This window comes from Roseococcus thiosulfatophilus (assembly GCF_017311575.1).
Taxonomy (GTDB): Bacteria; Pseudomonadota; Alphaproteobacteria; order Acetobacterales; family Acetobacteraceae; genus Roseococcus; species Roseococcus thiosulfatophilus.
The window spans coordinates 1-56219 of record NZ_JAFFQY010000005.1 but is presented as its reverse complement, the minus strand read 5'-3'; the positions used below and the strand labels follow the sequence as shown (position 1 = coordinate 56219).

The following is a 56219-nucleotide window of genomic DNA, read 5'->3' as shown; positions in this document are numbered from 1 at the left end:
TGCGCGGGCGTGCCGGCCAGCGCCGGCAGGGCCTCGGCCAGGTTGCAGCTGCCCAGGAATTCCAGCCGGGCCGGGGCCAGGGCGGCGGCCAGGTCCTCGTGGAAGACGGGGCGCCAATGCGGTGTCAGGAATTCATGGGCGACGAAGCCCGGTTCCAGCACGCAGGGCTCGGCCAGCAGGCGCTCCAGCATGGGCGTGCGGGGCAATGGCAGGCCGCCGGACCCGGCCAGGGCGCGCAGGCGGGACATGGCATGGGTGGCGGCCTCGGCGCTGGCCTCCCCGCCCGCCAAATGCCGCAGCAGGCGTTGCAGCCCCGCCTCGGCCCCGGAAGCCGGCATCGCATTGGTGCCGACATAGGCGAGCCCGCCCGGCTTCAGCCGCCGCGCGAGCAAGCGCACCACCCCCGCCCGCACCGCGTCCGACACCCAGCCCCAGATTCCATGCGCCATGACCACGTCGCATTCGGGCAGCCGGTCCAGCTCCGCGCCGTCCAGCGCGGCGAGGTCCAGCTCCAGGAAATTCACGTTGGCGAGGCCCGCGCGGGCAGCCAGTTGCCGCGCCTCCGCGATGGCGGCCGCGTCGTGGTCCAATCCGAACACCGTCCAGCCCGGATTGGCCGCGGCCAGCACCTGCGCCACATGCCCCCGCCCGCAGCCGAGGTCCACCACCACCATCCGCTCGCGCGGGGTCCAGGGGTGGCCCGCCATGGCGGCGACCAGGGCGAAATGCGCCGGGGTCTGCTGGGCCTGGAAGGCGATGGAATAGGCGGCGCCCATCAGCCCGGCAGCAGGCCCAGGCCGCGCCAGACGGGAATACGCTCGGCCCGGATGCGGGTGATGAGGGTGGCCGCTTCCGCCTGGCCCTCGCCGTCCAGATGGGGCAGCAGCCGCGCGGCGAGGGTCTCGGGCGGGGCGTCCAGGATGTCGGGCTGCACGGCCAGCGCCATTTCCAGCCAGGCGCAAGGCAGCCCGCCCGCGATCGCGGAGGAGGCCAGGGCGAACTGCCCCTCGCGGTCCCCGCTGGCCAGCGTCGCGGCGAAGAGGGCGCGGTTGAAACGCTGCGCCTCCTCCGTCACTTGCGGCTCGCGCAGCACGGGCACCACGAACCCCGTGCCCTGCAGCACGGCCAGCAGCTCGGCCGGGTTGGGGCGGCGCTCCTCGGGCAGGTGGCGCAGGCGGTGCAGGCTTTGCGGCCCCTCGCGCAGGGCGGCGGCGATGGGCTGCCACATGGCGGGCACGAGTTCCGCCTCCCCCACCGGGACGGAGAGCTTGGGGCTGTCCTCCGGCAAGGCGCGGCAGGCGGCGATGACCAGGCGGTCCAGCGCGTCCACATGGTCGGTGCGGCGCAGCCCGCGGATGAAGACGTCGCGCCGGAAGGCGCGCGGCAGGCAGAGATCCTTGATGAATTCCCGCGCCGGGCCGGGCGGCATGCCTTCGTAGGTTGCGCGCTGCGCGGCATCGAGCTGCAGGTCCGGCATGTTCTCGTGCAGCGTGGCGCTGCCCACGAATTCCAGCTTGGCGGGGGCGAGGGCGGCGCAGACATCCTCATGGAAGGCCGGGCGCCAATGCGCGGTCAGGAATTCATGCGCGAGATAGGCGGTGTCCAGCCGCTGCTCCTTGTCCAGCAAATAGCGCAGCATGGGCGTGGAGGGGAGCTGGGCGGGGTTGGTGGCGGCGAGCGCCCGCACCTGTTCCAGCGCCGCCTCCACCCGCGCGCGGGAGGAGCCGCGCGCCTGCCCCGCCAGGTGCATGAACAGGCGCTGCAAGGCCGCATCCGCGCCGAAGGCCGGCTGGACATTGTAGCCGATGTAGCAGAGGCCCCCCGGCTTCAGCCGCCGCGCCAGTAGCCGCACGATGCCATCGCGCACCGCATCGGCCACCCAGGTCCAGACGCCATGGATGGTGACGATGTCGAATTCCGGCAGCCGGTCCATCTCGGCATCGGTCATCTCGGCCAGGTCGGCCTCGCAGAAACCGGCATTGGCGCAGCCGGCGGCATCCGCCAGTTCCTGCGCCTCGGCGATGTGGGCCGGGTTGTAGTCCAGCCCCAGCACATGCCAGCCGGGATTGGCGGCCGCCAGCACATTGACCGTCAGCCCGCGCCCGCAGCCGATGTCCAGCATGGCCATGCGCGGCTGCGGCGCCCAGACCACGCCGGCCATGGCGCAGACCATGGCCAGATGCCCCGGCGCCTGAGCGGGCTGGTAGGAGAAGGTGTAGGGGCTGTCGGCGACGTAGCCGTGGCTCCAGACGGTCATGCGGAGGGCGTCCTCACAGGGCGGGCGGGCGCAGCAGGGCGTCGCGCGCGGGCGCGCGGCGGGGCTTGGCGCCCCCCATCCAGGAGGTGAGGCCGAGCCGCGCCCCCGCCCCCAGTTGCGCCGCCGGCACCGCCTCGGGCTTCAGCAGCGGGTTCAGCACGAATTCCTGCTCCGGCCCCACGAAGAGGCGCGTCAACCCGCACAGCCGGTCGAACAGCGGCCGGCCGGGCAGCAGTTCCGCGAAGGCGGCGGCATCGAGCGGCCCCAGCCGGATGATGAAGCGCGCCTGCGGGTCCCAGATCTGCGCGCCGGCGGTGGCGGAAGCCCCCAGCGCGGCATGGGCGGCGCCGAGGCGCGTCTGCTCGGTGGCCGGCAGGCGCAGCCAGCCGCCGGCGAATTCCACGATCTCGACGGGGGTGCCGGCCTCCTCGGCCAGCATGGCGGCCAGCCGCGCCGCGCTGCGCGTGCGGGCGGCGAGGTGCCCCGCATGGTAGCGCAGGCTGGGCGCGGGGACGGCCAGGCGTTCGCCCAGATGCGGCGTGCCGAGGCCGATCACGGCGTCCAGCGCGCGCGTCGCGGGCTCGGGGTCGCGCGTGGGGCGATACTTGGCGCCGGCCTTCACCCACATGCCGGTGAAGCGCCGCGCGAGCAGGTCCAGGAATTGCGCCAGCGCGCGGTTGCGCGCCCGCAGCTCCGCCGCCGCCGTCGCGGTGTAGTGGCGCGGCAGCGTGCCGCCTGGCCCGATGAGGCCGAACAGCGGCGTGGTCAGCGCGCCCGTCGCGGGGTCCGCCGCCGTCACCTCGCTCAGCGGCAAAGCGAGGCGCGGCTGGCTGGCGAAGGGCAGCTCCACCGGGTCCTGGCCGGGGGCGATGACGAAGGCCGCCTGGTCGAGGTCGAACAGCTCCGGGTCCTGGGCGAGAGCGTCCTTGGGAGAACGCGCGATCACAGCAGCACCCGCGTGCCGCTGCGCGGCGGCCAGCTCGCCACCGGGTTCGCCCGCCCGCGGAGCAGGGCGCGGGTGCGGACGAAGCCATTCACCGAGACCTGGAGCGCCAGGAACCGCTCCAGCACCGCCGCCAGCAGGAACAGGCCGCCGGTGTTCCAGGCCTGGGCCTCGAAGGTCAGCGCCACGTCCAGCCCGCGCGCGAAGACGCCCGGCCGCTGGCCCGGGATGCGCGCCAGCCCGCTGCCCGCCGTGACCGAGACGAGGCCCGCGATGGCCGCCCGCGTCTCCGGCGTGTCGCGGAGGTCATGCAGGCGCAGCATCTCGCGCAGCGCGGCCGCCGCATCGGGCCCGCCCATCACGGAGAGGTGGTTCAGCGCCAGGTGCGACACCAGCCGCCAGGCCCCGCGGTCCCGCAGCCGGGGCGGCAGCCTCGGCGTGGGGGCGTAGAGGCATTCCGCCATGGGCTCCGCCGGGGCCTCGGGGTCGCTGATGCGCAACCTCGGCTGGCCGCCGCCGAAGGGCAGAAGCTCCGGCAGGTCGCGGTTGAGGCAAAGCCCCTCGATGGTCAGCACGCCGTCGGAGGGCGCGTCGGGGTTGAAGCCGGGGTCGCAGAGCAGCAGCCGCGTCTCGGTGCCTGTCAGCGGCGCGGCGGCGGAACCGCGCGCGGCCACCCATTGCATGGGCGCGGCCTCGGCCTCCTCACCCGCGTCGCGGGCCAGGCGCTGGAAGGGCAGCACCGTGCGGCGGCGGCCATCGGGGCGGCTCTCGCGCACGCTTTCCACGCTGTAGAGTTCCAGCGCGGCCGAACGCCGCACATCCGGAATCACCAGCCAGTCCGACTGGGTGCCGTCCATCGCGATGGGCTCGCAGCGATGGGGGAAGAGGTTCACCACCGGCGTGCAATGCAGCGCCAGCGTCTCGGCCGTAACGATGCGCTCCAGCTCCGGCGCCGCACGGCTGAGATAGAGGAACACCTCCAGCCGGTCGCCCTGCTGGACAAGGCTGCGCGCCTCCAGCCCGCCGAGCTCGAGGTAGAGGAACTTCTCCGGATGCGCGAAATACTCGGTCAGCAGCCGGTGCCCGTCGAAGGCGCGCTGCGGCCAGGGCAGCGCGGCCTCCTCGCGCTCGAACCCCACGGCGCGGAGCCGCGCGGCGTCCAGCAAGGTGGGCCTCGCGTCATTGGGCCCATCGGCCAGCGCCGCGCCCACGCAGGAGGTGGCCAGCAGCTCATGCAGCGCGGCCGCGACCTGGTGGCTGCCGCGCAGGTGCAGGCGCAGCCGGTCGAGCCCCGTCTCCGCGAAACCCAGGCCCTCGGCCGTGGTCCGCAGCGTGATGCGCAGGCAGGCCGAAGCCCCCGGCGCGCGCGGGTTGGGTGGCGCCTCCAGCGGCAGGCCCATCAGCCGCGCCGCCTCGATCCGCACCGGCCAGAGCGTCACGTCATGGCAGGTGAGGTAGCGCAGCACCTCGCCCCGCACCGGCTCCGTCTCGATGGGCGTGCCGCGCTTCACCAAAGCGGGGCCGCGCGCGTCCCGCTTGGGCGAGAGGCGCACCGTCGCCATGCTGGGCACCGGCGCCAGCAGATGCGGCGAGAGCAGTTCCAGCAGCGCGTCGGTGATCTCGGGCAGCTCATCGTCCAGCCGCTGCTGCACGCGGCCGGCGAGGAAGGCGACGCCCTCCAGCAGGCGTTCCACATGCGGGTCGTCCACCGTGCCGTCGGTGGCGATGCGCAGCCGCCCGGCCGCCTTCTGGTTCGCCTGCGCGAATTCCCCGGCCAGCTTGCGCAGCGCCGCCAGTTCACGGTTGTAGAAGGGGAGAAGGCTCTCGCTCATCCGCGCTCGGCCACCCGGACCTCGTGGCTGACGGCCTCGATCAGCGTCTCGAAGCTGATGGGCTCGGCGTGCAGCAGCGCGTCCACGCGCAGGCGCAGCGTGCGGTCCAGCTCATCGCCGCCCTCGCGCAGCGTCACCTTCACCGCGTGCAGGCGCGGCTCGAAGCGGCGGATCATGCGCTCCACCTCCAGCGCCAGCGCCTCGCGCCGCTCCGGCAGGGCGTAGCTGCCCGCCGTCGCGTCCGGGATGCCGTAGCCGAGCGGCGAGAGCGCAAGCTCCGGCGCGCGGGCCGGCAGCGGCCAGCGGCGGCGGCGCGCGTTGAGCAGCGCCTCCAGATCCCGCCGGACGGAAAGCCGCAGCCGGTCCATGGCTTCCGACAGCTTCAGCGGTTCCTCCTCCAGGCGGTCGGGGCGGTCATCCATCAGCCGGTCCAGCAGCGGCAGGCGCAGGCGCTGGGGCGGGGCGCGGCCGCTCATCCCGGGGCGGCGAAGCGCAGGGTGGCGAGCTCGGCCAGCGCCACCGCCTCCTCGCCCACCAGGAAGAGGCGCTGGCCATGGCCGCGCACCGGGCCGGGACCTTCCGTCCACTCCGTGGCGCGGCCCAGGCGCAGCGCATCCTCCCGCGCGGCCGCGCCGGGGTAGATGGCGGGCATGTAGACCACGCCCTCCGTGCCGTCGCGGAGCGTGATGGTGGTGCGGCGCCAGGCCAGGTCCCGCGGGCGGCGGGGGGCTTCGAATTCCAGGCTCTCGATGCGCTCCACGGGCACCAGGATGTGGTCGCCGCCGGTGGTCAGCACCTCGACCATGGGGGCCATCAGGTCATCGGCATCGCGGAAATCCTCGAAGTCCAGCGTGGTGCCGTCGGCCAGCGTGGCGGTGCCGGGGGTGGCGGGGCGGCTGTCCTCCGCGGCCAGCGCCGCTTCCTCCGCGCGTTCCGTCTCGCCCGCGCGGGCCAGGACGGCGGCGCGGATCGCGGCCGTCTGCGCGGGCGTCGTATCCTCGCCCGAGAATTGCGGCGCGCGGCCCTCGCCCCACACCTGCTGGCGGATGACCTCGGCGCGCAGCAGCTTGCGGAATTCCAGCACGGCGGGCGACGGCTCCTCCAGCACGGCGGCGTCCAGCATGCGGTCCGCGCGCTCCGCCTCGCCGGCGAAGAGCAGCAATTCCGCCAGGAACCAGCGCGCGCCGGAATCGCGCGGGGCCGCCTTCACCACCGCCTGCTGCGCCGCGATGGCCGCCGCCAGATCGCCTGCCTTGAACGCCTCGCCCGCCGATGCCATCGCCTTGGTTCCTTGCTGTTCAGGCGGCCTGCCGTGGCGCCGCGAGTTCCGTGACGAGGCGGAAGGAGGCCCCCACCTCGTCCAGCTGGTAGTGTGGCTGCAATAGGATGGTGCAGCCATAGCTGCCCGGCTTGCCGGGGCGTTCGCGCACCTCCACCCGCGCATCACGCAGTGGGTAGCGCGCGGCCGCGTCGCCGCCGCCGGCCAGGCCGCTGATATGCTTGCTGAGCCAGGTCTGCAGGCGGAATTCCACATCCTCGGCCGAGGCGAAGCTGCCCACCATGTCACGCCCCATCAGCTTCACGATATGCGCGAAGCGGGAGACGCAGAGCACGCTGTTCAGCTGCGACGACAGCCGCTGGTTGGCATTGGCCACGTCGCTTGTCATGCGCGGCGGGCGGTGCAGGGTGGGCACGGCGCCGAAACTCGCCTCAGGAAGCGCCTCGAGGCCGCAGAGCGCCACCATCTCCGCCTCGGCGGCCTGGCGTTCCTGGTCGTCCGTCAGGCTGAGTTCCAAGGGCGGGCGGGGCGGCGGCCCGGGCGGGTCGGCGCGGAAGCGTTCATGGGGCAGCGTCTCCACCACGCCGCCCATGGCGTCCCAGACCGGCTCGGCGCCGCGGATCTCGGCGGGCCAGCGATAGCGCGCGAAGGCGCGGGCGGCCACGGCGGCCATGGCATAGACGGGCGTGGTCCAGACGCGCTGCGCGGCACCCTTGGCGTGCTCACGATAGCGGAAGCGGTCATCCCTGCTGCCATCGTCGCGCCAGAGCGGCCGGCCAAGGGTGCGCGGCAGCAGGATGGCGAGGAAGCGCGTGTCCTCCCGCGCGGCCAGGCTGCGCCAGCGCGCGCGCTCGGGCGTGCGGAGCGCGTCCAGGATGTTCAGCGTGGGCGAGGCGTCGTGGAAATCATCGAGGCCCAGCAGCCCGGGTGAGGCCGGCAGCACGAAGGGGCAGAAGGCGGCGGCCGCGATGCCGGCCAGCTGCGCCAGCACGGTGATGTCATCCACTTCATGCCCGGGCGCCGGCCCGCCGCGGATTTCGTAATCGGCCACGATCATGCCGAAGGGCTCGCCGCCGGGGGTGCCGAACTCCTCCTCATAGACCAGGCGGAACAGGGCGGAGCGGTCGAATTCCACCGCGCGCTCCAGGTCGCGCGCCACGTCGCGCCAGCGCACGGGCAACAGGCGGATCTTCACCAGGCGGTCCTGCGCGAAGCCATCCACCAGCCAGCGCAGGCCCCGCCAGGAGCCCTCCAGCCGGGTGAGGCGCGGCGCGTGCAGCACGCGGTCGAGCTGGCGGGACATGGCGGCATCCAGCGCCACGATGTCGCGGTCCAGCGCCTCGACAAGGCGTGCCACGCGGTCGGGGCCCGCGGCGATCTCGCGCAGCCGTTCGGGGCCGAGCCAGGCGAGCAGCAGCCTGGCCGGATCGTCCTCCGCCAGGAAGGCCGCCAGCGACGCGGCCTCGGGCGCGCCATGGCCGAAGAAGCGCCCGTCCAGCACCGGCCCGCGCAGCGCGCCCCCGTCGGTCACGAGGGCCGCCCGCTCAGCTCTTCTGCGGGATGCGCGCGACCATCCGCATGGAGGTGGTCAGTTCCTCCATCTGCAGCCAGGGCCGCATGTAGGCGACGGCGTTGTAGGAACCGGGGCGGCCCGGGATCTCCTTCACCTCCACCTTGGCCTCGCGCAGCGGATACTTGGCGCGCGATTCCTGGCCCGCCCCCTCCATGGGGTTCACATAGTTCTGGATCCAGCGGTTCAGCCAGGCCTCGACGTCGGAGGCTTCCATGAAGCTGCCGATCTTGTCGCGCGCCATCACCTTGAGGAAATGCGCGAAGCGGCTGGTGGCCATGATGTAGGGCAGGCGGGCCGAAATGGCCGCGTTGGCCGTCGCCTCCGGCCGGTCATACTTCTTGGGCTTCTGCACCGTCTGCGCGCCGAAGAACACGCTGTAGTCGGTGTTCTTGTAGTGGCACAGCGGCAGGAAGCCGTTGTTGGACAGCTCCGCCTCGCGCCGGTCGGTGATGCCGATCTCGGTCGGGCACTTGGTGTCGAGGTCGCCATCGTCGGAGGTGAAGACGTGCGCCGGCAGGTTCGTCACCTTGCCGCCGCCCTCGGCGCCGCGGATGGCGGTGCACCAGCCATATTGCGCGAAGGCGTCGGTCAGGCGCGCGGCGTGCACATAGGCCGCGTTCATCCAGCAATATTCGTTGTGCTCCATCGCCTTAGCGGTGCCGTCCGGGTTGAACGGCGCCTCCTCATAGGCGAATTCGTCAATCGGCTTGGTGTTCGCGCCATAGGGCAGGCGGGCGATGACGCGCGGCAGCACCAGGGTGACGAAGCGCGCATCCTCGGTGTCGCGGAAGCTGCGCCACTTCGCGTATTCCGCCGTCTCGAAGATCTTGGACAGGTCGCGCGGGCGCGACAGCTCGCGGTAGTCGTTGAAGCCGAACATGCCCGGCCCCGCGGCCGAGATGAAGGGCGAAAAGCCGGCGGCCGCCACGTTGGACATCAGCCGCAGCGTTTCGACGTCGTCCGGGTGGTTGGTCCACTCGTAGTCGCCGATCAGCGCGCCATAGGGCTCGCCGCCCGGGGTGCCGAACTCGTTCTCGTAGATCTTCTTGAACAGGCCGGACTGGTCGAACTCCACCGCCCGCGTCAGGTCGCGGTTCAGCTCGCGCTTGCTCGCCTGGAGCAGGCGGATCTTGAGGCTGGTGCCCGTCTCGCTGTTCATCACGAGGTGGTGCAGCCCCCGCCAGGAGCCCTCCAGCTTCGTGAATTTCTCGTGATGCATGATCGCGTTGAGCTGCTGCGACAGCTTGCGGTCGATCTCGGCGATGGCGCGGTTGAAGGTCTGCGTCAGGTTGCGGCTGTAGGTGACGGTGCCCTTCAGCGCCTCCTCGGTCAGCGCCTTGATGAGTTCCTGCGCGCGGTCGCGCTCGGTCTGGCGGGTGGCGCCCAGCACCTGGTCGAGGAGCGATGCGCCTTCCTCGGTGGTCGTGGTCGCGGCGGCGCCGGGCGCCCCTTGGGTTCCGCTCATGGCTCAGCCCTCCTTCTGGTCGAGGCCGAGCTGGGCGGAGAGCGCCTTCAGCTTCGCATCGTCCTGGAGCACCTCGTCCAGCAGCTCTTCCAGCTGCTGCGAGTTGTCCACCTTGCTCATCATGTCGCGCAGCTTGGCGCGGGTCTCCATCAGCGCCTTCAGCGCGGGCACCTGGTCGGCCACGCGGGCCGGCTCGAAATCCTCGATGGACTTGAACTTGAGGTTCACGGCCATCTCGCTGCCGTCGCCGGCCAGCGTGTTCTCGACCTTCATGTTCAGGCCGGGCGCGATGCGCGCCATCACGTCGTTGAAGTTGTCGCGGTCGATCTGGGTGAACTTGCGCTCGGCCAGCGGCTTCAGCGGCTCCGTCGGGTCGCCGGCGAAATCGCCCATGACGCCGACGATGAAGGGCAGCTCGCGCTCGATCGCGGCGCCCTCCGTCTCGACCTCGTAGGTGATGTGGACGCGCGGCTTGCGCACGCGGTTCAGCTTGTCGTGAACGGAGCCTGACATGGAATCTCCCTGGCGCCGGGGCCCCGGCTCTGCCTTCGTGTTTGAATGCCCGTGCCCGCCGGGCCTGAATGGCGCCGCGGCGCGCGGCCACAACCCGAAGGCGAGCGTAAGTCGAAGAACTTCGCGGCGTCAACGAGAAGCCGCGACGTGGTGTGCCCCCGTGAACCTGGGGGGCGGCTATTCCGGCGGGGTGGGCCGGATGCCCAGGGCGGTCAGCATGGCCGTCCGCGCCGTCTCGTCCTGCAGCACCTCCTCCAGCAGCTGGGGCAGCGTCATGCGCCCGCGCCGGGCGGCGTCGGCCAGGGTGTAGGCCAGGAAGGAGTGCGGCTCCGTCTTCTGGAAGAACTCGGAGATCTTCTCCAGCATCTCCAGCGCCTGTTCGCGCGAAGCCACGGCGCCGGGCGGCACGGCGAAACCCATCGCCGGGGCCGGCCCGGCACCGCCCGCGGCGCCGGGCGCGGCCGCCGCCGCCTCGGGCGCGACAGGGTCCGCCGCCTCGGCCACCGGGCCCAGCAGCCGCCGCGCCACCTCCGCGATGCGCTCCAGCACGGCGCCGACGCGGCGGGTGGAGGGTGCCTCCATCCCGAAGCGCGCATCCGCCTGCTCGGCATAGGCCTGCCAGGCGGCCCGCGCCGCCTCCACCTGCGTCAGCAGCGCCACCAGCGCGTCCCGGCGGAACTTCGCCTCCGTCTCGATGGTGTCGAGCGGCAGGACGCCCTGGGCGTAGCGCCGCTCCCGCCGCTCCTCGTCGGCGATGCCGGCGGTCTCGGTCGCGGCCTCATACTGGTGCAGGGTCAACGGGCCACCGCCCGGGCGCTCGAACAGGACCACCCGCCGCAGGGGCTGCATCACCGTGCCGTCGCGGTCGCCGCCATCCAGCCCGCCCAGCGGGTAGGAACGGCCGTCCAGACCATCCTCGTCCGGCAGGGGGTGGCCGGCCTCCCAGTGCTGCTCCAGCAACCCCGTCAGCACCTTGGCCCCTGCGGTGAGGCCGCGCAGCCCTTCGAGGCGCACCAGCGCCTCGGTCAGCATGGCCGCCACCTCGAAATCCTTGGTGCGGTCGGTCAGCGCCTCCACGGCCAGCTTGCGGACCTGGCGCCAGCCCTCGGAGACGGCACCCTCGCCGCCCTCCTCGCTGTCACGCGCGCGGTCCTCGTCGCGGGCGCCGGAGACGGCGTCGCGCAGCCGGTAGTAGAGCGAGGCGGCGGACTTGTCGTCGCGCAGGAATTCCCCCGCGCCATCCCCGCCCTCCAGCGGCGCCACCAGCGCCGCCACATCCACGACGTCCTCGCTCATCTCCTGGCCACTCCTGCCTTTGGTTGCAGGCTAGCCCCGCCCGGACGCCGTTGGAAACGCCCCAAGCAACGGCGCCGCTGGACAGGCCGCGCGGGCTGACCCTAGCCTCCGGTTGCACGCCGCAACCAGGGCGGGAGGAGACGGGCAGCATGGTGGCCATTGACCTGAAATCCCTCGTCGCGCGGCTGACCGACGTCGCACGGCGTCAGTTCGAGGCGGCGCTGGGCCTGACCGTGGCCCGCACCCACTACAATGTCGAAGCCGAGCACGTGCTGCTGAAGCTGGTGGAGGCGCCGGGCAGCGACGTCACCGCCATCCTGAAGGATGCGGGGGTGGAGGCGGGCGCCGTGCTGGCCGAGCTGACGCGGGCACTGGACAAGATGCGCACCGGCAATGGCCGCGCCCCGGGCCTCTCGCCCGACATCGTGGCCTGGCTGCGCGAAGCCTGGCTCATCACCAGCCTGGAGGCGAACCAGGGCCGCATCCGCAGCGGGCACATGCTGGCCGCCCTGCTGGCGGATGAGGGGCTGGCGCGCACCGTGAAGGACAGCGCGCCCAGCCTGCTCAAGATTCCCGCCGATTCGCTGCGCCGCAACCTGGACGCCATCACCAAGGGCAGCGAGGAGGCGGGACAGGCCGGCGCCCCCCCGCCTGGCGCCGCCGCCACGCCCACCGAGGGCGCGCCCCGCGCCGGCGGGCCGCTGGAACAGTTCTGCACGGACCTGACGGCCCAGGCGAAGGCGGGGAAGATAGACCCCATCCTCGGCCGCGATTCCGAAATCCGGCAGATGGTGGACATCCTCACCCGCCGCCGACAGAACAACCCGATCCTCACCGGCGAGGCGGGCGTGGGGAAGACCGCAGTGGTGGAAGGCCTGGCGCTGCGCATCGCCCAGGGCGACGTGCCGGAGGCGCTGGCCAAGGTGCGCGTCATGTCGCTCGACCTCGGCATGCTGCAGGCGGGCGCCGGCGTGAAGGGCGAGTTCGAGAACCGCCTCAAGGGCGTGATCGACGCCGCGAAGGCCTCGCCCCAGCCCGTGGTGATGTTCATTGATGAAGCCCACACGCTGATCGGCGCGGGCGGTGCCGCCGGGCAGAACGACGCGGCGAACCTGCTCAAGCCCGCGCTCGCGCGCGGCGAGATGCGCTGCATCGCCGCCACCACCTGGGCCGAATACAAGAAGTATTTCGAGAAGGACGCGGCGCTGACCCGCCGCTTCCAGGTGGTGAAGGTGGAGGAACCCACCCTGCCGCTGGCCAACGCCATGCTGCGCGGCCTGGTCGCAACGCTGGAAAAGCACCACGGCGTGCGCATCCTGGACGAGGCGGTGATGGAGACGGTGCGGCTTTCCGCCCGCTACATCCCGGCCCGCCAGCTTCCGGACAAGGGCGTCTCCCTGCTCGACACCGCCTGCGCGCGCGTGGCGATGAGCCAGGCCGCCATCCCCGCCGCCATCGAGGACCGCACGCGGCGCCTCGCGCTGATCGCCACCGAGTTGTCGGCGCTGGGCCGCGAGACGGCGACCGGCGGCGACCACGCGAAGCGCATCACGGCGCTGACCGAGGAACAAGGCGAGGTCGAGACGGAACTGGAAGCGCTGAAGACGCGCTGGGAGCAGGAGAAGGCCCTCGTCACCCGCATCCGCGAGCTGCGCGAGGGGCTGGAAGCGCCGCCGGATGGCCATGACACCGAAGCCGCGCGCGCCGAACTCGCGAAGGTGACGGAGGAACTCCACGCCTTGCAGGGCGAGGAGCCGCTGGTCCACCCCGTGGTGGACGGCCAGGCGGTGGCGGAAGTGGTGGCGACCTGGACCGGCATCCCCCTCGGCCGCATGGCGGGCGACGAGATCAAGTCGGTGCTGACCTTGCAGGAGCAGCTCATGCGCCGCGTGGTGGGGCAGGACCACGCGCTGGCCGCCATCGCGGAGGCCATCCGCACCAACCGCGCGGGCCTGGCCGACCCGCGCAAGCCCATCGGCGTGTTCCTGATGGCCGGCACCTCGGGCGTGGGCAAGACCGAGACGGCCCTGGCGCTCGCCGACCTGCTCTATGGCGGGGAGCAGAACCTCACCACCATCAACATGAGCGAGTTCAAGGAGGAGCATAAGGTCGCCACCCTCATGGGCAGCCCGCCCGGCTATGTGGGCTATGGCGAGGGCGGCGTGCTGACGGAAGCCGTGCGGCGGCGCCCCTACAGCGTGATCCTGCTGGACGAGATGGAGAAGGCCCATCCCGGCGTGCAGGACGTGTTCTACCAGGTCTTCGACAAGGGGAACATGAAGGACGGCGAGGGCCGCGACATCGACTTCAAGAACTGCGTCATCATCATGACGTCCAACGCGGGCACCGACACCATCGCGAAGCTCTGCGCCGACCCCGACACGGCGCCGGAGCCTGAGGCCCTGGTGGAGGCGCTGCGCCCCGACCTGCTGAAGGTGTTCAAGCCGGCCTTCCTCGGCCGCTGCAACGTCGTCATCTACTACCCGCTGGCCGACCATGTGCTGAAGCAGATCGTGGGCCTCAAGCTCGCCAGCATCGGCAAGCGGGTGCGCGAAAGCTACGGCGTCGCCTTCGAAGTTGACGAGGCCGTGCCGCTCGCCATCGTGGAGCGTTGCCGCGAGGTCGAGAGCGGCGCGCGCAACATCGAGAATATCCTCAACCGCACATTGCTGCCGCAATTGTCGGCCGGGATTTTGGCCCGACTTGCCGAGGGCCAGCCCATTTCCCGCGTTGCGGTCGGCATGGGGGCGGATGGCAGTTTCAGCTACAACCTGGACTAGAGTTGTTGTAACTTCGAGAGGTGCGCCCGTTCGCGCCGCCATCCGCAGCGATGGCGCCCGGGCCGGCCATGACGAGCCGAAAGCCGCCTGCCGTGGGAAGACCCGGACGGAGAGGTGGCGTTGGCGCGTGACCTACCGGTTGGCGGGATGTGCCCGCCGATCCAACCACCGGTCCCACCCCTCCGCCGCGGGATGGGAACCGGCCCGAAGGGCGCGGCGCGCGGAGTGGAAACGACATGGCTATCTTCCTGAAGCTGGGCGACATCAAGGGAGAGACCACGCAGCTCACCCACAAGGACTGGATCGAGGTGAACTCCTTCCAGTTCGGCGTCGGCCGCGGCATCTCCTCCGGCGTGGGCGGCGGCTCCAAGCGCGAGGCGACGGCCCCCTCCGTCAGCGAGATCGTCGTCACCAAGACGATGGACATCGCCTCGCCGCTCATCCTGAAGGCCGCGATCGGCGGGAAGGCCGTGGTCACCAAGATCGAGCTGACCCAGACCGACAACAACGGCAAGCACGTCGCGTTCCAGAAGTACATCCTGACCGACACGCTGGTCTCGGGCTACAGCATCTCCTCCGGCGGCGACCGGCCGACCGAGAGCATCAGCCTCAACTTCACCAAGATCGACAGCGAATACCTCGACATCAACGACAAGTTCGAGTCGAAGACGACGGGCCACGTGATCTACGACATCGCGAAGTCCGAACTGACCTGACCACCGCGCGCGGCCGGTGCCGGGCACCTCCCGGCACCGGTCACACGCGCACCACCACCGCACTCACATTGTCGCGGGCACCGGCGCGCAGCGCGGCCTCGACGAAGGCCGGCGCCTCCATCCCCGCGGCCAGCATGGCGCCCAGCCCCGCCTCGGGCAGGTCCTTGAACAGCCCGTCGCTGCACAGCAGGAACTGGTCGCCTGGCAGAAGGCGCTCAGCCACCTTGTCCAGCACCACCTCACCCTCCTGCCCCACGGCGCGGGTGATGACGTTGGCATGGGGGTGCCGTTCGGCCTCCGCCTCAGCCAGCAGGCCGGAATCCACCATCTCCTGCACGGCCGAATGGTCGCGCGTCACGCGGCGCAGCACGCCCTCGCGCAGCAGATAGAGGCGGCTGTCCCCGGCCCAGAGGGCCGCGAAATGCCCGCCGCGCAGCAGCAGCACCACCACCGTCGAGGCGATGATGCCGCCAGGCCCCCGCGCCAGCGCCCGCACCCGCAGCGCCGCATGCACGGCGGCCAGGCGCAGCCGCACCTGGGCCAGCATCTCGGCCGCCGTTAGCCCGGGCGGGATGGCTTCCAGGGCTTCTGCGATGGCGCCGCTCGCCACCTCGCCCGCGCCATGGCCGCCCGCGCCATCGGCCACGGCCCAGAGGCCGAGATCGGGCCGCGCCACCACCTGGTCCTCATTGCGCGGCCGCACCGCGCCGGGGTGGGTGGCGGCGGAGCTGCTCATGCGGGCACCGCCAGCAGGGAAAGGAAATTCGCCGGCATGGGGCGGGGGGCCAGGCCCTCGCTCCAGAACAGGCTGCGCCCGTCCAGCGTGGCGTCGGGGTCGTCCGGCGGGGCCGGGGGCAGGCAGGCGGCCAGCGAGTCGGCGTCCATCCCGCCGGCGCGGGCCGCCAGCGCGGCCTCCTCCAGCGCGACATACCATTCGGGCGGCGCCGGCAGCGCGGCGGCGGGCAGCACGGCGGCGAGCGTCAGCGGAAAGCGCCGCCCGACCTGATCGGCCGAGGGCACCAGCACGCCCATCACCGCCTGCGGGCCGCAGGCACCGGGCGCCAGCCGAAAGCGCCAGGGCGGCATCGCGTCCCAGGCCGCCGCCCAATCCTCGCCCAGCGCCGCGCGTGCCGCCTCCATCCCGCGCGAGAGCCAGTCATCCCAGGGGTCCGTGAAGCCGCGCGGCAGGGCGCGGCGCACGAAGTCGCCATGCGCCGGAAGCTTGCCGAACAGGCCGGTTCCCATCAGTTGGGGGCCGGCAGGGCCGGGCAGCGGAATTCCAGCAATTCGCGCAGCCCGAAGGGATTCACGCTGCTCTGCGCCACCAGCAGGAATTCCGCGCTGCGGTCCCCGCGCGTGACGGTCAGGCGGAAGCGGTCCGGGTCGCGCGTCGCGATCACGCGGCTGAGGAACACCAGCCTGAGCGTCGCCCAGGGCCCGTCGAAGCTGAGATCGCCCGCCGAGGAAGGCGGGTCGAAGCGCAGCGTGACCGGGTGTTCGGACGGATAGGCCAGCTCGATGGGCCGCCCGCCGCCGCCCGGCGTCAACGCGTGCTGCGCGCCCGAGGCCTCCAGCACCGCGCCCGTCGCCGCCGCCGAAATCCCCTGCGGGATGAGCTGGAAGCGGAAGCCGGTGGAGCCCGCGCCGGGGAAGAAGGCCTCGCGGATGGCCTGGGCGCGCTGGAACTGCGCGAGGTCGGCGGCCGAGATGGGCGGCGCCAGCCCCTCCGCCGCCACGGGCCGCCAGGGGTTCTGCGTCACGTCCGCATAGGGGCGGATGTTCTGCGCGAAGAAGCTGTCCATCAGCCCACCGGGGCCGAACATCCGCAGGAAGTCGCCCGCCGGCATGTCGGGCGCGTTCATCGCGCGCCGGAAGGGAAAGCGCTGTTCCAGCCCGCGGCAGAAGGGGCCCAACTGCGCCGCCCCGCCCGCCGCGATGGCCGCCTGCGCACCGCCCGCCCGCGCCCGCTGCGTGGCCTGGGCGAGCGAGGTGAGCCAGGAGCGCAGCGGCTCCGGCTGGCGCTGCGCCTCGGAGAGCAGCCGCTGCCCGGGATCGAGGCCGGGCGAGGGCGGCAGCACCGTCCCCGGCGGCGCATTGGCCAGCCGCGCCACCTGCACATAGAGGTCGTTCAGGATCGCCAGCACGCCGTCGATGGGCGCGCCCGCGGCCTCGCGCAGCGGCTGGAAATGCGGCTCCACCACGCGGGCGACGAGGGTGGCCCCGCCCTCGCCCGCCGCCGCCCCCACCGCGGCGGCGAGGCGTGAGGCCGCGGCCCCCGCCGCCTGCGCCGCGGCCTGGGCCGCCTGCGCGGCCGCACCCTGCGCCGCCGCGACGCCCTCCGGCGCCGTGCCGGGCGAGAGTTCGCGCGCGATGGCCCGCAGCAGATCCTTCATCGGCGAATTGGGCGCGCCGAGCAGGTTCAGCGCCTCGGCCGAGGCGTTCAGGCTGGTCAGCGGCGGCAGCACCAGGTCGCCCAGCAGGGCCTCCCAGGCGCGCACATAGTCGGCCGCGTAGAGGGCCAGGATGTCCGCCTCCAGCCGGCGCGGATCGCCCGCGCCGCCGGTCGCCGCCTCGGGCCCCAGCACCCAGCTTTCGCTGGCCGCCTCCAGCACCGCCTGGGGCAGGCGCGGCAGCACGGCGGTATAGAGGCCGCGGATGGTGAAGAGCCCCGGCACGCCCTCGGTCAGCGGCCGGCCCGAGGGCCGCACGAAATAGCGCTGCCCCGCGGGGCCGAGATGCGGCGCCGGCGTCCAGGCGGGCACGTTCTCCGCCAGCGGGCGCAGCCTTCCATAGACGCGCTGCGCCATGGGCAGGCGCGAGAAGACGCGCCGCGCCTGGTCCACCAGCGCGCCATCCAGCGGATAGGACGCGAGCGGCGAGGCCAGCATGGCATCAAGATGCCGCGCCAGCGCCTCGCGCCCCGGCTGGTTCACCGCACCGGGGAAGGTGGTCTGCCAGTCCAGCGCGAACCACTCCCGCACCAAGGCGCGGTCCAGCGGCCCCTGGCGGCCGAGCATCAGGTAGACGCGCACCGCTTCGTAGAGGAATTCCGGCCGCTGGATGCCCTCGCGGATCTGGGTTTCCAGCCGCGCCAGCAGGCGGGGCAGCAGCACGCGGTCCAGCGCGCGGCGATAGGCGCTCTGCGCCCCCTGCTCCAGCAATTCCTCCTGGCTGAGGCCCAGCCCCGGCCCGGGCCCGGCGGCGGCGGGCGGCAGGGCGCGGGCGGCTTCCAGATAGCCCAGCACACCCGCAAGGTCCGGGCTGGTCACGCGGTCCAGCGGCGCGCCGGCGCCGGCCTGCTCGGCCGCCGTCACGGCCGTGGCCAGGCGGGCGTTGCGCGCCTCTTCCGTGCCGCTCGCCATCCAGCCCCAGGCGCCGCCACCCAGCACCAGCAGCAGCGCGGCCGCCCAGGCGCCGATCTGTGTCAGGCGCCGGCGCTTCTCGGCGCCTGTGTCGTTGGCGGCCAGGCGCGCCTCGTTGAACACCACCTCGCGCAGCGGCCGGCCGAGGAAATAGGCGCGGCCGCGCTGCCCCATGATGCCCGCGGGCCGCGCGGGATCGAGGCCAAAGCTGCGCGACAGCGCCCCCGCCAGCCGATCGAGCGGCGTGCCCTCCTGCGTGCCCGAGGTGAAGTAGACGCCGCGCAGGAAGGGCGCGGGATCGAGCTTGGAGCCGCCGAAGGCCGCCTGCACGAAGGCGGACAACGCGCCCTCCAGCGAGGCGAACTGCGCCGGGAAGCCCGCGATGAGCGAACGCTGCGCCGGGCCGCGCTCGTTCTGCAAACGCTCGATCAGCCGGGCCATCAGGCGCTCTTGCAGCGCGGCGAACTCGGTGCCGAACTGCGCGGCCAGCCCCTCGGGTGCCGCGCTCGGCGGGAAGGTGAAGCCCCAGACCTGCTCACGCTGCGTCTTGTCGAGGTCGTCGAAGAACTCGATGAAGCCGGGCAGCAGATCGCTCTTGGTCACGAGGAAATAGACCGGCAGGCGCTGGCCCAGCCGCGTCTCCAGCTCCTTCACGCGGCGGCGGACGGAGCGCGCATAGGCCTCGCGCTGCGTGGCGTCCAGCTTCGCCAGCATGTCCACGCCGAACGCCACCAGCACGCCGTTCAAGGGCTGGCGCGGGCGGTTCTTCTTGAGCAAATCCAGGAAGCGCTCCCAGCCGCCCTTGTCGGCCGCCGCGTCGCTGTCCTGCGTCGTGTAGCGGCCGGCGGTGTCGATCAGCACCGCGCGCTCGGAGAGCCACCAGTCGCAGAAGCGCGTGCCGCCGACGCCCGCCACGCGGCCCTCGGCCAGGGGGAATTCCAGGCCGCTGTTCAGCAGCGCCGTGGTCTTGCCCGAGCCAGGGGGGCCGATGATGACATACCAGGGCAGGTCATAGAGATGCCCGCCCTTGCCGCCCGTCGCGGCCTTCAGCTTGGCGAGCGCCTCGGTCAGCTTGCCGCGCAGGGCTTCCTCTTCCTCGGCGGCGGCGGCGTCGCGCTTCACCTGCGGGTCCGGCGCGGCCGCGGCCTCCACCAGCCCCGCATCGCGCGCCGCGGCGCGGCGGCCGCGCCAGAAGAAGAAGCCCGCCCAGGCCAGCAGCAACAGCAGCACCACGGGCAGGCGCAGGAAGACGCTGTCGAAGGCCTCGCCCAGCAGCGGCAGGAAGATCCAGGCGACGACGCCCAGCAGGATCACGCCCAGGAGCGCCCCCAGGGCGGGGATGGTGACGAAGGCGCGCATCACCGGGCCTCCCTTTGCAGCACGACCTCGACGCGGCGGTTCTGCTCGCGGCCCTCGGCGGTGGTGTTGGGGGCCAGCGGTTCCGATTCCGCGCGGCCCTCGGCGGTGAAGCGCGCGGCGTCGCCATTGGCGGCGACGAGGATGCGCATGGCATCCCGCGCCCGCGCCTCGCTCAGCGCCTGGTTGTTGGGGAAGCGCACGGTGCGGATGGGGACATTGTCCGAATGGCCCAGCACCAGCACCTGACCGGGTTCCTCGCGCAGCGCCTCGCCGATGCGGCACAGGATGTCCTGGTAGCGCGGCTCCACGCTGGCCGAGGCGGAGGCGAACATCCCCGTGTTCCGCAGCCGCACCATCACGCGCTGCGCATCGGCCTCGACGGTGACCAGGCGCTCCGCGATCTCGGGCGCCAGGAAGCTGCGCAGCACCGGCACCACGTCGGGGCGCGGCGTGGCGGTGGGCGGAGGGGGTGGCGGCGGCGCGGGCGGCACGGGCGGCGCCGTGCGGTCAATGGAGGGCGGCGCGCCGGGCGGCAGGGCCGCCATGCGCGCATAGAGCCCGTCTGCCGCCGCGCCCAGCCCACCGCCCAGCCACCACCAGCCACCGCCAAGGGCCGCCAGCGCGAAGGCGCCCGCCACCCAGGCCGGCACCGAGCGCGAGGGCCCGCGATGCGGCGCATCCACGCCCCGCCAGCGCGGCGAGAGTTCCCGCTCCCACTCGCCCCGGATCTGGACGAGAAGCTGGTAGAGCCCCTCCCGCACCCGATCGAGTTCCGCCGCCCCGCGCGGCATCAACCGGTACTTCCCCTGCAGCCCCAGCGAGAGCGCGAGGTAGGTCAGTTCCAGCGTGCCCTTGAAGCGGCCGGGGTCCTTCATCATGGCCGTCAGCACGTCGAAGACGCGCTCACCCGAGCGGGTTTCCTGGTGGAAGCTCGACACCATGGACTTCACCGACCAGGCGGATTGCGCGCCCCAGGGGGTGGCCAGCACCACATCGTCCAGCGCGGCGCAGAGCACGTAGTGCGCGGCGCGGATTTCCTCGGCGCTGGCGCCGGTCGCCTTCGCATCGGCCTCGAACTGGCGGAAGGCGCGCAGCGCGCGTTCGCGTAGCTCCTCCGGGTTGGGGGCGCCGGCCAGGCCCGCATTGGCCACGCGCGCCAGGATTTCCAGCAAGGGCGAGGCGGCGGCGGCCAAGGGCCCCGGCCCCACGCGCGGCAGCGCCTCGGCCTCGCCCGCCAAGGGCTGGGCGCGCGGGGCAGCGGGCGCGGGCATGGGCGGCGGCGTGGCGGCGCGGGGCGGGGGCGCGGCGCCACCCGCGCCACGGATCACGGTGCGATCCGCGTCGTCCGGTTCGCCGAAGGGATTGTCGCTCATGGCCGCCGCCTCCTCACCGCTCCGCCCTGATGGCCCAGAGGCTCAGGCGCAGATTGGGAAAATCCCCCGAGACATGGATCGCGAAGCCGCCGCTGGTCTGCATCTGCTGCCAATGGGGTGAGCCGCGGTCCAGCTCGAAATAGACGGCGCCCGCGTGGAACGGGATCTGCCGGGGCGCCACCGGCAAGGGCCGCACGATGATGCCGGGCAGGGCCACGTGCACCAGTTCGCGGATGTGCTCCACCGCGCCGATCTTCACCTGGTTGGGGAAGAGGCGCCGCGTGTTCTCGGCCGGCATGTCGGCCATCACGGTCAGCACGAATTGCCCCCCGCGCAGCAGGTTGCGGTCCAGGATGGGGCCCACGCGCACGCCGTGGCTGCGCTCCTGCAACGGGATTTCCACCGCCGTCGTCTCCAGCACGGCCGAGAGGCTGCGGCGCAAATCCGCGATCACGGGCGCGAAGCTGCGTTGCAGGTCGTCATGCCGATAGGCCGGATAGGCGCTGGCGCGCTTGTCGGGCGCGGTGAAGGTGGCGAGTTCGCCGGCGAGTTGCACCAGCACGCGGAACAGCTCCTCCGGATGCACCAGGCCGGCATCGGCGTAGTGCGCCAGCAGCGGCAGGTTGCGGTTGATGGCCTGGAGCAGCAGGAAGTCCGCCACCTCGCCCACGCCGCGCGCGCCGGGCTGCGAGAGGCGCGCGGCCAGGGCCTCGGCCCGCTGCCCCAGCATGCCCACGAGTTCGGAGAGGATGTTCGCCAGCGGCGGCACCGCCGAGGCGCGCAGGCAGGGCGGGATGAAGCGGTCATCCACCACCACGCGCCGGTCGGCCTGCACCTCCACGATGCGCGCGAGGCCGAGGCAGGTGAAGCCCGCGCGTTCCTCGTTCTCCAGCATGAAGCGCAGGCGCGGGCGGCCGAGCGCGAGTTGCGCCGGCAGGGTGGCGTCCGAATGGGTGTCATAGGCGTCGAAGGCGGAGAGCCCGTAGCGCGCGCGGCCCGCGCCATCCTCCACGCCGGACGCGACCTCGGGGCTGCCCGGCTGGCGCACCGGCAAAGCGAGATAGACCACCTGGTTGCGCGTGCCCTCTGGCAGGTCGAGCGGCGGGGGCTGGTCGGCACTGCCGGGGATGGCGAAGGGCGTGCCATCCTCCAGGATGCCCGCGATGTTGGACAGGGCGAACTTGCCGGCGGCCAGCAGGTCGCGGTCCAGCGCGAGTTCCGTGATGCCCCAGGGGTGCGGGCGCAGCGGCGCGGCGCGCGCCTGGAGCAGCGCCTCGAAATAGCGGTCCTGCTGCTGGAAGTGCTGGGCGCGGAGGAACATGCCCTCCTGCCAGACGACCTTGTCATTCCACGCCATGCCGCCTGCCGAACCTCCAGGGAAAAACGTCGTTCAGCGGCCGCCGCGCGTCGCCTGCTCATAGGCGCGTGCGAAGGCCTTGCCGAAGGCGCTGTCGAAATCATCCTCGAACTGGTCGTGCACCTGCTGGTGCAGGCGCCGATACGCTTCCCACAGGCGCTTCTCGCGCGCGCCGGGCAGCGCGATGCCGCCCGCGGGCTGCTCGGCCTCCAGCCCCGCGGGGGCGAGGCGCGCAAGCAGGGCACGGGCGGCCGCCTGGGTGGCGGCGATGGTGGCGAGCTGGTGGGCCGTGAGGTCCTCCACCGTCTCGCGCACCGCCTCGGACCCACCGCCGCGCGGGGCCAGCAGGGCCTGGAGCGCCGCCTCGTCGGTGGCGGCGAATTTCAGCGGGTTGTTGCCGGCGGCGCGGAGCATGGTCTGCTCGATGCGGAATTCCCGCTTCACGTCGCCGCGCGCGATCAGCAGGGCGCGCAGCCCGCCCACCGCCGCGCGCAGCGCGGCCCCCGCCTGGGCGATGGCGGCGGCGGGGTCGGTGCCCGGGGCGGCGGGGGGCAGGCCCGCGCCGCGCAGCAGCATGTCCAGCGCGGCCTGCAGCCCCTCCGGCCCAGGCGAGGTCATGGGGGGGGCGCCCATGACGGCGGCGGGCGGGGGGGCCGGCGCGCCGGACGGGGCGGCCATGGGCGGCGGCGCGGCGGCGAAGCCCGGCGGCTCGGCGAAGGGGTCGGCCGCCGACGGCGGCGCGGGGGCGGCGGGTGGCACCTGCGCGAAGGGGTCCCGCGCGGGCGTCAGGCCCGGCAGGGGCGCCGTGAAGGCGGGCGGCGGGGCTTCGGCGAAGGGGTCCGGCAGGGGCGCGGGCGTCAGGCCCGGCAGCGGGGCCCCGAAGGCGGGGCGCGGTGGCGCGAGGGGGTCCGGCAGGGGGCGCGCGGGCGGGGCGCCGGGCGGCGGCGCGTCGGCGAAGGGGTCGGGCAGATGCGCGAAGGGGTCGGCCGGGTCGGGCGCGCGGGGTGGCGCGGGCGGGGTGTTCCAATCCTCCGGCAGCAGGTCCGGCAGGGTCGCGCGGGGCGGGACGAACACGTCCTGCGTGCCGGGCCTGTGGTCGGGCAGGCTGTGGCCGGGCGCGTCGGGCGCGAAGGGGTCGAAGTCGGAGGGCAGCAGCGGCGCGCCGCCGGCCGGCGGCCCGCCCGCCGGCCCGAGGCCGGGCAGGGGTGCCGCGAAGATGTCGGAGGGGGGCGGCGGCGCCATGGGGTCCGGCAGGGCGCTGGCGCTGGCCCAGCGCGCCTCGCCGAAGCCCGCCTCCTGCATCACCCGGCACTCGATCTCATAGGCGCCCAGCCGCAGCCGGTCGCCATCACGCAGCGGCCGCACCTGGTCGCGCCCCACGGGCTCGGCCGCGCCGTTCACGAAGGTGCCGTTGGTCGAGAGGTCGCGCAGCTGCCAGCCGCCCGCCAGGTATTCCAGCGCGCAATGCCGCTTGGACAGCACGCGGTCGGGGTCGGTCAGCGGCCAGTCGCATTCCGCGCCGCGGCCGAGCGTGTATTCCCCGCCGGGCACCTGCCGCTGCTCGGGCACGGCCTGGTCGGGACAGCGCAAAACCGAGAGCACCAGCACCATTGCCCGACCCTCCCCTCGTGCCGCAGTAGGCATGCCGTGGCGGGCGGCCGTCAAGCGCGCGGTGGTAGGCGCGGTGCTTTCCTCAACCGCCGATGAGCACCGTGGGCCAGCCCATGACCAGGGCGCCGCCATGCGCGCAGCTGTCGCCGATGCGCGCGGCGGGCAGGCTGCCCACCAGCACGGAGGTGCTGCCCTTCACGATCACGTCGGGCGGGCCCACGCACATGCACAGGTCGGTGATGCGCGCCTGGGGCAGCCCCCCGGTCAGCACGGTGGGCATGCCGGTCAGCACCGGGCCGCCGATATGCGGCACCGGCACCGGCGCCGGGGTGGACATGGGGCAGGCGTGCATGTCGGTGATGCGTGAGGCCGGCGGCATCTCAGTCCCCTTCCGGTTCCATCCGCCCCGCCCCCCCGGCCGCGATGTCGCGCGCCGAGGTCACGAAGCGCAGCAGCCGCGCCGGACCACGCTCGGGCCGCGCGCGCACGGCCGCCAGCACGACGGAGCCGGCCACGGCCACGCCCGTCAGGTGGTCGGCCGGGGGAACGGCGGGCTGGCCCTCGGGCGCCATGCTGCCGCCCGACCAGAAGGCGCCCACCGCCGCCCAGGCCTCCGCGCTGCGGAAGGCCGCGGCCTCGGCGGCCGCCATGGCGGCGCGTCGCGTCGCCTCCTCCGGGCGGCGCACCCAGGCCTCGGCGGCCAGCAGCGCGGCCTCGTCCACCGGCTTGCGGCCGGGGTCGGGGATGGCGCGCGCGCACATGCAGGCCCACCACACCGCCTCGCGCCGCGGCAGGGCATGGGCGGCGAGGCGCGCGGCGTCGCTGTGGCGTTCCAGCGCGACCAGCCGCGCCACGCCCGCCGTGGCATCGGCCAGGCCACGCAGGGCCTGCTGCCCGGCCTCGTCCAGTTCGAGGCGCGGCAGCAGCGGTTCGAGCGGCACCGCCATCTTGTCGGGGGGCGTCTTGTCGGGGGGGGCGGCCATCAGTTGATCTTCACCAGCGGCGCCTGGATGGTCATGATGCCATTGGCCTTGTGCGTGACCAACACGCCGGAGGTCTCGAGGCTCAGCGACGCCTTCACCGTGATCATCATGGCCTCCAGCTCGATCCCCATGGGTGTCATGTGGATCTTGCTGCCGCCGCAGGTCAGCGTGATGGACTGCATGGCCTCGACCTCGATCTTGCCGAGGCTGGCCTTGGTCGAGATGTTGCCCAGCTCCACCAGCGTGGACTGGTTCCCCATGGAGACCTTGGTGTCCATGTTCCCCATCTTCACCAGCAGGCTCTCGTTCCCCTGCGTGATGGTGGCGCTGCGGTCGAGCTTCACCGTCTCGGTGTGCTTGCCGTCCACCGTCTCGGTGCGGTGGCGCTTGATCGTCTCGGTGCGGTCGTTCTTGACCAGCAGCGTCATGTCCTTCTCGGCCTGGACGTGGATCTCCTCCGAACCCTTCTTGTCCTCGAAGCGCAGCTCGTTGAAGTTCGACGCCCCGCCGCCCTTGCTGGAGCGCGTCTTGAAGCCCGATTGCGTCTTGTTGGCCGGCAGCGCGTAGATGGGCTTCTGCTCGGCGTTGTAGACGCTGCCGATGATGACGGGCCGGTCGGGGTCGCCGCTGACGAAGGCCACCAGCACCTCGTCCCCCACGCGCGGCAGCGTCCAGGACCCGCCCCAGGCGCCGGCGAAGCCCTGCGCCACCCGCACCCAGCAGGAGGAGGCATCATCGCGCGGGCCCGCGCGGTCCCACAGGAAATGCACCTTCACCCGGCCGTATTCGTCGCAATGGATCTCCTCGCCCTGCGCGCCGGTGACGATGGCGCTGTGCACGCCGGGCATGGGCGGGCGCGGGCGCGGGGCGGCGGGGCGCCAGGGCCGGTCGGCCGCCATCAGCACCAGGCGGCTCGAATAGCCCGCGGTGCCATCGCCCGCGAGCTGCGTCTCGTCATAGGCCTCGTGCACCACCTCGTTCAGCAGCCAGGTCAGCGGCGAGGTGGCGTCCAGCCCGTGCAGCACGCGCACGCGGCCGCCGGCGAAGAGGGTGGGGTCATTGCCCGAGGCCGAGACGAGGTCCGCGCCCGCCTCATAGCCCTCCATGCCGAGCTTGGCGGGGTCCGCATCGGGCCGGGCCGCGGTGCCGCCGGGCCATTGGTAGATCTCGAAGCCCGCCGCACCGGGGGAGGTCAGCACCGTCGCCGCCTCCTTCTCCAGCAGGCGGGAGGGATTCAGCCCGTCATGGTCGTCCAGCTTCATCTTGCCCGGCCGCAGCGCGGAGACGGGGCGCCATTCGGTCAGCGCGCCCATCACATCCGCGTCAGGCCGGATCACCTGGGGGTCGCCGGGCACCAGCGGGTAGTCGGCATTGGCGCCGCCGATGACGAGGGTGTGCGCGCTGTCCGTGTGTTCGAAGAAATAGCCGCAGCCCACCTCCTCCAGCAGGCGCTGGGCGAAGTCGAGGTCGGTCTCGTTGAACTGCACGCAATAGCCGCGCGGCGTGGTGGGCACCGAACCGCCCCAGCGCACCGGCGCCACCTGGTTCTCGCCCAGGATCGTGCCCACGATGTCCTTGACCGACTTGTCCTGGAAGATGCGGCAATCCCCGGTGCGGGAGAGCATCCACAGCGTGGGCACCGCCTCGATCACATAGGAGGCGAGGCCCCGCCCATAGGGCCCCAGGCGCGAGAAGCTCCGCACGATCGCGTGGAAATGCCGCGGCGGCACATGGCCCGCGGTGACGGTGCAGGTCACGGGCTTGCCGATGAGGGCGGAGGGCGCGAGGTCCAGCTCGGTGGAAATGACCTCGGCGGACAGCGCGAAGGGCGCGCCGATGGCCTCGCGCACCGACAGGCGGCGCAGCACCAGCGCGTCCGGCCCCAGCGTGGTGCTGATGCTCAGAAGCCGGCTGGTCTGGGTCATCTCCAGCGCGCCGCTCAACCGCTCGCTCCCTTCGTCTTCCCGCGGAGCATAGGCCGGAGGGGCGCCGCACTGGAAGCGGCGCTCATCGTGGCAGCCCCGCCAGGGGGAAGGAGCGCAGGTCGCGCTGGGCGGAGCGGAACACCGCATCCTGCCGGTGCCGGCGCTCGGCCGCGAGCTGGGGCACGCGGCGCGTCACCCATTCGCCGAGCGCGAGCGCCGAGACGCGCCCCTCCTGGTCCGCCGCCGCGCGGCCGCTGAGGCCCTCGCGCACCGCGAAGGCGAAGACGCCGTTGCGGTCGTCATAGCTGTCCAGCGCCTCCTGCACCGAGGTGCTGGCGGCCAGCAGGAAGCGGCCCGTCTCGTTGCCGAGCGCCGCCAGGCTATCAATGGTGAGCTGCCCGGCATGGCAGGTGTCAATGAAGAGGAAGCCGTCGCGCGCGCGGATGCGGGCCAGGGCCGCCACCAAGGCGCCCTCGTCCAGGGCGCTGCGCTGCAGGGCCTGCATGTCGGCGCTGGGGGCCGCGACCTCGTGCGGCAGGAAGAGGAAGCGGCGGTCGCCCTCGGCACGCACGCCATGGCCCGCCAGGTAGAGCACGAAGGTGTCCTCCGGCCGGGCCAGGCGGGCGGCCGCGTCCAGCGCGCCCAGGATGTTGGCGCGGGTGGCCTGGGTGTCGGTCAGCAGGGTGGCCACCACCTCGCGGAAGATCCCGGCGCCACGGGCGCGCAGCGTCTCCACCACGGTGCGCGCATCGGCCACCGCGAAGCGCAGATTCAGCTCGCGCACGGCGTACTGGTCCACGCCCACGGCCACCACGATCAGCCGGCCCGCGCCCGGGGCGGGGGCGGCATCGCCGGCGCGGCGCAGCTCCAGCGCCGGCCCCTCGGCGAAGAGCGCCTGGTCATCGGCGTAGAGGCGCGCGGCCACGCGGTTGGGCCCGGGGTCGAGCGGCACCTCCAGCTCCACCCGGCCCGGCGTGGTGGGGCTGCGCATGGCGAGCCGCCCATTGACCATGACATCCAGCGGGCCGAGCCCCAGGCCACGGTCGGCCAGGGTGAAGGAGAGGCGCAGCGCGGTGGCCTCGCCCGGCAGTTCCGCCGTGCCCCAGGGCAGTGCCACGCAGCCCTCGGGGGTGACGGCGCAGGCCTCGCCCGGCGCCAGCGCCGGCAGGCGGCCGATGCGGGCGCGCACATCGCCCAGCTCCGCCATGCGGGCCTGGACAGGGCGAGGATCACCCGCCAGCCGGGCGCGCACGGCCTGGGGCGCGAACAGCGCGCGATAGGCCTGCTGGAAGCTGGCCCATTCCGGCGTCTGCGCGCGGCCATTGTTGAGATGGACCCCCACCAGCTCCTGCCCGCCCAGGGGGGCGTGGTCGAACAGGCCCTCGGGCGTGAACATCACCCAGCGCACGGCATCGGCATGGACGAAGAGGGCCGCGCGCTCCTCCATGCGGGGCCCGTCCAGGCCGATCCAGCGCAGCGTGCCATCGCCCAGCGCCACCACGGCCGCGCCCTCCAGCGCCACCACGCCCCAGGCGGTGGCGGGCAGGGGCAGTTCGGCGATGAGGCGGCCCTCGCGGTCATAGCGGCGCAGCGCGGTGTCCCAGCCCAGCAGGAAGCTCCCGCCATCGGGGGCGATGGCGAGGCTGCGGGCGTATTCGCCCGGCGCGGCGGGCAGCGGGCGGCCATTGAGGCGCGGCCGGTCGCGGTTCTGCCAGTCGGTCACCTGCAGGCGGGGCGCCTCGCGCCGGGCGGCGACCAGCCCCTCGGCCCCGCCAGGCTCCAGCCGCCCGGCGGTGGCGTCGAAGCGCAGCCGGGGGCCGTGCGGGGCCAGGGCGAAGCCCAGCACCCGCCCATCGGCGCTGGCCATGAGCGCCCCGCCCGTCGCGCGGAAATCCGCACTCGGCGCGGTGGGCGAATGCGCCAGAGCGCCATCGGGCGTGATGCGCCCCCAGCCCGGATCGGCGGCGGCGAAGGCCACGCCCCCCATGGGCAGCGGCAGAAGATGCGCGATGGCGTCCCGCGCGGCGGGGATGTCGCGCGGCGGGCCCAGGCCGAAATCCGCCCAGCGGCGCACCACGAAGCCGGGCTGGCCGGGCACGGCGGCCGCCGCCCGCGCATAGCCCGCGGCATGGAGCTGCACGCCCCCCTGGCCATCCCCCGCCCAGGTCACGGCGGGCAATCCCTCGCCCACCAGGCGCGAGGTGTCGGGCGTCAGCACCGGCGCGAGGTCGGTGCCGGAGATCACCTCCACCCGCAGCCGGTCCTCGAAGCCCACCGCCAGCAGCGTGCCATCGGGCGACCACGCCACCCCATAGGGCCGCGCCCCCTGCACCGGGGCTCGGGCCGCCACCCGCCGCCCCTGCCCGTCATGCAGCCGCACCTGCCCATCGGCCGAGGTGGAGGCGAGCCGCCCGTCGCGCGCGAAGGCCACCATGCGCGCGGCACCCTGCCAGCCCTGGCTGTCCTCGAAGAGCAGCCTTCCCTGCCGCGCGTCGAAGACCCGGATGCCCGCGCGCCCGCCGAGCGCCACCGCCAGCCGCGCCCCATCGGCCGAGACGGCCATGTGCAGCACCGGCGCCGGCAGCCCAGGCAGCCGCGCCAGCATCCGCCCGCTGCCCGTGTCGAAGAGGTAGATGGCGAAGGCCCCGTCCCAGCCATGGCCGGTGAAGCCCGCCGCGAAGGCGCGCGTCCCGTCGGGCGTCAGCGCCACCGCATAGAGTTCGCCCTCGCCGCGCGGCCCGATGGGCGGGCGCAGCACGCCCAGCGCCGCGCCGTCCGGCAGCGACCAGAGGCGCAGCGTCTTGTCATCCCCCACCGAGGCGAGGATGCGCCCCGCCGCATCGGTGGCCAGGCGCGAGACGGGCGCGCTGTGGGCGCCCGCCTCCACCCGCAGCACCGGCTCGCGCGGGGGGTCGGCCCGGGCCGCGCCGGCCCAGAACAGGACCAGCGCGAGAAGGAGCCAGGCGGCCCGCACTCAGCCGGCCAGTTCGAAGCCGCCCGACTGCGCGAGGCGCTCCACATTGCCCAGGCTGTCGTTGAAGCCCTCGCGCCGCACCAGGTTGGTGGCGGCGAGGCTGCGAACGTCGCCGCCCGCCACCTCGGGCGACTGGCCCAGGGCGGCGGCCTGGCCGCGCGTGGTCTGGAAGGCCGAGGTCGGCGCATAGCCGCGCACGCCCGAGGAGGTCTCGACCAGGGTGAAGCCGTCGCGGCCGGGGCGGGCCGAGACCACCTCGCGCGCGTTGATCTGCGCCACCTCGGCGCTGCTGCTGCTGGGCGTCAGCCGCACCGGCACGGCTTGCCGCGCGGTGACGCGCACGGATTGCGAACGGCTGGCGACGGTGCGCTGCACGCTGTCCTTGCCGCCGGGCACCACATTGTCGATGGCGGTGTCGAATTCGGCGGCGCGGGTGCCGATGCGGCCGCTGATGGTGCGGGCCAGCTGGATGTCGCGCTCGGTCCGCGCGCGGATATCGGCCATCTGCGCCTGGGCGGCGGGGCGGCTGAGGCGCCCGTCGCGCAGCGCCACCCGCACGCGCGCGGCGGAGTGGAAGCGGCAATCCATCAGCTGGTTGAAGGCCACCTGCGTGCGGTCGAGCTGCGCGTTCTCCCGCGAGAGGTCGTTCACGATCTGCGCCGTCACCGCCGCCTGGTCCTGCGCCTGGCGCTGCACCGCCACCCAGTAGCCCGTGGCGGCACCCGCCGCGCCGCCGGCGACGGCGCCGACCAGCGCCCCCTCCCATCGGCCGGAGGCGAGGCCGCCCAGCAGCGCGCCGCCCACGGCGCCGATGGCCGCGCCCTGCAGGATGGCCTCGCCGTAGAAGTCGCCGGTGCTGTCCAGCGCCACCAGCTCGGCCCGGCAGGCATCGCGCCCGTCATCGGCGCCGATGCGCCCGGCCTGGGTGCTGACGCAGGCGGAGAGCATCACGGCCGCGGTCAGGGCGGCTGTGGCGCGGAAGATCGGGCGCGACATGGCGTTTCATCCCCAGGTTGTGGGGGGATCGTAACGCGCGCGGCGCGGAAAACACCAGAGGCTTCGGCGCGTCAGGAAATCTCGCGGATCAGCTTGGCGCGGAGCGAGCGCGTCAGGTCCATCCGGCTGTCGGCCTGCATGACGAAGGCGCCGGGGCCGCCGATCACGTCGCGCTCATAGATGGCGGCCAGGTTCTCCCCGCCGCGCGTCAGGCCGCCGGGCGCGATGGCCAGCGCGTTCACCACCATGCCGCGCCGCACCACGATGTCGCGCGCGATGGGGGCCGGGCGGTGGCTGCGCATGTCGGCGGCATCGCCGGAGACATCCATCACCAGGCGTTCCCCGGTGAAGGGGCCTTCGCGCAGCATGTGGCTCGCGTGGTGGATGGCGTCGCCGATGGCGTTCCAGGATTGCGGGGTGCGGGGGGCGGCCAGCAGCGCCTCGGCGAAATCCTGCGCGCTGGCGATGCCGCCCACCTGCATCCAGTCCACCACCACCTGCGAGCCGCCCGGCGTGCCCCATTCCAGCGCGGCCAGCCCGATGGCCCCGCGCCGACCGGAGGCGATGGCGGCCAGCACCGCGGGGTGGGTGATGGCCTCCGCATAGCCCTCGCGCTGGAGGCGGAACTCCTCCTCGCCGATGGAGCCGGAGGCATCCATGGCCAGCACCAGCAGCACGTCGAGCTGTGTTGGCGACTGCGCGCGAACGGGCGCGGCCAGCAGGGCGGGGGCGGCGAGCAGGGCGCGCCGGGCGAAGGGTGGTGCCATGGGAGACCTCACGGCGCGAATGAAGCGCGAGCCTAGCGGTGCGGCCCCCGGGCCCGCCAGCGAAATACCGGGTCAGGCCTTCAGCAGCTTCTTCACCCCATTGGCCATGGCGCGCTTGCCCTCGCCCACATAGGCCTCGTGGTTGTCCTCGATGAAGGCGGGGTCGTAGAGGTAGTTCACCATCAGCCCCGCGCTTTCGCGCATCCCCTTCTCGGAGGTGTCGCCGCGCCAGTTCACCCGCTCAACCCGCGCGCCGTTGGAGAGGTGGAAATGCGCCACCGGGTCGGCGGCGCGCTTGGGGTCGCGCCCCGCCTCCACCGCGACCCAGCGCGCGCAAAGCCGGGTCAGCGCCGCCTCCAGCGCCTTGTTCGCCGCGGCGTCGAGGTTGCGGCGGCCCAGCATCAGATGCAGCGCGGTCAGCGGCGCCACCTCGGGTGCCGCGCCGCTGGCGGCGCGGATGGCGTTGGCTTCGTCGGGCGTGAGCAGGGTGGCGTCGCCCGCCTCCTCGCGCTTGGACAGCCAGCGGCAGAAGCCCGGCACCGGCGAGAGGGTGGCGAATTGCTTGAGGTTCGGGAATTCCCGCCCCAGCACCTCGACCACGCGCTTGATGAGGAAATTGCCGAAGGCGATGCCGTCCAGCCCGCGCTGGCAGTTGTTGATGGAGTAGAAGATGGCGGTGTCGGCCTGGGTGGGGTCCAGCACATCGGCCGTCGGGTCCAGCAGCGCCTGCACGCTGGACGCCAGCCCCTTCACCAGCGCGATCTCCACGAAGATCAGCGGCTCCTCCGGCATGCGGGGGTGGAAGAAGGCGTAGCAGCGGCGGTCGGAATCGAGGCGGTTCTTGAGGTCGTCCCAGCTTTCGATGCGGTGCACCGCCTCGTAGCGGATCAGCTTCTCGAGCAGCGCGGCGGGGCTGTTCCAGTCAATGCGGCGCAATTCGAGAAAGCCCACGTCGAACCAGGCGGCCAGCAGCCCGCGCAGATCGGCTTCCAGGGCGCCCAGCAGGGGGTCGCCCTCGGCGGCGCGCAGCAGGTCCTCGCGCAGGTCCACCAGCAGGCGCATCCCATCGGGGATGGCGGCGAATTGCTGCAGCAGCCGGATGCGCGGGGCTTCCAGCGCGCGCCGCATCTGCACCTTGGCGGCGGCGCGGGCGGCGGGGTCGGGCGCCGCGCTCCAGGCGGCGATGGCGCCTTCCACGGATTTCGGGTCGGCGTCGAAGCCGGCCAGGGTGCGGAGGAAGGCCAGGCGCTCCTCGCGCGGCAGGCTGCGATAGGCGGTGGCCAGCAGGGCGGCGCGGCCCCGCGCCGAGACCTCGCCCCCCTTGCCCGCCAGGCAGGCGCGCATCTGTGCGGCGATGTCGAGATTGTCGGCCTCGCGCGTTCCCACGCGATCGGCCATGTCGCGCCACAGACCCGTGACGCGGCGGAGCGCGCGGTCCATGAGGGTTTCGCCGGCAGGCAGGACCGTGTCTGGCATCGTCGTCTCCGTCAGTCCGGCAATGTAGCGCGGAAATATCCGGAAACAAAGGACGATCAGACAGGGCGGGTTGCAGCCAGCGCCTCGGGAAGATCCTCGGCCAGCAATGCGGGGCCGGCATGGCGCGCGGCGGCCCCCTGCCACCAGGCGGCGGCCGAGGCGGCTTGGAAGGCCGGCATGCCCTGGGCCAGCAGCGCGGCCGCCATGCCCGCCAGCACATCCCCCGTGCCGCCGGTGGCGAGCCAGGGCGGCGCGTTGTGATTGATCACGACTTCGCCATCCGGCGCGGCGATCAGCGTGTCGCTGCCCTTCAGCAGCACAGTGGCGCCCGTGGCGGCGGCGGCTTCGCGCACCGTGGCGGGCCGGTCCTCGCCGGGCGGGCCGAAGAGGCGGGTGAACTCGCCCGCATGGGGGGTGAGGAGGGCGGCGCCGGGCAGCAATTCCGGCGCCCCGGTGCAGGCCGTCAGCGCCCCGGCATCCAGCACCGTCGCCCGCCGCGCGGCGTGCAGCGCGGCCAGGGCGGCGCGGGTGGTGTCATCGGGCGGCAGGCCGGGACCGACCAGGAAGACGGCACGCGGCAGGTTTTCCATGAGCGCGCCAAGGGGGTCCTCGCTGACCAGCAGCCCCGGCTCCGCCAGGCGCAGCCCGCGCGCGAGGCCCGCGTCCATGCAGGCCAGCGTCACCAGCCCCGCCCCGGCACGCCGGGCCGCCCGGGCGGCGAGGCGCGCGGCACCCGGCATCCGCGCCCCGCACAGCACCACCACATGGCCCCGGCTGTGTTTGTGGGTGGCCGCGCCGGGCCGAGGCAGCGTCCACAGCGCCGGGCCATTGGCGAAGGCGCGCGGGCGGATGCGGTCCAGCACCCAGGCGGGCAGGCCGATATCGGCCAGCACCAGTTCGCCGCAGAGATCACGCCCGGGGTTCAGCAGATGCCCCGGCTTGCAGCGGAAGAAGGTGACGGTCAGCGCGGCCTGGGGCGCGAAGCCCCGCGCCGCCCCCGTGGCGCCGCAGACACCCGAAGGCACGTCCACCGCCACCAGCGGTGCGGTGATGCCCCGCAGCAGCTCCGCCAGCGCCGGCTCCAGCGGCCGCGCCAACCCGGCGCCGAAGATCGCATCCACCACGAGCCCCGCGCGCGCGATCGTCTCCGCGGTCAGTGGCCGCACCGGCCCGTGCCAGCGCGTCGCCGCGCCCGCCGCGTCGCTCCCCGGGCGCGGGGGCGCGAGCGGCGCCACCGCCACGTCCCAGCCCGCGCGCTCCAGGTGGCGGGCGGCGACGTATCCATCCCCGCCATTGTTGCCCGGCCCGGCCAGCACCACCGCGCGGCAGGGGCGGAAGCGCGCCTGGATGGCGCGGGCCACGGCCCGGCCGGCGGCCTCCATCAGCGCGGGGCCGTTGCCGGCCAATTGGTCGGCGCGGGCCATTTCGGCGGGGGTCAGCAGGGCCAGGTCGGATCGGGTGGACATATGTGCCGAACACCTTCAGAATGCCGCGAGAATAGGGAGGACGTTGAGATGAAAAAGGCTTTCCGCACCGAACGCAGCGCGGCCGAACTCTACGCCGATGATCCCGAACGCGCCGATGCCCTGGTGTGGAACCGGCGCGGCGCGCTGAAAGGCGCCGCACTCGCCGCCATGGGCACCGCGGTCGGCGGCGCCATCCCCTTCTCGGCGCAGATGCCGGGCGGCACGCTGCCCGCCCTCTTCACCCGCCCCGCCGCCGCCCAAGGCTCCGGCGGCCCGCAGATGATGCGGATCGACGGCAAGGTGGAGATGATCCTGCAGGGCGAGCGCCCCCTGGTGCTCGAAGCGCCCGAGACCGCGCTGGATGACGCCGTCACGCCCAATGACAAGATCTTTGTGCGCAACAACGGCCAGCTCCCCGAGGTCGCGGCCAACCCCGACGCCTGGCGCTTCACCATTGACGGCGAGGTGAACACCCCGCTGACGCTGACGGTGGCCGAGCTGCGCAGCCGCTTCGAGAACGTGACGCTCCAGCTGCAGATGGAATGCGGCGGCAATGGCCGCGCGCAGTTCCAGCCGCAGACGCGCGGCAACCAATGGGGCAATGGCGCCATCTGCAACGCGGCCTGGACGGGCGTGCGCCTGCGCGACGTGCTGCGCGCCGCCGGCGTGAAGGAGACCGGGCGCTACACGGGCCATTTTGGCGCGGACCCGCATCTGTCCGGCGCCACCGACCGCGCAGCCATCAGCCGCGGCATGCCCGTCGCCAAGGCCATGGACGAGGACACGCTGATCGCCTTCGCGGTGAATGGCGGGCCCATTCCCCACATCAACGGCGCGCCGGTGCGGCTGCTGGTGCCGGGCTGGCCGGGCAGCCTCAGCCAGAAGTGGCTGACGCGCGTGACGCTGTTGACGGAGCCGCATCGCGGCCAGGGCATGGGCGGCACCAGCTACCGCATGCCGGTGCGGCCCATCGTGCCGGGCAGCAGCAATGACGGCGCGGATTTCGCGGACATGACCTCCATGCCCGTGCGGTCCATCCTCTCCTCGCACGCGCATGGCACGCGGCTGGCGGCGGGCACGCGCAACCTCGACCTGCGCGGCGCCGCCTGGGCGGGCGACCATTCGGTGCGCGCCGTCCATGCCAGCGTGGATTTCGGCCAGACCTGGACCGAGATGCGCGTGGCCGCCCCCGCCAACCGCCACGCCTGGCAGCGCTGGGAAGGCCGCGTCGCCCTGCCCTCCGACGGCTATTACGAGGTGTGGTACCGCGCCACCGACAGCGAGGGCCGCATGCAGCCGCACGCGCCCGCCAACTGGAACCCGCAGGGCTATGGCGCCAACGCCATCAGCCGCGCCGCGATCCTGGTGGGCTGATGCTGCGGACACTCGCCTTCCTGTTCGCGCTGGGCGGAGGTCTTGCCTTCGCCCAAACCAGCCTCGACCAGGCCACCCAGCCGGTCGAGGAACCCTCCATCCTCCCCGCCGGCGAGGGGCAGGAGGAGGTCTTCTACGCCTGCACCGCCTGCCACAGCACCGCGATCATCCGCCGCAGCCGCTTCAGCGAAGCCCGCTGGGATGAGCTGATGACCTGGATGACCGAGGTGCACGGCATGGCGCCGCTGGAAGGCGAGGAACGCCGCCTGATCGTCACCTACCTGGCCCAGCATTTCGGCCCGGCCCAGACCCGCCCAGGCGCCCGCAACCCCTTCCTGAACTGACGGGCGGCATGGCGCTCACCATCGCCTGCCTGCACACGGGCGCCTCCAACGCCGCGCTCTTCGACGCCGCGGCCGCCGCCCTGCCCGGCGGCGCGCTGCGGCTCACGCATGAATGCCGCCCCGAATGGCTGCGCGCGCCCGATGCGGCGCTGCTGGTGGAGGTCGCCGCCCTGCTGCGCGCCATGGCGGAAGGCGCGGATGCCGTGCTGCTGACCTGCTCCACCATCGGCGAGGCGGTGGATTTCGCCCAGGACGCCCCCCACCCGGTGCTGCGCGCCGATGCGGCGCTGGCCGCCGCCGCGACGCGCACGGGGGGCGAGGTGACGGTGCTCTATGCCGCGCCCAGCACCCGGGCCAGCACCTGGAAGCTGTTCTCCGAGGCGGCGGCACAGACCGGCGCCGATGTCGGGCTCTATGGCGTGCCCGGCGCCTGGGCGCTGTTCCAGGAAGGCCGGTTCGAGGAATACCACGCCGCCATCGCCAAGGCGGCGCGCGGAAGGCGGGGACGGGTGGCGCTGGCCCAGGCCTCCATGGCGCCCGCCGCCGCCCTGCTGGCCGAGGCCCCGCCCCTGACCGTGCCGGGCACCGCCGTCATGGCCGCCGCGCGTGCTGCGTTGCAGCATCGCAAAATGGGGTAGGGTGGGTCCGCGAATCGGACCAGCAGGGGGACGGCCATGGCCTTCGTCATCACCGTCGCGCAGCAGAAGGGGGGTGCGGGCAAGTCCACCCTGGCGGCCAACCTCGCCGTGGCGCTGGGCGAGGGCGGCGGCCGCGTCGCCCTGCTCGACACCGACCCGCAGGGCACGCTGGCCCGCTGGCAGGCGCTGCGCGGGGCCGATTCCGCGCCGCTGGCCTTCGAGGCGCCGGCCGGCTGGCGCGTGCAGGGCGCGCTCGACCGCCACCGCCGCGCGGCCGATTTCGTGGTGATCGACACGCCACCCCATGCCGAGACGGAAAGCCGCCTGGCCATCCGCGCCGCCAACCTGGTGCTGGTCCCGCTGCAACCCTCCCTGCCTGACCTCTGGGCCAGCGAGGCCACGCTGAACCTGGCCGAGGCCGAGCGGCGCGACCACCGCCTGGTGCTGAACCGCATGCCCCCCACCGGCAAGCTGCGCGACGTGATCCTGGGCGAGCTGGCCCGGCGCGGCGCCCCGGTGCTGGAGGAGAAGCTGGGCAACCGCTCCGCCTTCGCAGCCGCCTTCGCGCTGGGCCAGGGGGTGACGGAAAGCGAGCCGCGCGGGATGGCGGCGGCCGAGATGCGGGCGCTGGCGGCGGCGCTGCGGGGCTTCATGCCCTGAAGTTTCCGCGCAGGGTCATTCCAACAATGGCAGTCAGGGATTAGCTTGGTTCCATGGTCTCCAACCTCGCCTACACGCTTCACCTGGTCTTCGCCGTGCTCTGGGTCGGCGGCATGGGCTTCGCGCTCATGGCGCTGCGGCCCGCGCTGGCCACGCTCGAACCCGCGCAGCGCATGGCGCTGATGGGGGGCGTGCATCGCCGCTTCTTCCTGGTGGTGTGGCACGCGGTCGCCATCGTGCTGCTGAGCGGCTACTGGCTGCTCTTCGGCTATTACGGCGGCTTCCGCGGCGTGGGCTGGCATGTCCACCTGATGCACCTGACGGGCATCCTGATGGCGGCGGTCTTCATCGCCATCTTCACCGGGCCCTGGAAGCAGATGCGCGCGGCGCTGGCCGCCGGCGACACGGCGGGGGCCGCGGCCGCGAATGACCGCATCCGCCAGCTCATCCTCGTGAATTTCGTGCTCGGCATCCTCACCGTCGGCGTGGCGGCGTGGGGCCGGCTGGGATGAGCCTGCCCGCCGGCATCTCCATCAGCGACGATGACTACCCGGAGCTGGAGGCCGTCGCCGCCATCCAGCGCGGGCTGCACGGCTTCAACCAGGAGATGGGCGGCCCTTACGACCGCGAGCCGGTGACGGTGCTGGCGCGCGATGAGAACGAGGTGGTGAAGGGCGGCCTGCTCGGCCTCACCTACTGGAACTGGCTGTTCATCGATTGGCTGTGGCTCTCGCGCGAGATGCGCGGCAAGGGGCTCGGCACCGAATTGCTGGGCCGCGCCGAGGCCCTGGCCCGCGGCCGCGGCTGCACCGACGCCTATACCGACACCTTCAGCTTCCAGGCGCCCCATTTCTGGGAGCGCAATGGCTGGCAGGAGGCGGGGCGGCTGGATGGCATGCCGCCCGGCCATTCGCGCATCTGGTACCGCAAGAAGCTGTAGGAAACGCTGTCCATGAAGGCTGCCGTCGTCACCGAGCAAGGTCTCGTCGTCAAGGAAGTGCCCGTGCCCAAGCCGGGCCCCGAGCAGGTGCTGATCCGCCTGCGGGCCATCGGGCTGAACCGCGCCGATCTGGGCGTCGCCGCCGGCCACAAGCACGGCGCCATCGGCGGCCCCGGCGCCATCCCGGGCCTGGAGGGTGCGGGCGAGGTGGTGGAGGTGGGCAGCGAGGTGCCGGACAGCGTGCGGCCGGGCATGCGCGTCATGGCCTCCATGGCGGCGTCCTATGCCGAATATGCGCTGGCCGACTGGGGCCGCGTGGCGCCGGTTCCGGACAGCAACCTCTCCTGGGAACAGGCCGCCACCCTGCCCATCGCGCTGCAGACCATGCATGACGCGGTGGTGACGCATGGGCTGTGCAAGCCCGGCAGCGCCGTGATGATCCAGGGCGCCTCCTCAGGCGTGGGGCTGATGGGCTTGCAGATCGCGCGGCTGATGGGGGCGTCCGTGGTGGTCGGCAGCTCCACCAACCCGGAGAAGCGCGCTCGGCTCGCGGAATTCGGCGCGACGCTGGCGGTGGACACCAATGATCGCGGCTGGGTGCAACAGGTGCTGGACGCGACGGGCGGGCGCGGCGTGGACGCGGTGGTGGACCAGATCAGCGGCAAGCTGGTGTCCCAGACCTTGGCGGCCACCGCCATCCTGGGGCGCATCGTCAATGTCGGGCGGCTCGGCGGCGCGGTGGCGGAGTTCGACTTCGACCTGCATGCCGCGCGGCGCATCAGCTATATCGGCGTCACCTTCCGCACGCGCAGCGTGGCCGAGGTGCGCGAGATCGTCCGCCGCATGCGCGCCGACCTCTGGCCCGCGCTGACCGAGGGCAAGCTCGCCCTGCCGCTCGACCGCGTCTTCCACCTGGACGAGGTGGTGGAAGCGCTGGCGCACATGAAGGCCAACCGCCATTTCGGCAAGATCGCGATGGTGACGGCGTGAGGGCCTGGCTGCTGGCGGCGGCGGCGCTGCTGCTGGCCCTGCCCGCCGCCGCCCAGACCACCACCTATTGCAACGGGCGGCTGACGGCCGACAGTTTCGAGGTGCGCGGCACCACCGGGCAGAACCCCCGCTCGCACTTCGTGGCGCATCTGCGGAACACCCACAGCGTGCCGCTGCGCGTGGTGGTGCTGTTCACGGGCGATGCCTTGGGCCGGCCCGAAGGCCGCCCGCGCAGCCTGGCGCCCGGCGCCACCTGGTCGGTGCCGCTGGGCTACCAGAACCGCCGCCCCGGCGTGCCGCCCATGACGCCGGACCGCCTGGCCGCGGCCACGCGGATCAGCTGCCAGTAACGGGCGTCAGTCGGGCCGCATCCCGGTGCGGCGGATCACCGCCTCCCAGCGCGCGGCGTCGGCGCGCAGGCGTTCGCCCAGCGCCTCGGGGGGTTCGGTGACGGGCTCGATGCCCAGCGCGTGCAGGCGCTGCGTCACCTCCGGCAGGGCCAGCACCTGGACCAGCGCCGCATGCAGCCGCGCCACCACCGCGGGGTCAGTGCCGCGGGGTGCCACCAGCCCGTGCCAGCCGGCCACGGCCACGCCCGAGAAGCCCGCCTCGGCGAAGCTCGGCACATCGGGCAGGGCGGCCGCGCGGCTCGCGGTGGAAACGGCGATGCCGCGCAGCTGCCCCGCCCGCACGCGGTCCGTGATGGCGCCGATATTGATCATGACGCCCTGGAGCGACCCGCCCATGAGGTCCACCAGCGCCAGCGCGCCGCCGCGATAGGGCGCGTGGATCACCCGCGTCTCGCTGGCCTGTTGCAGCACCTCCAGCAGCAGGTGGGACAGGCTGCCATTGCCCGGCGTGCCGACGGCCAGCGGCTCGGCCCGGCTGGCGGCGACGAAGCCGGCCAGGTCGCGGATGGGGGAATCCGCCCGCACCACCAGGATCTGCGGGACCGAGGTGGCCTGGGCCACCGGCGCGAAATCCTCCACCGGGTCGAAGCCCAGGTTGCGGAACAGGGAACGGTTGATGGAGAGGCTGTCGGAGCCCGCCACCAGCGTCAGCCCATCGGGCCGCGCGCGGGCACCCAGCGCATAGCCGATGTTGCTGCCGGCGCCGGGGTGGTTCTCCACCACGATATTCTGGCCCAGCAAGGGGCCCAGATGGCGGGCGAAAAGGCGCGCCACGATGTCCTGGCTGCCCCCCGGGGCGACGGGGACGATCAGGCGGATGGGGCGGTCGGACTGCGCCAGGGCCGGCGCGGCGAAGGAAAGCGCCGGCAGGGCGGCGAGGAGGGAACGGCGGTGCATGGATGGAGTCTCCGGCGGGTGAGATGATGGGGCGGGCGGATTAATCCACCTTCCTACATCGTTATTTATCGCGGGCTAATGGCACATCCATGGGCGCTATATAAGCGCGCTCCTTCGTGTAAAACAAGATGCAATTCCCGATGCCTCATGCGCCTTTAAAAAACCCTCCCCGGCCGTGATGCGCACCCCTCAACTCGCCCTTGTTTCACGCCCCCGACCGGCTGATATGCTGCCTTCATGGATGCGCCCCCTCCCCCCTCTCCCGTCACCGGCTTGCTCGGCGCCATCGGCCATACGCCCTTGATCCGCCTCGCCCGCGCCTCGGCCGCCACGGGCTGCGACATCCTGGGCAAGGCGGAGTTCATGAACCCCGGCGGCAGCGTGAAGGACCGCGCCGCACTCGCCATCATCGAGGGCGCGGAGGCGCGGGGCGAACTGCGCCCCGGCGGGCTGATCGTGGAGGGCACGGCGGGCAATACCGGCATCGGCCTGACGCTGGTGGGCAATGCCCGCGGCTATCGCAGCGTGATCGTGATGCCGGAGACACAGAGCCAGGAGAAGATCGACTTCCTCCGCATGATCGGCGCGGATTTGCGCCTCGTCCCCGCCAAGCCCTTCAAGGACCCCGGCAACTACGTCCATGTCAGCCGTCGCCTGGCGGAGGAGCTGGCGCAGAGCCATCCCGGCGGCGCCATCTGGGCCAACCAGTTCGACAACCTCGACAACCGCGAGGGCCACAGGCGGACCACCGGCGCCGAGATCCTGGCCCAGGCGGGCGGCCGCGTGGACGCCTTCACCTGCGCCTGCGGCACCGGCGGCACGCTGGCCGGGGTCGCGATGGCGCTGACGCGGGCGGACCCAAGCACCCTCATCATCCTCGCGGACCCCAAGGGCTCGGCCCTCTATTCCTGGGTCAAGACCGGCACGCCGGAGATGAGCGAGGGCTCCTCCATCACCGAGGGCATCGGCCAGTCCCGCGTGCCGGCGAACCTCGAAGGCGTTCGCATTGACGACGCCGTGCAGGTGCCGGACGAGGAGGCGCTGGAGCAGGTCTTCGACCTGACCATGCATGAGGGCCTATGCATCGGCGGCAGCGCGGGGCTGAACGTGGCGGCCGCGATCCGGGTGGCGAGGCGCCTCGGCCCAGGCCACCGCATCGTCACCATCCTCTGCGATGGCGGGGCGCGCTACCAGTCCAAGCTGTTCAACCCCGAATTCCTGCGCGGCAAGAACCTGCCCGCACCCCCCTGGCTGGTGAACTGACCATGGAGATCATCGCCCTCGGCCGCTCCATCCGGGAGCGGGACCCCGCCCGCCCCTCCTGGCCGGAGGTGATCTTCTCCTACCCCGGCCTGCACGCGGTGCTGTGGCACCGGCTGGCGCACTGGCTCTGGCGTCGTGGGTTGCGGGGCCTCGGGCGCTTCGCCTCGCATCTGGGGCGGATGCTGACGGGCATCGAGATCCATCCCGGCGCGCGCATCGGCCAAAGGCTCTTCATTGACCACGGCATGGGCGTCGTCATCGGCGAGACGGCGACCATCGGCGATGACGTCACCATCTATCATGGCGTCACCCTGGGCGGCCTCTCCATGAAGGCCGGCAAGCGGCACCCGGATGTGCAGGATGGCGTCATCATCGGCGCCGGCGCGCAGGTGCTGGGGCCCATCACGCTAGGCGCCGGCAGCCGGATCGGCGCCAATTCCGTGGTGGTGGCCCCCGTGGCGCCGCACACCACCGTGGTCGGCATCCCCGCCCGCTGCGTGGGCGAGGGCTGCCCGGAAACCGCCACCGTGGGTTACGGCCTGCCGGCCGGCGAGGCCGATCCGGTCGGGGAACGCCTGGCGACCGTGGAGGCGGAACTTCGTGCCCTCAAGGTCTTGCTGGAACGACGCCTGGCCGGCTAACAGCCTTTCCACTTGCAAGCCGCTCGACATGGTGACACCACTCGTATCAATTCGAGGGGGGTCGAAGGAGCGCGTAGATGGCAGAGGCCGGGGTCGAGGCGACCGTGGTGCCCCTGGCCGAACTGGCCAAGCTTTTGGATTCCATGGGCCTCGCGATGTGCGTCTTCGACACGCAGCACCGCACCCGCCTCTGGAATGACAGCTTCCTCCGCTACTTCCCGGAGCATGCGGGCCATGTCTATCCAGGCGAGCCCTATGCCGAGAACCTGCGCCGCTTCTACGCCACCCGGCTGAGCGAGGCCGAGGCCGCGCACATCGAACGGCACATCGCCGACGGCATCCTGCGGCACGAACGCCAGTCCTGGCCCTTCGAGTTCGTGCACCGGGGCCGGCGGCTGCGCGTGGCGGTGCTGCCGATGGCCGATGGCGGCCGGCTGCGCGTGTGGGTGCCGCTCGGCCTCGGGCCGGCGGGCGATGTGGGGCTGCTCGAGGACCACCCCCCCGAACGCAAGCAGGACGAGGTCCCGCTCATCGCCGATGGCGCGATGGTGCGCGACGCGGAAGACCGCATCCTCTCCGTCAACAACCGCTTTGCCGCCATCTATGGGCTGGACCATGCGACGGAGGCCCAGGGGCGGGATTTCCGCGCCCTGGTGGAGGCGCTCTGGGCCGGCCGCCCCGGCGCGGCGGAGGCGCGCCTGGCGCTGACGGACAATCCCCGCTTCGAGGGCGCCCCCTTCGAGGTGCCCTTGCCCGATGACCGTTGGGTGCGCGTGAGCGAACGCCGCACCCAGGAGGGCATCGGCATCAGCGTGCATGTGGACGTGACCGACCTGGTGCGGCTGGAACGCGCGGCGGCGGCGGCGCAGCTGCGCTCCGCCGCACTGGCCGCCTCGCTCAAGGCCGAGATGGAGGAACGCCGCCGCACCGAGGCCGCCTTGCAGCGCAGCCAGCGCGCGGAGGCCATCGGCCAGCTCACCGGGGGCGTGGCGCATGACTTCAACAACCTCTTCGCCGTGATCCAGGCGGGGCTCGACCTGCTGGAGGCCACGCCCGAGGATGCGCGGCGGCCCGGGCGCATGGCCATGCTGCGCGATGCGGTGGCGCGCGGCGCGGCGCTGACCGGGCAGCTCCTCGCCTTCTCCCGCCGCCAGCCCCTGGTGCCGCGCGCCGTGGCGCTGGCGCCCCTGCTGGAAGGGATGCTGCCCCTGCTGGGCACCACCTGCGGCAGCACGGTGGAGATCACGCTCGACCTGCCGCCGGACCCGCCGGTGGCGCTGGTGGACCCCACCCAGCTGGAGTTCGTCGTGCTGAACCTGGCCGTGAACGCACGCGACGCCATGCCCGATGGCGGGCGGCTCATGCTCTCGCTGGGCACCGAGACCCTGGCCGCGGGCGAGGAGGAAGGCGCCCCCGCCCCTCCCCTCTCCCCTCCCCCCTCCCCTGGCCGCTACGCCGTGCTGACGGTGCGCGACACCGGCATCGGCATGAGCGAGGCGGTCCGCAGCCGGGCGCTGGAGCCCTTCTTCACCACCAAGGGCGACAGCGGCGGCAGCGGGCTCGGCCTCAGCCAGACGCAGGGGCTGGCACGGCAGTCGGGCGGGATGGTCCATATCGAGAGCGCGCCGGGCCAGGGCACCGCCGTCCATCTCCTGCTGCCCGCCATCGCGGGGCCCGCCCAGCCCGGCGCGCTCCACGCGGAGAAGCCCATCCGCAAGTTGCGGCTGCTGCTGGTGGAGGATGAGGCCTCGGTGCGGATGATGCTGGCCGACCTGCTGGCGGCACTCGGCCACAGCGTCACCTCCGCGCCGGATGGCGAGGTGGCGCTCGGCCTGCTGGAGGAAGGGCTGGCCCTGGACGTGCTGGTCACGGACATGCGGATGCCGCCGGGCCTGACGGGGCCCGAACTGGCCCGCGCCGCCTGGCGGGACCGGCCGGACCTGCCCGTGCTCTTCGTTTCACGCCATGCCGAGCCGGAGCTGGAGCAGCTCGGCGGGCGGTTCCTGCTGCTGCGAAAACCCTGCCGGCCGGACGATCTCCAGCAGGCCCTCCGCCGGCTGGTCTGCGGCCACCCGTTGAACTGAGGCGTCCCTCAGTTGAGGGGCAGGTCCTCGGACAGGACCGAGATGGTGACATGGTAGGCCACCTCGCCATCCTCGGCGTCGCGGTCCACGGTGCCGATGGTCTCGCCATCCACCAGCAGTTCCACCGGGCCGTTGCGGGTCTGCGCGGCGCGGATGGTCAGCTTCTGCGTGCCCAGGAGGCGGCGGAGATGGGCCTGGACGGCCTGGATTTCGGCGGGCTTCATGGTCTGGTCATCCCTGTGTGGCGCGGGGGGAGCGGATACGCGCCCCGGCCGGGCTTGTCCAATCCGCCGGCCGGGAACCCGCCATGCCGAGCCTACATCAGCGCAGCCGGGTTCCGCGCCGTCACCGGCACCCTGAGGTAGCGCACGCCGTTGCTCTCGGCCTCCGGGAAACGCCCGGCGCGGATGTTCACCTGGATGGAGGGCAGCAGCAGGGTGGGCGCCGAAAGCGTGGCGTCGCGGCCCTGGCGGAAGGCCACGAACTCCTCCTCGGTCTTGCCGTCCTTCACATGGGGGTTGTGCGCGCGCTGCTCCGCCACGCTGGACTGCCAGGCATAGGTGTCGCGGTTCGGCGCCTTGTAGTCGTGGCACATCCACAGCCGCGTGTGGCCGGGCAGGCTCAGCAGCCGCTTGATGGAGCGGTAGAGGGTGCGCGCGTCGCCGCCCGGGAAGTCGGCGCGGGCGGTGCCGTAGTCATGCATGAAGATGGTGTCGCCCACGAAGACGTCGTCGCCCATCTTGTAGGCCACGCAGGCCGGGGTGTGGCCGGGCAGGTGCATCACCTCGACGGTGATGCCGCCCAGCATGAAGCGCTCCCCGTCGCGGAACAGCAGGTCGAAATCGCCGCCGCCTTCCTTCACGTCCTGCGCGTCGAACACCGGGCGGAAGATGCGCTGCACCTCCGTGATGTGCTCGCCGATGCCGATGCGCGCGCCGGTGCGCGCCTTGATCCAGGGCGCGGCCGTCAGGTGGTCGGCATGGGCGTGGGTCTCCAGCACGAGCACGACCTTCAGGCCGTGGTCCTGCGCGGCCTTGAGCATGCGGTCGGCGAAGGCGGTGTCCGCCGTGCCGGACTTGTGGTCCCAGTCCAGCACGGGGTCCACGATCGCCGCCTGCTTCGTCGCGGGGTCGGACACCAGGTAGCTGACCGTGTTGGTCGGCTCGTCGAAGAAGGGCTGGATGGTGGGGGTGGGCATGGCGGTGTCCTTATTCGTGTTGACTTATATATAAGCGATCGCTATCTTAGCGTCAACGAATAGATGAGCCCCTTTCCGATGGACCCCGCTTCCCAACTCGAGACCCACGCCCAGGATGCCGCCTCGCTCCTGCGGCAGCTCGCCAATGCCCGCCGGCTGATGCTGCTGTGCCAGCTCGCGGCCGAGGGCGAGGTGACGGTGGGGCGGCTGGCGGAGCGGGTGGGCCTGTCCCAGGCCGCGCTCTCCCAGCACCTGATGCGCCTGCGCGCGGAAGGCCTGGTCGCGCGGCGGCGGGAGGGGACGCACCTGCACTACCGCATCGCGGACCCGCGGGTGGGGCGCCTGATGACGGCGCTGCATGAGCTGTTCTGCGAAGCGCACGCACCCGCCCTCACCCATTGAACCCTCAGGAGACCACGCCATGAGCCTTCCCACCATCACCCCCGCCCGCGCCGCCGCCCTGCTGAACGCCGGCCAGGCCATCCTCGTGGATGTGCGCGAGGCCGATGAGCGCGCGCGCGCCCAGATCCCGGGCACGGCGCACCTGCCCGTCTCGCGCATCGGTGAGGCCGAACTCGCCGTGCAGGCGGGCAAGGCGGTGATCTTCCACTGCCAGTCCGGCCGTCGCACGGCCGAGAACGCGGCGGCGCTCGCCGCCCGCGCCTCCGGCTGCGAGGCGATGATCGTGGAAGGCGGCCTCGACGCCTGGCGCCAGGCTGGGCTGCCCGTGGCCGAGAACCGCAAGGCGCCGCTGCCGCTGATGCGCCAGGTACAGATCGTGGCCGGTTCGCTGGTCGTGCTCGGCGCCGTGCTGGGCTTCGCGGTGTCGCCGCTGTTCCACCTGCTCTCGGGTTTTGTCGGCGGCGGGCTGGTGATGGCGGGCGTGGTGGGCCTCTGCCCCATGGCCAATGCGCTGGCCATGATGCCCTGGAACAAGCGCGCGGTGGCCTGAGCCATGGACATCTCCGCCCTCCAGGCCGCGCTGGCGGCGACCTCCGGCTCGCTGGTGGGGTTCACGCTGGCGCTGGTGGGCGGCGGCGGGTCCATCCTGGCCGTGCCGCTGCTGGTCTATCTGGTGGGCATGCCGCAGGCGCACCTGGCCATCGGCACCAGCGCGGTGGCCGTGGCGCTCAATGCGGGGCTGGGGCTGCTCAGCCATGCGCGGGCGGGGAATGTGCGCTGGCCCTGCGCCAGCGTCTTCGCCACCGTGGGTGTGGCGGGCGCCTTCGCGGGGGCCGCCATCGGCAAGCGGGTGGACGGGCAGGCGCTGCTGGCCGCCTTCGCCGTGCTGATGGCGGTGGTGGCCGTGCTGATGCTGCGCAAGGGCGAACCCGTCCCCACCACCACCGTGCGCCTCTCGCGCGGGAATGCGCCGGCGCTGGTGGGCGCGGGCGGGGCGACGGGCCTGCTGTCGGGCTTCTTCGGGATCGGCGGCGGCTTCCTCGCCGTGCCGGGGCTGATGGCGGCGACGGGCATGGGCTCGCTGAACGCCATCGGCTCCTCGCTGGTGGCCGTGACGGCCTTCGGCGCGACCACCGCCGCGAGCTATGCGCTGTCCGGGCTGGTGGACTGGTGGATGGCCGCGCTGTTCGTGGCGGGCGGCGTGCTGGGCAGCCTGGGCGGGGCGCGGGTGGCACGGGGGCTGGCCGCAAGGCGGGGCGTGCTGACGCGGGTCTTCGCGGCGATGCTGCTGGCGCTGGCCGTGTTCATGCTGGTGCGGGTGCTTGCCTGAGCGGCCGATTCACGCCTTCGGCGAAGACGCCGAAGGCGATCGGACGCAGGGCTGAGCGGCCGATTCACGTCTTCGGCGGAGACGCCGAAGACGATCGGGCGCGGGGCTGAGCGGCCGATTCACGCCTTCGGCGAAAACGCCGAAGCCGACCGCACGCGGGGCTGAGCGGCCAATCGGCCGCTAGAACACCCCCTTCAACGCCGCCAGCGCCCAGGCCACGTCCGCCTCGCCATTATAGCCGTGGAAGCTCACCCGGATGCGGCCGCGGCCATTCCAGACCAGCACGCCGCGTTCCTCCAGTTCCCGCACCGCCTTCGCCGCCTCCGGGTGCGGCAGGCAGACGCTGGCGCCATGGTTCGGCGGCGTCATCACCGGCAGCCCGGCCGCGAGGCAGCGGGCGCGCAGATCGCCCGCCAGGGCCAGCACATGCGCCTCGATCCCCTTATGCCGCGCGAGATAATCCAGCGCGCCATCCAGCGCATAGACGCCCGCATGGTTGGGGTTGCCGCGGCAGAAGCGCATGGCGTCGGGCACCAGGGCGAAGGGCTGGGTCCAGTCGGGCCGCCCCTGCACGGCCATGGAATACCAGCCCGCGCTGCGTGGCGCCCAACCGGGCTGGCGCGCGCGGTTCCAATACGCCACCGCGATGCCGCTGATTCCCAGCATCCATTTGTAGCAGGCGGCGAAGGCGAAGTCGGCGATGCCGGCCTCGATCCGCGACCAGCCCGCCGCCTGGGTGTGGTCCACCACCAGCAGCGCGCCCACGCCATCGGCCAGGGCGCGGAGCGCGTGCAGGTCCACCCGCTCAGCCGTGAGGAAGCTCACGCTGCTCACCGCGATCACGCGCGTGCGCGGCCCCACCAGCGCGGCCACGCCACCGGGCCCTTCCGCCACGCGCAGCGTGACACCCGGCCGCATGGCGAAGGGCGCGGCGAGCGAGGGGTATTCGATATCCGCCAGCACCACCTCGTCGCCCTCGGCCCAGTCGAGGCTTTCGGCCAGCATGGCCACACCCTCGGCCACAGAGGAGACGAGGCCAATCTCCTCCGCCGCGCAGCCCCAGCCGGCGGCGAGCTTGCCGCGCAGCCGGCCCACCATCGCCTCCTGCCGCGCATCGCCCGCCGGCCCGTCGGATTTGTCGGCGAGATACCGGCCCAGCGCGCCATCCAGGGCGTGCAGCGCGGGCGTCTTCCCCCCGGCGCAGAGATGCAGGATTCCGGGCGGAATGCGGAAATCGGCGGCGTTGAACAGCGTGCTCATGCGCCAAGTGTGTGGCCAGGCGCGAAAAACGCGCAATCTTCGGCATTTCGCCGGGGGCAAAGGCGCCTATAACCTCGGGCAACCACAGATCGGGCTGCCCATGTCCATCCACGCCGCGCTGACCCATCGCACCACCTACCGCTATGACCGCCCGGTGATGCTGGGCCCGCAGGTGATCCGGCTGCGGCCGGCGCCGCATGCGCGCACGCCCATCCTGTCCTACTCCCTGAAGGTCGAGCCCAAGCCCCACTTCATCAACTGGCAGCAGGACCCGCAGGGGAATTTCCAGGCGCGCGTGGTCTTCCCCGAGCGCGTGACGCATTTCGACGTGACGGTGGACCTCGTGGCCGACATGGCCACCATCAACCCCTTCGACTTCTTCCTGGAGCCGGATGCCGAGCACTGGCCCTTCGAATACGACCAGGTGCTCGACCAGGAACTGGCGCCCTTCCGCCGCATGGACGCGCCCGGCCCGCTGCTGAAGGCGCTGCTCGCGGAAATCCCGCGCGGGCGGCAGCGCAGCGTGGACCTGCTGATGGGCCTCAACACGCGCATCCAGGAACGCATCGCCTACATCGTGCGCCTGGAGCCGGGCGTGTGGGAGCCGGAGCGCACCCTGGGCGAGGGCCGCGGCTCCTGCCGCGACAGCGCCTGGCTGTTCGTGCAGGCGGCGCGGCATCTCGGTTTCGCGGCGCGCTTCTGCTCGGGCTACCTCATCCAGCTCGTCGCCGATGTGAAGCCGCTGGACGGGCCGGAAGGCCCGAGTGCGGACTTCACCGACCTGCACGCCTGGGCGGAAGTCTATCTGCCCGGCGCGGGCTGGGTGGGGTTCGACGCCACCTCCGGCCTGCTGGCGGGCGAGGGGCATATTCCGCTGGCCTCCACGCCGGAACCGGCCTCCGCCGCGCCCATCTCGGGCGGGGTCGAAAAGGCGGAGGTGGAGTTCGGCTTCGAGATGAAGGTGGTGCGTCTGCGCGAGACGCCGCGCGTCACCAAGCCCTACACGCCGCGGCAATGGCAGGCCATCCAGCAGGCCGGGCAGCGCGTGGACGCGGCGCTGAAGCGGCACGACGTGCGCCTGACCATGGGCGGCGAACCCACCTTCGTCGCCGCCACGGACCGCGAGGCCGCGGAGTGGAACACCGACGCCATGGGCCCCACCAAGCGCGCCTATGCCGGGCGGCTGCTGCGGCGGTTGGCCCCGCTCTGGGCGCCCGGCGCCGTGCTGCACTACGGCCAGGGCAAGCAATATCCGGGCGAGCCTTTGCCCCGCTTCGCCCTGCACTGCATCTGGCGCCCGGATGGCGAGGCGGTGTGGCGCGACGCGGCCCTGCTGGCCTCGGACGACGACAAGGACGACGCGACCGCGCTCGACGCCATCCGCTTCGCCAAGAAGCTGGCCGAACGCCTGCAGGTGGACCCGGCCCTGGCCGTGCCCGCGCATGAGGACGTCCACTACTACCTGTGGAAGGAAGCGCGCCTGCCCGCCAACGTGGTGGCCGAGGACAGCAAGCTCGCGGACCCGCTGGAACGCGCGCGCATGCGGCGGCTCTTCACCGAGGGGCTGGCCGAACCGGCCGGCGCCGTGCTGCCGCTGCGCCGCGTGGTGCAGGGCGGGCAGCGGCGCTGGCAATCCGGCCGCTGGTTCTTCCGCGAGGATACGCTGTTCCTCACGCCCGGCGACGCGCCCATGGGGCTGCGCCTGCCGCTGGCCTCGCTGCCCTGGATCGACCCCAAGGCCGCGGCGCTGGAGGCCGAGAGCCCGCCCGACCCCTTCGCGGAAAAGCCGCCTTTGCCGCTGCGGGACCAGCTGCGTGCCAGCGTCGCACGGGAGGGCCGGATCGAAGGCTTCCGCCCGCAGCCCCAGCCGGCGCCGGAAGTCGGCATGGACGACCCCGCCCAGGTCCGCACCGCCCTCTGCGTCGAGCCGCGCGGCGGCATGCTGCACGTCTTCCTGCCGCCCCTCTTCGCCGCGGAGGATTGGCTGGAACTCATCGCCGCCATCGAGGACACGGCGGCCGAGGCGGGGCGCAAGCTCTTCCTCGAGGGCTACCTGCCGCCGCATGACGACCGGCTGAACCATTTCTCCGTCACCCCCGACCCGGGCGTGATCGAGGTGAACATCCACCCCGCCCATTCCTGGGCGGAGATGACCGAGCGCACCACGCAGCTCTACGAGGAGGCCCGCCAGGTCGGGCTGGCCACGGAGAAGTTCATGCTGGACGGCCGCCATGTGGGCACCGGCGGCGGCAACCATGTGGTGATGGGGGGCACCACCGTCGCCGACAGCCCCTTCCTGCGCCGGCCGGACCTGCTGCGGAGCCTGGTCTCCTTCTGGCACAACCACCCCTCGCTGAGCTTCCTGTTCAGCGGCCTCTTCATCGGCCCCACCAGCCAGCATCCGCGTGTGGACGAGGCGCGGATGGACGCGCTGCGCGAGATGGAGATCGCGTTCCGCGAACTCGACCGCGCCGGCCCCAACCCGCCGCCCTGGATGACGGACCGCCTGTTCCGCAACCTGCTGGCGGACATGACGGGCAACACCCACCGCACCGAGTTCTGCATCGACAAGATGTACGACCCGAACCACAGCGGCGGCCGCCGCGGCCTGGTGGAATTCCGCGCCTTCGAGATGCCGCCGCACGCCGAGATGAGCATGGCGCAGATGCTGCTGATGCGCGCGGCCCTCGCCGCCTTCTGGGAGAAGCCCTATCGCCGTTCCCTCGTGCGCTGGGGCACCGCGCTGCATGACCGCTTCATGCTGCCCGAATACGCGGTGGCGGACTTCAAGGGCGCGCTGGAGGAACTCTCGCAGATCGGCACGCCGCTCGACCCCGCCTGGTTCGCGCCGCACATCGAATTCCGCTTCCCCCAGATCGGGCTGGTGCAGGTGGCCGGCATGGAGGTGGAACTGCGCCACGCCCTCGAACCCTGGCATGTGCTGGGCGAGGAAGCGGCGGCCGGCGGCACCGTGCGCTATGTGGACAGCAGCACCGAGCGCGTGCAGGCCCGCGTCACCAACTGGGTGCCCGAGCGCTATGTGCTGGCCGCGAATGGCGTGGCCGTGCCGCTCATGCCCACCGAGCGCACCGGCGAATACGTCGCGGGCATCCGCTTCAAGGCCTGGGACCCGCCCTCGGCCCTGCACCCCACCGTGCGCGCCCAGGGGCCGCTGGTGCTGGATGTCTATGACCGCTGGACGGGTCGCTCGCTGGGCGGGCTGACGCACCAGGTCGTGCACCCCGGCGGCGTCGCCTATGCGGATTTCCCGGTGAACGCGAACTCCGCCGAGGCGCGGCGCCGCGCCCGCTTCTACCCCATCGGCCACACGCCGGGCCTGATGACCGAGCCCATGGCCGCCCCCAGCCTGGAACACCCCTGCACGCTGGACCTGCGCGCCCATGCCTGAAGCGCCCTGGCCCGCCGCCCTGCTCGAGAACGGGCCGGATGAGATGGTCTCGGGCCATGGCGACATCCGCGCCCATTGGCGTGGCGTGGTGGGCGTCATCGGCAGCCTGGGGCGGCCGGCGGTGGCGGAGCGCGGCCAGCGCCTGACGCGGGCCATGCTGGAGGAAGGGGTGGCCTCCATCCTCCCCGGCGCCGCGGGCGGCGGCGCCTGGCGGCTCGACCCTGTGCCCCTGCCGCTGGAGCCGCGCGAGTTTGAGGCGCTGGCCGAGGGCATTGCCCAGCGCGCCCGGCTTCTGGATGCCGTGCTGGCCGATCTCTATGGCGCGCAGGAGACGCTGGCGGCCGGCCTGCTGCCCGCACCGCTGGTCTTCGGCAGCCCCGCCTTCCTGCGCGCCGCGCGCCGGGGCATGAGCGCGCCGCATCGCCCGCTGCTGCACCTCTACGCGGTGGACCTGGTGCGCGGCACCGACGGGCGCTGGGCGGTACTGCAGGACCGCACGGGCACCGCCTCCGGCCTTGGCCAGTTGCTGGAGAACCGGCGCCTGCTCGGCTCCGCCATGCCCGAGGCCATGCGGACCATGTTGCCGCGGGCCATCACCCCCTTCTTCGACCTGTGGCAGGAGGCGCTGTCGCGCCTCGCGCCCCGCCACAAGCCGGACCCCGCCGTGGCCCTGCTCTCCCCCGGCACCAGCGACGCGCATTGGTTCGAGCATGTGGTGCTCTCGCGCGAGCTGGGCTGCGCCCTGGTCGAGCCCGGGGACCTGACGGTGCGCGGCGGCGCGCTCTACCTCAAGACGCTGGTCGGATTGCAGCCAGTGGACGTGGTGCTGAGCCGGCTGAACGCCAACGGCCTGGACCCGCTGGACCAGCCCGATTCCCACGCGGCGGGCGGCGTGCCGGGCATCCTGGACGCGGCCCGCCACGGCGCGCTGACCCTGCTGAACGCCCCCGGCGCGTCGCTCGCCGAAATGCCCGCCCTGCCCGCCTTCCTGCCCGCCCTCAGCGCGCGCCTGCTGGGCGAGGCGCTGCTGCTGCCCTCGCTGCCCACCCACTGGCTGCGCGCGAACGAGGCCCCACCGCCCCTGCCGGAAGGCCATGCCGCCTGGGCCTTCCGCCCCGCCGGCGACGGGCTGGCGCCCGAGGCCTGGGCGCCCACCCCTGGCCTGCCCCAGGCCGCCATCGCCCTGCCCCCCCTGCCGGTGGCCCCGGCGCTGGAGGAGGGCAGGCTGAACCCGGTGCCCCTGGTGCTGCGGATGTTCGCCATCTCGGACGGGGTGAACTGGCATGTGCTGCCGGGCGGCCTCGCGCGCCATGTCAGCGCCGGCACGCGGCTGACCGGCCGCCTGCCCGGTGCCGGCTGGTGCAAGGATGTCTGGGTGCCGGCCGACCCGGGCGAGGCCATCATCGGCCCCGCCGCGCAATCCGCGCCGCCGCTCGCCATCCGCCGCACGCCGGCCGCCATCCCCTCGCGCGTGGCGGACAACCTGTTCTGGCTGGGCCGCTATGTGGAGCGGCTGGACCGCGGCGCGCGTTTGCTGCGCGCCACCATCGCGCGGCTGCGGCGCGGCGGGCTTTCGCCCCGCGAACTGGCGGAACTCTCGGCATTGACCCTCTGCCTGCGCGAGGCCGCGCTGGTGGATGACGAGGCCCGCGTCTCCGCCGGCAGCCTCACCCCGCTGGCCGAGGCGCTGATGCGCGGCGCGCGCCCGGGCGTGCGCGACCTGCACCGCCGTATCGGCGGGCTGATCGAGGCGGTGCGCGACCGGCTGACGGCCGACATGCACGCCACCTTCACCCAGACCCTGCGCGCGGCGGAGGAGGCCCTGGCCGCCCCCCTGCCGGACCTGCAGGATCTCGGCCGCGCGCTGATCCCCTCGCTGCGCTTCGCCAATGCGGTGGCGGGTGTCGCGGCCGAGAACATGGTGCGCGGCGGCGCGCGACTCTTCCTGGAACTCGGGCGGCGCATGGAACGCGCCCAGGCCGTGGCGGGCGAGGTGGCGGTGGCGCTGGACGGCCCGCCCGCGCGCATCGAGGCCGGGCTGCGCCTGGTGCTGGAATTGTGTGACAGCGTCATCACCTACCGCAGCCGCTACCTCGGCGTGCTGCAACCCGCGCCTGCGCTGGACCTGGTGCTGGCCGATGGCGCCAACCCGCGCGGCCTCGCCTTCCAGCTCCAGGCCATCGCGGACGCGCTGGGCGAGGTCTCGGCCGACCCCGACGACCCCGGCGCGGCCGAGGCCGAACGCCTGCTGGCCATCGCGGAGGACTTCACCCCCCGCCTGCTCGCCGCGCGCGACCAGGCACAGGAGGCCGCGCTGCTGCCGCCCGAGCTGCGGCGCATGGCGCAGGACCTGGCCACGCTGTCGGACGTGGTGTCGCGCCGCTATTTCGCGCTGCTGCCGCCGGCGCGGGCGGTGGGGGTGGACATGGGCGAGGCGGCGGTCATCGAGGCCTGACGCCGGACCCTAACCTGCGATAGGGTCCGCCCGATGATCTACTCGCTGCGCCACCGCACGGCCTATGCCTACGCCCAACCGGTGGACCTGGCCGCGCACCTGCTGCACCTGAAGCCCCGCGCCCTGCCCGGCCAGAAGGTGATCTCGGCGCGGCTGACCTGCCTGCCCGCCCCCGACCACCACACCGAGACGCACGACCATTTCGGCAACCCGGCCACGCGCCTCTTCCTCGCCGCCCCCCACACCAGCTTCGAGGTGGAGGCGGAAAGCCTGGTGGATGTCTGCTTCGCCCCGCCCCCACCCCCCGAGGCCACGCCCCCCTGGGAGGCGGTCGCGGCCGCCGCCGAGGGCGTGGAGACCGCGGATTTCCTGCCCCCCACGCGGCTGATCCCGCCGCTGGCCGCCGCCACCGAATATGCGCGCCCCTCCTTCCCACCCGGAAGCGCCGTGCTGGCCGGGCTGCTCGACCTCAATGCCCGCATCCGGCGCGACTTCACGTTCCAGGCGGGAGTCACCAGCATCACCACCCCCATCGCGGAGGTGATGCGCACGCGCCGCGGCGTCTGCCAGGACTTCACGCAGGTGATGCTGGCGGGCATGCGCGGCCTCGGCCTGCCGGGGCGCTATGTGTCGGGCTATATCCGCACGCGGCCGCCGCCTGGACAGGCGCGGCGGCGCGGCGCGGACCAGAGCCATGCCTGGGTGTCAGCCTGGATGGGCGCGGGGCTGGGCTGGGTGGGGCTCGACCCCACCAACGGCATCGTGGTGCGGGACGAGCATGTGGTGCTGGCCTGGGGGCGCGACTTCGCGGATGTCTCGCCCCTGCGGGGCGTGCTGCTGGGCGGCGGCGAGCACCGGCTGACGGTCAGCGTGGACCTGGAATCGCTGGAGGACGCGCTGCCGGCGCGGTGATCAGCGCGGCAGGCGCTGGAGGATGGCGCGCATCTGCGCGATCTCACGCTCCTGCTCGCGGATCACGTCCTGGGCCAGGGCACGCACCTCCGGGTCGCGGCCATGTTCCAGCACGATGCGCGCCATGGCGATGGCGCCCTCATGGTGCGGAATCATGCCCGCCACGAAGTCGCGGTCGGCATCGCCGGTATAGGTGATGTCCATGGCCGCGTGCATGCGGGCATTGGCTTCCATATAGGCGCGCGTGGCGGCATTGGCGGGCGGGGCGGCGGCCTGGTGGTGGGCGTGCCCGCCATGCCCGCCGCCGCCTTGCGCCAGCACATAACCAAGCACGCCGCCCGAGCCGATCAACATCAGGGCGGCGAGAAGAAGGGGGATGGCGCGGCGCATGTGGAATTCTCCCGTGGCGGTGTTCGCCAAGGGATGCGCCGTGCCCCTGTGGGAAGGTCAAGCGCGGTGTTTCAGCGGGCCTCCATGCCCGACAGGCCCTGCACCACATCGCCCACCGGCAGCACGTCCGCGTATTTCACCGCCATGTCGTAGAGGTTCGCGAAATGCGGGCTCTCATGCCGGTCGGCCACGCATTCCTCCGGCACGACCATGCGGTAGCCGCAGGACAACCCCTCCACCACCGTGGCCCGCACGCAGCCGGAGGTGGAGCCGCCGGTGACGATGACAGTGTCAACCCCATGGAACGTCAGCAGCGAAC

At 72.9% G+C, this 56219-nt stretch carries 49 protein-coding genes (1 of these 49 running past the window's edge); 19 read left to right on the top strand and 30 right to left on the bottom strand.

Annotation, left to right across the window (positions count from 1 at the left end; translation table 11 throughout):
• The 10 genes from JTN19_RS03330 to tssA all read right to left on the bottom strand — a co-directional run.
• On the bottom strand, positions 1-776 hold the 5' portion of the coding sequence (locus tag JTN19_RS03330) for a class I SAM-dependent methyltransferase (protein ID WP_206930491.1). 673 nt of this gene lie to the left of the window's left edge; only the first 776 of its 1449 coding nucleotides appear in the window; its start codon is at positions 774-776; its stop codon lies beyond the left edge, outside the window.
• A complete protein-coding gene (locus JTN19_RS03325; protein WP_206930490.1) occupies positions 776-2257 on the bottom strand; it encodes a class I SAM-dependent methyltransferase in 1482 nt (493 codons plus the stop codon). Before JTN19_RS03325 ends, JTN19_RS03330 begins: the two co-directional genes overlap by 1 nt.
• A gap of 13 nt (positions 2258-2270) precedes the next feature.
• The gene (tssG, locus tag JTN19_RS03320) at positions 2271-3203 is read right to left on the bottom strand and encodes a type VI secretion system baseplate subunit TssG (protein ID WP_206930489.1); all 933 of its coding nucleotides are present in this window, start codon (positions 3201-3203) and stop codon (positions 2271-2273) included.
• Entirely contained in the window at positions 3200-5032 is a 1833-nt protein-coding gene (tssF, locus tag JTN19_RS03315; protein ID WP_206930488.1) for a type VI secretion system baseplate subunit TssF, read from the bottom strand. Before tssF ends, tssG begins: the two co-directional genes overlap by 4 nt.
• The gene (gene tssE / locus JTN19_RS03310; RefSeq protein ID WP_206930487.1) at positions 5029-5508 is read right to left on the bottom strand and encodes a type VI secretion system baseplate subunit TssE; all 480 of its coding nucleotides are present in this window, start codon (positions 5506-5508) and stop codon (positions 5029-5031) included. Before tssE ends, tssF begins: the two co-directional genes overlap by 4 nt.
• Positions 5505-6311: a type VI secretion system accessory protein TagJ gene (locus JTN19_RS03305; protein ID WP_206930486.1), complete on the bottom strand. Its 807-nt coding sequence runs from the start codon at positions 6309-6311 to the stop codon at positions 5505-5507. Before JTN19_RS03305 ends, tssE begins: the two co-directional genes overlap by 4 nt.
• A 19-nt stretch (positions 6312-6330) precedes the next feature.
• Positions 6331-7842 carry a type VI secretion system contractile sheath large subunit gene (tssC, locus tag JTN19_RS03300; protein ID WP_206930485.1) on the bottom strand — a complete coding sequence of 504 codons (1512 nt, stop codon included), beginning with the start codon at positions 7840-7842 and terminating at the stop codon, positions 6331-6333.
• Between the two features lie 13 nt (positions 7843-7855).
• Positions 7856-9349, bottom strand: a complete 1494-nt coding sequence (tssC, locus tag JTN19_RS03295; RefSeq protein ID WP_206930484.1) for a type VI secretion system contractile sheath large subunit — start codon at positions 9347-9349, stop codon at positions 7856-7858.
• Between the two features lie 3 nt (positions 9350-9352).
• A complete protein-coding gene (gene tssB / locus JTN19_RS03290) occupies positions 9353-9862 on the bottom strand; it encodes a type VI secretion system contractile sheath small subunit (protein ID WP_206930483.1) in 510 nt (169 codons plus the stop codon).
• A gap of 177 nt (positions 9863-10039) precedes the next feature.
• Positions 10040-11158 carry a type VI secretion system protein TssA gene (gene tssA, locus JTN19_RS03285; protein ID WP_206930482.1) on the bottom strand — a complete coding sequence of 373 codons (1119 nt, stop codon included), beginning with the start codon at positions 11156-11158 and terminating at the stop codon, positions 10040-10042.
• A gap of 149 nt (positions 11159-11307) precedes the next feature.
• Here tssA and tssH point away from each other — a divergent pair, with 149 nt between their 5' ends.
• Both tssH and JTN19_RS03275 read left to right on the top strand, forming a co-directional pair.
• Entirely contained in the window at positions 11308-13938 is a 2631-nt protein-coding gene (tssH, locus tag JTN19_RS03280) for a type VI secretion system ATPase TssH (RefSeq protein ID WP_206930481.1), read from the top strand.
• Positions 13939-14174: 236 nt separating this feature from the next.
• Entirely contained in the window at positions 14175-14654 is a 480-nt protein-coding gene (locus tag JTN19_RS03275; protein WP_206930480.1) for an Hcp family type VI secretion system effector, read from the top strand.
• Between the two features lie 40 nt (positions 14655-14694).
• Here the strand turns inward: JTN19_RS03275 and JTN19_RS03270 are convergent, their stop codons facing one another.
• The 14 genes from JTN19_RS03270 to JTN19_RS03205 all read right to left on the bottom strand — a co-directional run bounded on the left by JTN19_RS03270 (position 14695) and on the right by JTN19_RS03205 (position 34303).
• Complete coding sequence (locus JTN19_RS03270) at positions 14695-15390, bottom strand: PP2C family protein-serine/threonine phosphatase (protein ID WP_206930479.1); 696 nt, start codon at positions 15388-15390, stop codon at positions 14695-14697.
• Entirely contained in the window at positions 15387-15899 is a 513-nt protein-coding gene (gene tagF / locus JTN19_RS03265) for a type VI secretion system-associated protein TagF (RefSeq protein WP_206930478.1), read from the bottom strand. The genes JTN19_RS03270 and tagF overlap by 4 nt, the downstream gene beginning before the upstream one ends.
• Positions 15899-19375 (bottom strand): type VI secretion system membrane subunit TssM, encoded by a 3477-nt coding sequence (gene tssM, locus JTN19_RS03260; RefSeq protein ID WP_206930477.1) that lies wholly within the window; start codon positions 19373-19375, stop codon positions 15899-15901. The genes tagF and tssM overlap by 1 nt, the downstream gene beginning before the upstream one ends.
• Complete coding sequence (tssL, locus tag JTN19_RS03255; RefSeq protein WP_206930476.1) at positions 19375-20748, bottom strand: type VI secretion system protein TssL, long form; 1374 nt, start codon at positions 20746-20748, stop codon at positions 19375-19377. The genes tssM and tssL overlap by 1 nt, the downstream gene beginning before the upstream one ends.
• A 13-nt stretch (positions 20749-20761) precedes the next feature.
• Positions 20762-22105, bottom strand: coding sequence for a type VI secretion system baseplate subunit TssK (tssK, locus tag JTN19_RS03250; protein WP_206930475.1), 1344 nt, complete (start codon positions 22103-22105; stop codon positions 20762-20764).
• Between the two features lie 33 nt (positions 22106-22138).
• Positions 22139-23716, bottom strand: coding sequence for a type VI secretion system-associated FHA domain protein TagH (gene tagH, locus JTN19_RS03245; RefSeq protein ID WP_206930474.1), 1578 nt, complete (start codon positions 23714-23716; stop codon positions 22139-22141).
• An 82-nt stretch (positions 23717-23798) separates the two neighbouring features.
• The gene (locus JTN19_RS03240; protein ID WP_184381848.1) at positions 23799-24095 is read right to left on the bottom strand and encodes a PAAR domain-containing protein; all 297 of its coding nucleotides are present in this window, start codon (positions 24093-24095) and stop codon (positions 23799-23801) included.
• Between the two features lies 1 nt (position 24096).
• Positions 24097-24699: a DUF6931 family protein gene (locus JTN19_RS03235; RefSeq protein ID WP_206930473.1), complete on the bottom strand. Its 603-nt coding sequence runs from the start codon at positions 24697-24699 to the stop codon at positions 24097-24099.
• The gene (locus tag JTN19_RS03230; protein ID WP_206930472.1) at positions 24699-26642 is read right to left on the bottom strand and encodes a type VI secretion system Vgr family protein; all 1944 of its coding nucleotides are present in this window, start codon (positions 26640-26642) and stop codon (positions 24699-24701) included. The genes JTN19_RS03235 and JTN19_RS03230 overlap by 1 nt, the downstream gene beginning before the upstream one ends.
• A gap of 64 nt (positions 26643-26706) precedes the next feature.
• On the bottom strand, positions 26707-29598 hold the full coding sequence (locus tag JTN19_RS03225) for a caspase family protein (RefSeq protein ID WP_206930471.1): 2892 nt from the start codon (positions 29596-29598) through the stop codon (positions 26707-26709).
• Entirely contained in the window at positions 29599-30594 is a 996-nt protein-coding gene (locus JTN19_RS03220) for a YMGG-like glycine zipper-containing protein (protein ID WP_242530820.1), read from the bottom strand.
• Positions 30595-30665: 71 nt separating this feature from the next.
• Complete coding sequence (locus JTN19_RS03215; RefSeq protein WP_206930470.1) at positions 30666-31361, bottom strand: DUF1194 domain-containing protein; 696 nt, start codon at positions 31359-31361, stop codon at positions 30666-30668.
• A 72-nt stretch (positions 31362-31433) separates the two neighbouring features.
• A complete protein-coding gene (locus JTN19_RS03210) occupies positions 31434-32837 on the bottom strand; it encodes a malonyl-CoA decarboxylase (protein ID WP_206930469.1) in 1404 nt (467 codons plus the stop codon).
• Positions 32838-32893: 56 nt separating this feature from the next.
• Complete coding sequence (locus JTN19_RS03205) at positions 32894-34303, bottom strand: NAD(P)H-hydrate dehydratase (RefSeq protein ID WP_206930468.1); 1410 nt, start codon at positions 34301-34303, stop codon at positions 32894-32896.
• Between the two features lie 48 nt (positions 34304-34351).
• Between JTN19_RS03205 and JTN19_RS03200 the strand changes: the two genes are divergently transcribed.
• Genes JTN19_RS03200 through JTN19_RS03165 form a run of 8 tightly spaced genes read left to right on the top strand, consistent with a single transcriptional unit; the run spans position 34352 to position 39599 of the window.
• The gene (locus tag JTN19_RS03200; protein ID WP_206930467.1) at positions 34352-35677 is read left to right on the top strand and encodes a sulfite oxidase; all 1326 of its coding nucleotides are present in this window, start codon (positions 34352-34354) and stop codon (positions 35675-35677) included.
• The gene (locus JTN19_RS03195) at positions 35677-36021 is read left to right on the top strand and encodes a hypothetical protein (RefSeq protein WP_206930466.1); all 345 of its coding nucleotides are present in this window, start codon (positions 35677-35679) and stop codon (positions 36019-36021) included. Before JTN19_RS03200 ends, JTN19_RS03195 begins: the two co-directional genes overlap by 1 nt.
• 8 nt (positions 36022-36029) lie before the next feature.
• Positions 36030-36659, top strand: a complete 630-nt coding sequence (locus JTN19_RS03190) for a hypothetical protein (protein ID WP_206930465.1) — start codon at positions 36030-36032, stop codon at positions 36657-36659.
• A 36-nt stretch (positions 36660-36695) separates the two neighbouring features.
• The gene (gene parA / locus JTN19_RS03185; RefSeq protein ID WP_206930464.1) at positions 36696-37319 is read left to right on the top strand and encodes a ParA family partition ATPase; all 624 of its coding nucleotides are present in this window, start codon (positions 36696-36698) and stop codon (positions 37317-37319) included.
• 53 nt (positions 37320-37372) lie between these two features.
• Positions 37373-37831, top strand: coding sequence for a CopD family protein (locus tag JTN19_RS03180; protein WP_206930463.1), 459 nt, complete (start codon positions 37373-37375; stop codon positions 37829-37831).
• Positions 37828-38259, top strand: coding sequence for a GNAT family N-acetyltransferase (locus JTN19_RS03175; protein ID WP_206930462.1), 432 nt, complete (start codon positions 37828-37830; stop codon positions 38257-38259). The genes JTN19_RS03180 and JTN19_RS03175 overlap by 4 nt, the downstream gene beginning before the upstream one ends.
• 12 nt (positions 38260-38271) lie before the next feature.
• The gene (locus JTN19_RS03170; protein ID WP_206930461.1) at positions 38272-39249 is read left to right on the top strand and encodes a zinc-binding dehydrogenase; all 978 of its coding nucleotides are present in this window, start codon (positions 38272-38274) and stop codon (positions 39247-39249) included.
• Positions 39246-39599 carry a hypothetical protein gene (locus tag JTN19_RS03165; RefSeq protein ID WP_206930451.1) on the top strand — a complete coding sequence of 118 codons (354 nt, stop codon included), beginning with the start codon at positions 39246-39248 and terminating at the stop codon, positions 39597-39599. The genes JTN19_RS03170 and JTN19_RS03165 overlap by 4 nt, the downstream gene beginning before the upstream one ends.
• A gap of 6 nt (positions 39600-39605) precedes the next feature.
• Here JTN19_RS03165 and JTN19_RS03160 read toward each other — a convergent pair whose 3' ends face one another.
• On the bottom strand, positions 39606-40556 hold the full coding sequence (locus JTN19_RS03160) for a Bug family tripartite tricarboxylate transporter substrate binding protein (RefSeq protein ID WP_206930449.1): 951 nt from the start codon (positions 40554-40556) through the stop codon (positions 39606-39608).
• A 237-nt stretch (positions 40557-40793) separates the two neighbouring features.
• Between JTN19_RS03160 and JTN19_RS03155 the strand changes: the two genes are divergently transcribed.
• The 3 genes from JTN19_RS03155 to JTN19_RS03145 all read left to right on the top strand — a co-directional run bounded on the left by JTN19_RS03155 (position 40794) and on the right by JTN19_RS03145 (position 44544).
• Positions 40794-41819, top strand: a complete 1026-nt coding sequence (locus JTN19_RS03155) for a cysteine synthase A (RefSeq protein ID WP_206930447.1) — start codon at positions 40794-40796, stop codon at positions 41817-41819.
• A 2-nt stretch (positions 41820-41821) separates the two neighbouring features.
• Positions 41822-42460: a serine O-acetyltransferase gene (gene cysE / locus JTN19_RS03150; protein ID WP_206930445.1), complete on the top strand. Its 639-nt coding sequence runs from the start codon at positions 41822-41824 to the stop codon at positions 42458-42460.
• Between the two features lie 77 nt (positions 42461-42537).
• Complete coding sequence (locus tag JTN19_RS03145; protein WP_206930443.1) at positions 42538-44544, top strand: ATP-binding protein; 2007 nt, start codon at positions 42538-42540, stop codon at positions 44542-44544.
• Positions 44545-44552: 8 nt separating this feature from the next.
• Here the strand turns inward: JTN19_RS03145 and JTN19_RS03140 are convergent, their stop codons facing one another.
• On the bottom strand, positions 44553-44768 hold the full coding sequence (locus JTN19_RS03140; RefSeq protein WP_206930435.1) for a DUF3126 family protein: 216 nt from the start codon (positions 44766-44768) through the stop codon (positions 44553-44555).
• Between the two features lie 92 nt (positions 44769-44860).
• A complete protein-coding gene (locus tag JTN19_RS03135; RefSeq protein ID WP_206930425.1) occupies positions 44861-45742 on the bottom strand; it encodes an MBL fold metallo-hydrolase in 882 nt (293 codons plus the stop codon).
• A 63-nt stretch (positions 45743-45805) separates the two neighbouring features.
• Here JTN19_RS03135 and JTN19_RS03130 point away from each other — a divergent pair, with 63 nt between their 5' ends.
• The 3 genes from JTN19_RS03130 to JTN19_RS03120 are packed head-to-tail and all read left to right on the top strand — an operon-like array spanning position 45806 to position 47474.
• A complete protein-coding gene (locus JTN19_RS03130) occupies positions 45806-46144 on the top strand; it encodes an ArsR/SmtB family transcription factor (protein ID WP_242530819.1) in 339 nt (112 codons plus the stop codon).
• Positions 46145-46163: 19 nt separating this feature from the next.
• Entirely contained in the window at positions 46164-46694 is a 531-nt protein-coding gene (locus tag JTN19_RS03125) for a rhodanese family protein (RefSeq protein ID WP_206930423.1), read from the top strand.
• 3 nt (positions 46695-46697) lie between these two features.
• Positions 46698-47474 carry a sulfite exporter TauE/SafE family protein gene (locus JTN19_RS03120; protein ID WP_206930415.1) on the top strand — a complete coding sequence of 259 codons (777 nt, stop codon included), beginning with the start codon at positions 46698-46700 and terminating at the stop codon, positions 47472-47474.
• 180 nt (positions 47475-47654) lie between these two features.
• Here the strand turns inward: JTN19_RS03120 and JTN19_RS03115 are convergent, their stop codons facing one another.
• Positions 47655-48734 carry an aminotransferase class V-fold PLP-dependent enzyme gene (locus JTN19_RS03115; RefSeq protein ID WP_206930414.1) on the bottom strand — a complete coding sequence of 360 codons (1080 nt, stop codon included), beginning with the start codon at positions 48732-48734 and terminating at the stop codon, positions 47655-47657.
• A 100-nt stretch (positions 48735-48834) separates the two neighbouring features.
• Here JTN19_RS03115 and JTN19_RS03110 point away from each other — a divergent pair, with 100 nt between their 5' ends.
• The 3 genes from JTN19_RS03110 to JTN19_RS03100 are packed head-to-tail and all read left to right on the top strand — an operon-like array spanning position 48835 to position 55510.
• A complete protein-coding gene (locus tag JTN19_RS03110; RefSeq protein ID WP_206930412.1) occupies positions 48835-52143 on the top strand; it encodes a transglutaminase family protein in 3309 nt (1102 codons plus the stop codon).
• Positions 52136-54598 carry a circularly permuted type 2 ATP-grasp protein gene (locus JTN19_RS03105; RefSeq protein ID WP_206930410.1) on the top strand — a complete coding sequence of 821 codons (2463 nt, stop codon included), beginning with the start codon at positions 52136-52138 and terminating at the stop codon, positions 54596-54598. The genes JTN19_RS03110 and JTN19_RS03105 overlap by 8 nt, the downstream gene beginning before the upstream one ends.
• A gap of 33 nt (positions 54599-54631) precedes the next feature.
• On the top strand, positions 54632-55510 hold the full coding sequence (locus JTN19_RS03100; protein WP_206930408.1) for a transglutaminase family protein: 879 nt from the start codon (positions 54632-54634) through the stop codon (positions 55508-55510).
• Here JTN19_RS03100 and copM read toward each other — a convergent pair whose 3' ends face one another.
• On the bottom strand, positions 55511-55900 hold the full coding sequence (copM, locus tag JTN19_RS03095; RefSeq protein WP_206930407.1) for a CopM family metallochaperone: 390 nt from the start codon (positions 55898-55900) through the stop codon (positions 55511-55513).
• 71 nt (positions 55901-55971) lie between these two features.
• The coding region (locus JTN19_RS03090; RefSeq protein ID WP_206930405.1) for an isochorismatase family protein at positions 55972-56219 on the bottom strand (248 nt) is incomplete at its 5' end.

Coding starts and splice junctions, on each gene's coding strand:
- JTN19_RS03325 (WP_206930490.1), bottom strand. CDS start 2,257: ATGACCGTCTGGAGCCACGGCTACGTCGCCGACAGCCCCTACACCTTC.
- tssF (WP_206930488.1), bottom strand. CDS start 5,032: ATGAGCGAGAGCCTTCTCCCCTTCTACAACCGTGAACTGGCGGCGCTG.
- tssE (WP_206930487.1), bottom strand. CDS start 5,508: ATGAGCGGCCGCGCCCCGCCCCAGCGCCTGCGCCTGCCGCTGCTGGAC.
- JTN19_RS03305 (WP_206930486.1), bottom strand. CDS start 6,311: ATGGCATCGGCGGGCGAGGCGTTCAAGGCAGGCGATCTGGCGGCGGCC.
- tssC (WP_206930484.1), bottom strand. CDS start 9,349: ATGAGCGGAACCCAAGGGGCGCCCGGCGCCGCCGCGACCACGACCACC.
- tssB (WP_206930483.1), bottom strand. CDS start 9,862: ATGTCAGGCTCCGTTCACGACAAGCTGAACCGCGTGCGCAAGCCGCGC.
- tssA (WP_206930482.1), bottom strand. CDS start 11,158: ATGAGCGAGGACGTCGTGGATGTGGCGGCGCTGGTGGCGCCGCTGGAG.
- tssH (WP_206930481.1), top strand. CDS start 11,308: ATGGTGGCCATTGACCTGAAATCCCTCGTCGCGCGGCTGACCGACGTC.
- JTN19_RS03275 (WP_206930480.1), top strand. CDS start 14,175: ATGGCTATCTTCCTGAAGCTGGGCGACATCAAGGGAGAGACCACGCAG.
- JTN19_RS03270 (WP_206930479.1), bottom strand. CDS start 15,390: ATGAGCAGCTCCGCCGCCACCCACCCCGGCGCGGTGCGGCCGCGCAAT.
- tagF (WP_206930478.1), bottom strand. CDS start 15,899: ATGGGAACCGGCCTGTTCGGCAAGCTTCCGGCGCATGGCGACTTCGTG.
- tssM (WP_206930477.1), bottom strand. CDS start 19,375: ATGCGCGCCTTCGTCACCATCCCCGCCCTGGGGGCGCTCCTGGGCGTG.
- tssL (WP_206930476.1), bottom strand. CDS start 20,748: ATGAGCGACAATCCCTTCGGCGAACCGGACGACGCGGATCGCACCGTG.
- tssK (WP_206930475.1), bottom strand. CDS start 22,105: ATGGCGTGGAATGACAAGGTCGTCTGGCAGGAGGGCATGTTCCTCCGC.
- tagH (WP_206930474.1), bottom strand. CDS start 23,716: ATGGTGCTGGTGCTCTCGGTTTTGCGCTGTCCCGACCAGGCCGTGCCC.
- JTN19_RS03240 (WP_184381848.1), bottom strand. CDS start 24,095: ATGCCGCCGGCCTCACGCATCACCGACATGCACGCCTGCCCCATGTCC.
- JTN19_RS03235 (WP_206930473.1), bottom strand. CDS start 24,699: ATGGCCGCCCCCCCCGACAAGACGCCCCCCGACAAGATGGCGGTGCCG.
- JTN19_RS03220 (WP_242530820.1), bottom strand. CDS start 30,594: ATGTCGCGCCCGATCTTCCGCGCCACAGCCGCCCTGACCGCGGCCGTG.
- JTN19_RS03215 (WP_206930470.1), bottom strand. CDS start 31,361: ATGGCACCACCCTTCGCCCGGCGCGCCCTGCTCGCCGCCCCCGCCCTG.
- JTN19_RS03210 (WP_206930469.1), bottom strand. CDS start 32,837: ATGCCAGACACGGTCCTGCCTGCCGGCGAAACCCTCATGGACCGCGCG.
- JTN19_RS03205 (WP_206930468.1), bottom strand. CDS start 34,303: ATGTCCACCCGATCCGACCTGGCCCTGCTGACCCCCGCCGAAATGGCC.
- JTN19_RS03200 (WP_206930467.1), top strand. CDS start 34,352: ATGAAAAAGGCTTTCCGCACCGAACGCAGCGCGGCCGAACTCTACGCC.
- JTN19_RS03195 (WP_206930466.1), top strand. CDS start 35,677: ATGCTGCGGACACTCGCCTTCCTGTTCGCGCTGGGCGGAGGTCTTGCC.
- JTN19_RS03190 (WP_206930465.1), top strand. CDS start 36,030: ATGGCGCTCACCATCGCCTGCCTGCACACGGGCGCCTCCAACGCCGCG.
- parA (WP_206930464.1), top strand. CDS start 36,696: ATGGCCTTCGTCATCACCGTCGCGCAGCAGAAGGGGGGTGCGGGCAAG.
- JTN19_RS03180 (WP_206930463.1), top strand. CDS start 37,373: ATGGTCTCCAACCTCGCCTACACGCTTCACCTGGTCTTCGCCGTGCTC.
- JTN19_RS03175 (WP_206930462.1), top strand. CDS start 37,828: ATGAGCCTGCCCGCCGGCATCTCCATCAGCGACGATGACTACCCGGAG.
- JTN19_RS03170 (WP_206930461.1), top strand. CDS start 38,272: ATGAAGGCTGCCGTCGTCACCGAGCAAGGTCTCGTCGTCAAGGAAGTG.
- JTN19_RS03160 (WP_206930449.1), bottom strand. CDS start 40,556: ATGCACCGCCGTTCCCTCCTCGCCGCCCTGCCGGCGCTTTCCTTCGCC.
- JTN19_RS03155 (WP_206930447.1), top strand. CDS start 40,794: ATGGATGCGCCCCCTCCCCCCTCTCCCGTCACCGGCTTGCTCGGCGCC.
- cysE (WP_206930445.1), top strand. CDS start 41,822: ATGGAGATCATCGCCCTCGGCCGCTCCATCCGGGAGCGGGACCCCGCC.
- JTN19_RS03145 (WP_206930443.1), top strand. CDS start 42,538: ATGGCAGAGGCCGGGGTCGAGGCGACCGTGGTGCCCCTGGCCGAACTG.
- JTN19_RS03140 (WP_206930435.1), bottom strand. CDS start 44,768: ATGAAGCCCGCCGAAATCCAGGCCGTCCAGGCCCATCTCCGCCGCCTC.
- JTN19_RS03135 (WP_206930425.1), bottom strand. CDS start 45,742: ATGCCCACCCCCACCATCCAGCCCTTCTTCGACGAGCCGACCAACACG.
- JTN19_RS03130 (WP_242530819.1), top strand. CDS start 45,806: ATGAGCCCCTTTCCGATGGACCCCGCTTCCCAACTCGAGACCCACGCC.
- JTN19_RS03125 (WP_206930423.1), top strand. CDS start 46,164: ATGAGCCTTCCCACCATCACCCCCGCCCGCGCCGCCGCCCTGCTGAAC.
- JTN19_RS03120 (WP_206930415.1), top strand. CDS start 46,698: ATGGACATCTCCGCCCTCCAGGCCGCGCTGGCGGCGACCTCCGGCTCG.
- JTN19_RS03115 (WP_206930414.1), bottom strand. CDS start 48,734: ATGAGCACGCTGTTCAACGCCGCCGATTTCCGCATTCCGCCCGGAATC.
- JTN19_RS03110 (WP_206930412.1), top strand. CDS start 48,835: ATGTCCATCCACGCCGCGCTGACCCATCGCACCACCTACCGCTATGAC.
- JTN19_RS03105 (WP_206930410.1), top strand. CDS start 52,136: ATGCCTGAAGCGCCCTGGCCCGCCGCCCTGCTCGAGAACGGGCCGGAT.
- JTN19_RS03100 (WP_206930408.1), top strand. CDS start 54,632: ATGATCTACTCGCTGCGCCACCGCACGGCCTATGCCTACGCCCAACCG.
- copM (WP_206930407.1), bottom strand. CDS start 55,900: ATGCGCCGCGCCATCCCCCTTCTTCTCGCCGCCCTGATGTTGATCGGC.